The following is a 57,671-nucleotide window of genomic DNA, read 5'->3' as shown; positions in this document are numbered from 1 at the left end:
TTCGAGTTGGTGCTTCACCAACTGGTACGGCACCGAGTAGTAATGGCCCTCGACCTCGACGTGGTAGTCGATGTGCACCCGCACCTTTTTCCATTCGGCGTAGATGTACGGATGTTCTGGTAGCGGTTGCAGTGCGGGTTGGTCGATGGTCTCAAAGGCCGAGCGGCGTGAGCCGGGCAGCTTCTTGAAGGGCTTTTGATTGAGGCGTTCGAGCAGCAGGCTGATTGCCGTGTTGAGTTCGCCCAGCGAGAAGAACTGGCGGTTGCGCAGCGCGGCGAGGATCCAGCGCTCGACGACTTGCACGCCGACTTCGACCTTGGCTTTGTCCTTGGGTTTGCGCGAGCGAGCAGGTAATACGGCGATGCCGTAATGCTCGGCGAGATCGCGGTAACTGGGGTTGATGTCGGGCTCGTAGCGATGCGCCTTGGTGACGCCGCTGCGCAGATTATCGGGCACCAGGATCTGCGATGTGCCACCGAAAAAAGCAAAACAGCGGGCGTGCGAGCCCAGCCAGTCAGGCAGCTTCTGCGACCAGGTGGCCTCGGCAAAGGTGTAGCTGGACGCGCCGAGAACGGCGACGAAGATCTGCGTTTGGCGGATCTCGCCGGTTCGCCGATCAATGACCGGTACGGTCTGGCCGGCGTAATCGACGAACAGCTTTTCGCCGGCACGGTGCTCCTGGCGCATGACCACGTCGACCTTGGCGGCCCAGAGGCGGTAGTGCTCGCAGAACCAGCTGTATTGGAAGCCTTGCGGGTGGGCGAGTCGGTATTCCTGCCAAAGCAGGGCCAGAGTTACGCCGGGGCGGCGTAACTCCCCGTGTACATGAGCCCAGTCTGGCACCGGCCTTTGATCGCTGGGAACGGTGGGCGGCGGCGGAAAAAGATGCCGTTGTAACTCGGCGTCAGTCAGCGCAGAGGGCCAGGTCAGGCCGCTGGCAGCAAAGCGATTGAGGTACTCACCGACGCTGGCTCGGCCTACTTGCAAGCTGCCAGCGACCTGGCGGGCAGATAGGCCGACCTCGAATTTGAGACGTAGCACTTCTCGAATTTTACGCATGGATAAACGCTCCACGACGACCTCTCTGCTTCGATAAAAGAGGTCGATGGTAGTGAATAATCCTGCGTTGCTGCCTGCCTTAAGGGTGGCCGGATGAGCGTGGAATGGGTGGCCGGATCATCGTGGAATCAGTGGCCGGATGTTTATGGAATAGGTGGCCGGATGGCCGTGGAATCCGCAATTTACACGACGATTTTTTATATTCATCGCCCAAGCTTATGAATATCGGGAGTCTTGATGATAGCTTGATAGAGTCTTGATAAAATCTTGATAATTAAATGCGATTGTAGTACGCAGACGCAGTACAGAATTCGTTTTAGAGTAACAGCGATGACATGGCTGAGGTCCTGACCTTCGCCGCCGAAGGCAACGTTAAAGTGGATATCGAACGCCAGCCTCTTCCGGCCATAAATAAAGTATTGAATGTCGCGTCGAATGTAGTTATCGATTTTGGCTTAAGTTGATCCATGGCTTGATGGCTAATACGAGTTCAAAAAAATGGTTGATTTTCTATCCCATAGATTTTTCCTGACGCAAGCTGATCAGCACCTGTCTTGATCAACGTCTAAGAGATTTCCTTTGTCAAAGGTAGGACGTTATGGCACTTCACAAAACGGTAGAGACGCAAAATCCAGCCATCGAAGACGTTTATTCGAGTGGCTCCGCCCAGCACAAGCTGCCCAAATATCGCCTCCCGGATCACTCGACCACGCCGTTTGTCGCCTACAACCTGGTGCGCGACGAACTGCTGCTGGACGGCAATTCCCGGCAAAACCTGGCGACTTTCTGCACCACCTGGGTCGAGCCCGAAGTGCAGCAGTTGATGGCCGACGCCCTCGACAAGAACATGATCGACAAGGACGAGTACCCGCAGACGGCCGAGATTGAAAACCGTTGCGTGCACATCATTGCCGACCTATGGCACGCGCCGAAGTCCTGGCAAACCGTTGGCTGTTCCACCACGGGCTCCAGCGAAGCGGCGATGCTCGGCGGCCTGGCCCTCAAGTGGAGTTGGAAGAAGCGCCGGGAAGCGGCGGGGCTGCCCACCGACAAACCGAATTTCGTGTGCGGCCCGGTGCAGATCTGCTGGAAAAAATTTGCTCGCTATTTCGATGTGGAAATTCGCGAAGTGCCGTTGCGCGGCGACGCGTTGGGCCTGCGCCCGGCCGACCTGCGGGAATATTGCGACGAAAACACCATTGGTGTCGTCGCGACCCTGGGCGTGACCTTTACCGGGATCTACGAACCGGTCGCCGCCCTGGCGGCCGAGCTGGACTCGATGCAACGCGATCTTGGCCTGGATATTCCGATTCATGTCGACGCGGCGAGCGGCGGGTTTATCGCTCCGTTCATCCAGCAAGAGCTGCAATGGGACTTTGTGATTGAGCGCGTCAAGTCGATCAACGCTTCCGGCCACAAGTACGGTCTGGCGCCGCTCGGCGTGGGCTGGGTGATCTGGCGCTCCACCGAAGACCTGCCGGAAGAGCTGATCTTCTACGTCGACTACCTGGGCGGCAACATGGCGACCTTTGCCCTGAACTTCAGCCGCCCCGGCGGTGAAATCATCGCCCAGTACTACAACTTCCTGCGGCTCGGTCGTGACGGCTACACCCGTATTCAACAAGCGTGTTCCGATACGGCTCAGTGGCTGGCGTCGGAAATCACCAAGTTCGCCCCGCTGGAACTGGTGTACGACGGCAATGACGGTCTGCCGGCGGTTTGCTACAAGCTCAAGGACGATGTAGATCACGGCTTCAGCCTCTATGACCTGTCGGAGCGTGTACGCATGCGCGGTTGGCAGATTGCGTCTTACCCGTTGCCGTCCGATCGTCAGAACATCGTGGTGCAGCGCATCCTGGTACGGCATGGCGTGAGTCGTGACCTGGTGGCGTTGCTACTGGAGGACCTGCGCAAGGCCATCGCCTACTTGCAGAAAAACCCGGTAGAGCATTCCGACGCGGGCCCAAGCTTCAGCCATGGAGCCATCGCCGTCCCGGTCATCCCGGCCGACACCCCGAACCTCAACTAAACGCACTGAATACTCACCGGGCCTTGAGGCCCGGTACCTTTAGCGTTGCATCGCCAGGTACGAATCATCGTGACTGCCTTCTTTAATTTCTTGCACGACAACCCTTACATACTGCTGTTCTTGGTAGTTGGCCTGTCTGTCTGGGTTGGGCGCGGCACCATCAAGGGCTACGGCCTGGGCGCGGTGGCCGGTGCCATCGTCATCGGCTGCGCGATTGCGACCTGGGCGTCGTATTACGGTGTGCATTTCGAACTCGATAACTTCACCAAGAGCCTGTTTTATTACCTGTTCATGTACGGCGTCGGGCTGCGTGTGGGGCCTTCGTTCATTAACAGTCTCAAGGGGGATGGTCTGAAGTTCACCTTCCTGGCGATTCTGTCCTCGTTTCTTGGGCTGGGCATCGTGGTGCTGGGTGTGCGCCTGTTATCGCTGCCGGTAGGTGCGGCGGGCGGGATTCTTGCCGGTTCGCAAACCATGTCGGCGGCCATTGGCTCTGCCGAACAGGCAATTACCTCAGGCGTGGTACCTCTGCCGCCGGGCACCACCGCGGCAGCGGCCACGGCGATGATCGCGCTGTCCTACGGTATCACCTATATCTGGGGCACGGTCGGGATCATTTTGATCTGCAAATACCTCCCGCGCTGGTGGGGCATGGATGCGCGCAAGGCGGCCAAGCAATATGAAGTAGAGCACGGCGTGCCGAACGTCGACGACGCCGGACTCAGCGGTTATCGGCCGTTTGATCTGCGGGCTTATCGCCTGGTGAACCCTGACTTGGTGGGGAAAAGCATAGCGCAATTCCGCGAGCGATATGCTCTGTACCAGATCGAAAACGTCGAGCGGGGCGACGAATTGTTGGGGGCCGCCCCGACTTTGGTGTTGCAACTGGGCGATGTGATTGCACTGGGAGGCAGCCTAGACGCGCTGACCGACCACATGGGCCTGATCGGGCCAGAAGTGCCGGATGCACGGGCGCTGAATATACCGCTGGATGAGGCGATGATTCTGGTTACCCACAAGGATGCCGTGGGCAAGGCACTCAAGGAATTCAGCCAGTCGCCGATTGCCGGGCAAGTGCAGTTGGTGGGGATTGAACGGGGCGGGGCGCCGATTCCCGTGGGGCTGGAAACCCGCTTGCAACGCCTGGATTTAATCCACCTGATCGGCCTTCGCAGTGCCATCGACAAGGCGACTGCCTTGTTGGGCAAAGCGGGGCGTCCGAGTACCGCGACTGATTTGCTCACGCTGTCGCTGGGCATGGTCCTGGGGTTGTTGATCGGCCTGATTCAGGTGCCGGCATTCGGAGCAGCGGTTGGCCTGGGTAATGCGGGTGGGTTGTTGGTGTCGGGGATTATCGTTTCGTCGCTGGTGTCGCGGGTGCGGTTTTTCGGCAATACGCCGAACGCGGCACGCAACATCCTCGAGGACATGGGGTTGATTTTTTTCGTCGCGATTGTGGGGGTGAATGCCGGGGCGAATCTGGTTTCGCAGATCAGCGCGATCATTGCGTTGAAGATCTTTTTGCTCGGGTTTGTGGCATGCACGATTCCGCCTTTTATTGTCTGGGCTGTGGGGTTTCATGTGTTCAAGATCAACTCGGCGATTCTCATGGGAGGTGTGGCGGGGGCGCGCAGTCATTCGGGGCCTGCGCGCGAAGCAGCCAAGGAAATCGATAGCACAGTGCCGTGGATCGGTTTCCCGGTAGCGTATGCGATATCAGGGATTTTGCTGACGGTTTTTGGATATTTTGCGATGGTTCTTGCCCGGTAATTATGTATGTGGAGGTCCACATCCCGTTCGATCTACTCCAGCCAGTGCGGACGCGCCGGATAATAGTCTAGTGTTGTTATAGGCCGAAAAATACTGAAGAAATATTTGACCGACCAATATGCAAAAACGATCCGGCGTTAGCTGCCGGTTTTATGGTTCGATCAAACGCAGTGATACAGGTAATTTCGGTGGGAGTAGTCAACAGGACAGATTTAATTTGTAGCGTCACGAACAGCCTCTAATGAGTTAATGCAAGCCCTAAATGGTTTTGGATTAGTCCAGATGATCATTGTTGGAAACTGCTTATTTACTATCCGACTGAAAACCCTGAATCGGGTATCTGATTCATCTCGATGTGGCCTAAAATGTTTGTAAATTGATTGTAAGGTAGGAATTTTTTCATAGCGCTGACTCAAGCCTTATTTGTAAATTTTAATGATTTTTTGTTGCTCTAACTTAAAACTCTTAGTCGCCATTCACTAAATGTTGCATCCAAGGAACTTGCTTGAGACTGCCATCATGAGCGACTTGATTCCTCTGCTTAGGACGCCGATCAACGCTCCAAGCGCTTCCCGGCTGACCGTATCCATTACAGTCGGTCTTACGGAGATAATTCATGCTGGCGGTCACGCTGATCAATACGCTGGTGGTGATCATTGCTGTGGTCATCCACTATGAATGCCTGTTGCGGCTGAACAGTTGGCTACCGCAGCTCGGGGTGTGGAACCGTTTCAAGATGGTAGTGGGGGTGCTGGGCGCCCTGTTCGCCCACGCCATCGAAGTCTGGTGCTTTGCGCTGACCTATTACTTGATGACGCGCGATGGAGAATGGGGAAGTCTGATAGGCCGGTTCGATGGCTCTTTCATGGACTGTGTGTACTTTTCCTTCATCACCTACACCACAATAGGTTTCGGAGATATCACTCCCGTGGGAAATCTTAAGTTTCTGACGGGCTTGCAGGCTCTGACCGGTCTGGTTCTCATCACATGGACCGCCTCATTTCTGTTTTTAGAAATGCAAAAATACTGGAAGAACAATTAGCGTCTTTGCATCCCTAGGGAGCACCTGTGCCTAAACTCTGGGCGGCTTCAGGTATGCGTTTATCGTGTTCGACGAACGGGAAATGATATTTTTCCACCATCGACCAATAGCGTGCCTGAGCATTCGGCGGCCTTTCGGGGGCAAGAATGAGGATGCCTAATCATATCCCCTGTGTTAGCGCGCATGGTGAAGAACCGGTTGTGAGCGATGCTGGGGAAGAGGTTTCACAATGCAAAATGAACAGCCCCAAAAATGCAGATGGTGCGTTATGCAGATGACTGTTTAATTGCGTGGACTTGACCACCCGTTTGTATTCCATCTGATCATCTATTTGCACTCAACCTGACCAGAAAGGTACTGGGTAGTACAGATGTTTGCGAATACTAGGCATTATAACGAAGGGCGCTAACAAACAGCGTGAAGGTCGGAGGTAGTAGAGTGCCGCCGGCTCGACCAGTTTGAATAGGATACTTAAATATCCTCATGAAGCTCAGAGCGTAGTTCGGATAAAATTTAAAATAATTATAAGGTCTAATGTTTCTTAAAGCTTCCTCGCGCAAAAAAATGTAAAAAGTTACAAGCCCAGAACGGCTTATAGGATTATACAAAATATTATAAATGTCCTGATGGCAGAAATAGGTGCAGCCACACGTTCATCCCCCCCCTGATTTTCCACCTTACAATGCAAAGGGTGGGCGTTTGGATGCATATCCATCTTCTCCAATATCTTCATAAAAGATTGAACCAATCTAAATAAATTCTTGAAAAGAATTATATATTGTCATGAGCCAGCACAAGCGGCTCGAACGAGTCTGGAGGCATCTCCAATGAAATTGCTTATTATTGAAGATTTCAACTCGCCACAAAACGAACTTCCCAATAAATTAGGAGCTAGTGGGTACAGTGTCGACACGGTACTAGGGTTCGATCAAGGTATGCACGCAATTAACAAAAACGCGTATGAAATTATAATAATCAATCAGCGCGTGAGAGAATCTAGCCATTATGGATTCGTAAACAATATACGAAACCACGGAAAGCGATTTCCAATAATTATTCTCGCCGACATAGGACATTGGCAAGACGCGGCTCAAGCATTAGACTCAGGTGCGGATGCCTATTTAGTAAACCCCGTTACGCTAGATGAACTTGATGCACGAATAAAAGCTTTGGTCCGGAGATGTTGTGAGTTGTCGCCCCCTACAATTAAAGCAGGAGTTTTAATGTTAGATGTGTATCGTAAACAGGTTGATGTTGAAGGCGTCACGGTCAAGCTAACCGCCTCTGAATATCGACTGCTTGAGTATCTAGTTCGTAATAGTTCAATTATACTATCTAAATCCGCTTTAATAAAGCATCTACACTCAAATAGTTATGACACCACAGCAAATGTTATCGAGGTGCTCATAGGGCGATTGCGTCGAAAACTAAGCGGTGAGAAAAACTACAGCCCGATCCAGACCGTTAAAGGAGAAGGCTATGTTTTTTCTGAGCACGGTCTAGCATTTAAAAATCTGGAGCGACGATAGGGTAGAGATACAACAAAAAATAGTACGTTGTTACTGGTGCTTAAATCTTTAACTCTAACGCGATTTAGTCATGACCGCAATCTCGGCGCTTATCCCCAAGGCACGAGTTTTCTGAGTATTGAACGCCATTAAACTATTAAACTTCAGAGGTCGAATCGTTCTAGACGAATAGAAAATCACCCTCACGCAGGCATCGTGTAGATGATTACAACGATAGATACATGACGGCCCAAGTCTGCTGATACGAGAACAGTCCCAATTGCTGACATAGCACAACGAACTGGCGACAGACGCCTCTGATGGCCTTGCTGTTGTCTTTTCGGAAGTTGGCGATGGTCTTGAAGTCCGGCATCAAACGCCCGGTCAACCACATCAGTTCGACGTTGAGCTGGGATTCTCGCTCCAAACGTCGGCTCGACTGGATGCGGTTGAGATAGCCGTAGATGTAGATCTTCAGCAGGATCGCGGGGTGGTAAGCCGGCCGGCCAGTATCAGCTGGAATGGCACCTTCAAAACCCAGATTGACCAGGTCGAGTTCGTCGACGAAGACGTCGACTACCCGCACCGGATTGGTATCGCTGACGTAGTCGTCGAGGCTCTCGGGAAGTAAGGTGCCTTGGCCTCGATGTTCACCTTGGATAAAGCGCTTCATGGGCGATCCCTGCGATGAAATCCTCAGAAATCATAGCAAGAGTTCGCGAAGGCGTTTTTACACACTCTGGGCCAAAAGCTGTCATTCATCTGATCTCCAAACCAAAAGAAATCATGGGGAGGACGATAACCGAGAATCTACAAGGCACCGTCGGTCGGGCTCGCCTCAAGAACCGCTCTGGCACGCCGATGACTCAGCTGTTAGTTTGCACGGTTCCGGCCACGAACCGGAACCGCAGACAGGGATGTTTGGACGTCTTTCACGCCCAACCAGGCGCACCTAATTCCTGTCATGAGTATCATCCGATGCTGCAAAAATCCCTGAGAACTCAGATCCTCGCACTGCTGAGCGGCAGCCTATTAGCGATGTTGCTGATTGCTTTAGCATGCTTTCATTTCCTGTCCAGCGGCGTGCAAAACTATGCCAACTTAATCGAAGGTCCGCTGCACACTTCGCAATTGATCGACGAGGCCAACCTGCAATTCAAGGTGCAGGTTCAGGAATGGAAAAACGTATTACTACGGGGCAAGCAGCCGGCAGACCTGGATAAATATTGGAAGCAATTCGAAGAACGTCAGCGCGACGTACAGGGGATCCTCGGCGAACTGGCTAACCAGAAAGGACTGGACGGCCAACTCAAGACTCGCATCGAACGCCTGCGTGACGAACACCGTCAGTTGGGCAGCGCTTACCAGAAAGGTCGCGACGCCTATATCGCGGCGGGTGCAGACCCCACCGCAGGCGACGCCGCCGTCAAAGGAGTGGACCGTGCCACCAGCGATCAGATGAGCGAACTTGTCGGCGAACTGCGCAAGCAAGGCACCGAGCAATCGACGCTAATCAGCGCCGCTGCCAAGCGCACTGTGATGCTAGGGATTATCGTGATGCTCGCCTCGGGTTTGTTGATCGGCCTGTTGAGCCTTTGGCTGATCAACCGCAACTTGGTTGACCCCATCCGCAAGCTGATCGACTACGTGGCGCAACTGAGCCAAGGGAAATTTGCCGAACGCGTGGCCAGCAGCCGTGAAGACGAGTTGGGCAAACTGGCCATGGCCGCCAACACCTTGCGCGACTTTCTCGCCGAAACCTTCAACCGCTTGCAGCGCAGCGCCAAGGATCTGGACAGCGCAAGTGGCGAGTTAAACGCCATCGCCGGTCTCATGGCCAGCGGTACTAACGAGCAGTTCAACCGTACCGATCAGGTGGCTACGGCGATGAACGAAATGTCCGCCACCGCCCAGGAAGTGGCGCGTCACGCAGCCGATGCCGCACGCGCCGCGGATGATGCCGACCAATCCGCGCAGCAGGGCGAAAAAGTCATGCGGGGCACCATTCACACCATCACCCAAATGCGTGGCGAGATCGCCAACACAGCCACGGTCATCCGTCGCCTGGAAACCGACAGTGGCCGCATCGGCAAGGTGTTGGAAGTGATTCGCGGCATCGCCGAGCAGACTAATTTGCTGGCGCTTAACGCGGCGATCGAAGCGGCCCGTGCCGGTGAAGCCGGACGCGGTTTTGCGGTCGTGGCCGACGAAGTGCGAAGCCTGGCCCAGCGTACGGCGGCGTCGATCATCGAAATCAACCAAATCATCCAAACGGTGCAAACCGGCGCGGTGGACGCGGCTCAGGCGATTGAAAGTGGCCAGTCGCGCAGTGAAGAGAGTGTCGCGCAAGTAAATGAGGCTGGAGCGATGCTAGAGCGCATCACCCATGCCGTGGAAGCCATTCGCGACATGAACCGCCAAATTGCCACCGCCGCCGAAGAGCAAACCTCGGTGGCGGAAGACATCTCGCGCAACCTCACCGAAATCACCACGATCGCCAGTACCAACCTGGACAACATGCAGCGCACCGAAGCAGCAAGCCGCAACCTTCACGGGTTGTCAGGGCAGCTAAATGAAGTGACGGCTCGTCTGAGTGCTTAGCCGGACCATTAGTGGTTAGATCGGCTTCAGGCTGAGCTGCCATGTTGGAAGACCGAGCCCCGTATTTAGTCATAGACTCACACGGGGCAAATGCTCAGACCAAAGATTCTCAGCATTTGTGTAACCTTCCGATGATGATACTTAATCTACTAAATGAATCGCCCCGGGTTTCGTAGACACCTCCATGCCTTAAAATGAGGCCAATCAGGAGGTGCCATGAGCAACCCGCGTTATCCCGAAGAATTCAAAATCCAAGCAGTCAATCAAGTGACCGAAAAGAAGCTGCCTGTCGCTGAGGTAGCGGCCCGTCTCGGCGTGTCGACGCATAGCCTCTATGCCTGGATAAAGCGCTACAGCAAACCTCAAGAAGAACGGCAGCAGGACGACGATCAGCACGCTGAACTGCGTCGTCTGCGAGCCGAACTCAAGCGGGTCACTGAAGAGCGAGACATCTTAAAAAAGGCCGCCGCGTACTTTGCCAAGGAGTGCGGCTGAAGTAGGCCTTTATCAAGCAGCGCGCGGGCGACTATTCCATTCGACGGCTTTGCCTGACGCTGAAAGTCTATCCCAGCGGTTATTACGCCTGGCTGTCTGAGCCGCAATCTGTACTCGCCAAAGACGACCAGCGACTGCTGGGTTTGATCATTTCCTACTTCGGCAAGAAGGGAAACCCCTTAGATTTCAATGGGTAGGACGCTAGATGCGAGTCTCGTTTCCCGCTACAATCTCCTGATTTGTATTCGCTGTATCGTCAATCTGTGGTTATTCGCGCCGCGTTTTGACGCAACTGATCTAGGTAGTTCGCCCATTGTTGGGCAGCCTCTCGGCGTTGCGCCAGCAATTGAGCCCGTGCATACACTGCCCCGAGCGCACCCGGCATTCGGTGAGATAACGAAAGTTCGAGCACGATTGGATCGATACCCAAGTGCTCGTGGGCAATGGTTCTGTAGGTCGCGCGAAAGCCGTGGGCAGTAATGTTGTACTCCGGCCAGATACGCTGAAAGGACTTGAGCATGGAGGTCGGATTGATGGGGCGACCCGGATAGACCGGCGAGACGAACACCCAGCCTTTGCCTTCTTCATCCACCACGCGGGTTCTATGTAGCTCGCGTAACAGAATCAAGGCTTGCTCAGGCAACGGCACGATGTGTTTGCTCTTGTCCAGATGCTTGGTCTTGCTCACCACATAACGCCAATCGGCGCCCACCAAGTCGACATCTTCCCATCGCATCTGCACCAGTTCGCCTGGGCGGACGGGCAATATGACCAGCAGGCGCATTGCCGCGGCAACGCTGCCGTCGTTGCAGTCATCAAGGCGCAGAAGAAACCTGCCCAGGTCGGATGGCCTTTCGATCGCCGGGTTGCTGGTCACAATGTGGCGAATCTTCAACTCCTCAATGTTGCTGAGCGCCACGTTGCGCTCCACCCAGCCGCGACCTTCGGCAAAGCCCAGAACGGCACGTATGATGGTGCGCACGCGCCGGGCCATGGCCATGGTGCGCTGGCGGCGCAACTCAGTGATGATCGTAGTGATGTGTTCCAACTTGATCTCGCTGATCGGTTTTTTGCCAATGGCAGGCAAGATGTGGTTGTTCAGCGCTCCGGTAAAGCCCGAGATGGATTTGGTCACCAGTTCGGCAGACTTGAATGCCAACCATTGCTCGGCCACGTAAGCGAAGGTGCGCTCTTCATTGAGCAACTGTGCCTCGATCTTGGCGGTCTTGGCCTTGAGCGGAGCGGTGTGGTTAGCCACGTCGCGGCGTGCGCCGCGGGCAATGTCGCGCGCCTCCTTGAGGCTAATGTCGGGGTAAGCGCCGATCGAGAAGCGGTTTTCCTTCCCATGCAGCCGATACTTCAATCGCCAAACCTTGGAAGGGGATTTGCCGACCTTACTCGACGCCCTCACCTCCAAGTAGAGGCCAGGAACTTCGCCATCGGCGTGTTTGCCAGGTTCGGTCAGTGAGCGGATCAAGGCATCGCTGAGTTTTCGTTTGAAAACAACCGCATTATCTGGGGGCATCTGTGGGGGCATCCTTTTTAAGGAACCGAAATTTGCCCCCAATTATGCCCCCATGGGTCGTGGAATTCATTGGATTTAGACAGACGGCCATGGACGTAATTGGCCAATAACTTGTTGTTATTAAACGGTTTTATGGAATTTAGTGGAATTCCGTTACAGACTCTCAGGATCCCCAAAAAACATCTGAATCCGCGACCGCAACCAACGCTCACCCGGATCGTTATCCTGCGACCCGCGCCAAGCCATGTGCAGTTCAAACGTACGGGTCGGCAACGGCGGATCTTCTGCGCGAACACCACCGGCCGCCGTCAGTGCCTCGGCGGTGTAGTCCGGCACGGTTGCGACGATGTCGGTGCCCGCCAGCAACGTGCTCAAGCCATTGAACTGCGGCACGGCGAGTACCACATGGCGTTTGCGGCCGAGTTTTTCCAGTTCTTCGTCGATGAAGCCGCTGAGGTCGCCAGCGAACGACACCAGCGCATGCGGACGCGCGCAGTAATCATCAAGGCTAAGTGGCCCGGGTACGGTGTCGGCACGTAACAATTTGGGCTGACTACGGCGCAAGACCTTGCGTTTGGCGTTAGCCGGCAAGTCTGTGGTGTAGCTGACGCCGATGGAGATTTCGCCTGATGCCAGCAAACCCGGCATCAGGATGTAGTTGACCCGACGCACCACCAGTACGATCCCCGGCGACTCGGCGCGTAGGCGTTTGAGCAGCATGGGCAGCAAAGCGAATTCAACGTCATCGGACAAACCGATGCGAAACACCGAGGTGCTGGTCGCTGGGTCGAACTCCGCAGCGCGGCTGACCGCGGTCGAAATCGAGTCGAGGGCGGGTGAGAGCAGGGCGAAGATTTCCACCGCGCGGGCGGACGGTTCCATGCTCCGGCCGGTGCGTACGAACAGTGGGTCATCGAACAGGCTGCGCAGGCGCGAAAGCGCCGCGCTGATCGCCGGTTGCCCGAGAAACAGTTTTTCCGCCGCCCGGGTCACACTGCGTTCGTGCATCAATGTTTCGAATACGATCAACAGGTTCAGGTCGACACGACGCAGGTCATTACGATTCATCTGGAGTCCTGGCAGAGTCATCAAGCTTGACGAGAGCGGCCATATGAGAACAATGGCCGGCATGAATCTTACGGGGAAAGGCTGTTACTCTGCACCCGTAAATTCAGTTTTACTCAGACGGTGGCAGCCGTTTTTCACGGATTTCACCCATGCCACCCATGCCACCCATGCTGCGGAATCAATGACAGGCATGTCGACTATTAATAGCCACTGATAGTCTTGGGTTAAAAGCCCAGATAGAGTTCAGGGCATTAGAGGTTACTTTGACGAGGTTTGCGATGTCCCGCACGATCCGTTTTCACAAGTTTGGTCCGGCCGAGGTGCTCAAATGCGAAGAGCATGCAGCCGCTCAGCCAGGTCCTGGCGAAGTGCAGGTGCGTGTCGAGGCGATCGGCATTAGCTGGTACGACACGCTCTGGCGTCAAAACCTGGCATCGTCCCAGGCGCGCCTGCCATCGGGTCTTGGCCATGAAATGGCCGGTGTGGTCACAGCGGTCGGTGCCGATATCGAGGACCTGTCTGTCGGTGACAAGGTCGCCAGTTTTCCGGCCGAAAGCCCGAATGACTACCCCGTCTACGGCGAGTCGATTGTGCTGCCGCGTACCGCGCTGACCCGTTATCCGGATGTGCTCAGCCCAATCGAAGCCAGTGTGCATTACACACCGCTGCTGATCGCTTATTTTGCTTACGCCGATCTGGCACGGGTCAAGCCGGGGCAGTTTGCTCTGGTGACAGACGCCAGCCATTGCGCCGGCCCTTCGTTTGTTCAGTTGGGCAAGGCGATGGGCGTGCGGGTGATTGCCGCGACCAAGAAGGCGGAAGAGCGCGAATACCTGCTCTCCCTTGGTGCGGAAAAGGTCATTGTCACTGAAGAAGAAGATCTGTTGATGCGAATCAACAAGATCACCGACAACCGTGGTGTCGACGTCGTCTTCGATGGCCTTGGCGGCCCGCAGATGTCGTTGCTTGGCGATGTGCTGGCACCGCGTGGCAGCCTTGTATTGTATGGTCTGCAAGGCGGTAACCAGACGCCATTTCCAGCGTGTGCGGCGTTCCAGAAGAATATCCAGTTCTTCGTGCACTGCATCGGCAACTTCACCGGCAAACCGGAGCTGGGCATCACCCAGGATCACGTCGCCCTGCAACGAGCCTTGCGTGACATTAACCAGTTGACCGCTGACCGCGTGCTGGTGCCGCTCAAGACCCGTGTATTCCCGTTCAACGAGTTCGTCGAAGCGCATCGCTATATGGACGAATGCCCATGCCGCGAACGGGTCGCTCTTCAAGTCGAACCGGCGTAAAGCCTGGTCCCGGAGTCCGTGGTCCCACGGACTCCTTTGCGTTTATTCCCCTCTCCAGAACAACAGAATTCCTTGGTGCTGCCCCCGGACAGTTCAGCAACTGAACTGGTTTTTGCTCCCGATCTGTATCTTCTAATCGAACTATAAGCCCTGATAATTGAAGGATTACTTTCATCTCAAGGAATGAGCCATGGCTGTGCATTCAATTTGTCCTGCATTACATAAAACGGCTAGCGCTGTTGAACGCGCCGACTCTTGTTTAATTGTTGTAGGTCTATTCGGAAACTGCTTCTCTATTTCTTGTACTCACTTGTCGTGGGACGTTGTGGGAAGTTTCCTAGGAATATTCAATATAGAAAAAAACCAAGCAAATACAGGCGGTTGAAGCTGTCCTTCGGTGATTGGTTGGCTTTTAGCAGCTCAAGTGTTTCAAATAACTACGAATTTGTAAGTGTTAGCATTTGAGCGTCTATTACTTACTTGATGAATTGTCGTGCGGCTGATATCTCCGTCGTTATGGCATGAAACTTTTGATACCGGGTAAATACCGATGAGCACGATCCATGACCAGGCTATGAATTATGTCTACCAGCAAGTATTGCAGCGTTTGCTGAGCTTCTTTTCCCGTGCAGAGCGCACGGCGTTGCAGTTATTGATACAGCGACTGGCCGTGGCCGCTGGCGGCATGGAGAACATTGGCCATTTCAAGGTACTGGTGAACCAGACCGGCTCGCGCGACAGTTGTTACACGCTTGCATTGCTGCGGGCTGCGCAGTTGAGTATCGCAGGGCGTGCGCCCGCGACCTTCCAGTTGCGGGTGGCGACTTTGCGCTGGAATGGCAATAGCCAGACGGCACTGCAAAACATGCACCGCAGCTACAGCGCACTGTTTCTGTACGATGACCCACGAGTCGAGCTGTTGATGGTGGATCATCGCCAGGTCTTGCCGTTTGATCATCAGGCACCTATCTGTGACGAAGGGCGTGAGGCTAACCGTATCAACTTGCTGTTGCTCGGTCACCGCAGGACCTTCAGTGAAACGCTGGAGTTTTGGGATGACGCTTATCTGGCCACCGCCGAGTACTACGGCCAGGTCGCCCGCTGGAACAATGGTGTCGACGCGATGATCGGTAGCGAATCCCCGCGCCGTCAGAAGCAATTTCTCGATGGGTTGAACCGTGCGGTGCAAAAAGCGGCAATCGCCGGGTCGCTAGCCAGTTCGGCGGGCTTCGAAATGCTGTTCCCGCTGCTTGACGGGCTCGGTGGCGACTACTACCGCGAGTTCTATACGGACGAGGAGCGGGTCGCGTGGCGCCCTGAAGGTCAATTCGAAGCCTGTCGACGCACCAGTTTCATCGGCATCAATGACATGATCGTCGGCAAGCTTGAAGAGCGCTGGCCCTTGCTGAGTGACTTTCTTGGATTTCAGGCAGATGACCTGGCGCTCTATCAAGGTGATGATGAGTACGCAGATCCCTTGGTGGCAGCGCATTTGTGTGGCTTGCAGGCGAGACTTATCGAGGGGCGAACCTACGAGGCGGGTATCAGCGATTACCTGCAAAGCTGCCTGACAACGATGCGCGCAAAACAGGTACCCGAACCGCTGTGCGAACAGCTGATTTCCAGCTTCGGCAATCTGCAGGAACCTGCACAACTGCGGTTGCAGGCAGAGTGCTGCCTGCAAACCCGTTTTGATCTGAGCGAAATCCAGCTGACGTGTCTTTTGTTCGCACCGTTCATTGATAGCGGTTCCGGGCTTGAACGGTTCCTGCGCAATTGCCATCCCGGGATGTTGGTTGCGCTGCCGGATCTGCACCGGGCGATGCAAGGCCTGCATGCACCTGAGCAAGTCCTGAAGTGGATGACGGATGTCAGCGGTTTATCGGTCGGACTGATCGTTCGTCTTTACGCCATGGGGCCGATTCAAATGCCTTCCCCCGGCGAAGTCGCCGCGCAAAACGCGAGCCTTGATGGGGTAGATTCCGGGTCGGCAGTCGATCGGTCGGCGGAAGGCTGATCGTGATCCATTTGCCAAAAGGTGAATCAAAGCCCATGAAGGCGTGCTCGTGAAAGCAACGCGGGAAAACGACTTCGTTTATCAGGCGGTTTATCGTTATCTGACGCAACTGATCGACGAAGCGGGAAGTAGTTCGGCGGTGCGCTTACCTTCACTGCGCCAACTGGCTGATCGGCTGAATGTGTCTATCTCGACCGTCCAGTACGCCTATTCGCTACTGGAAAAGGAAGGGCGAGTCTATTCGATAGCCAAGTCCGGTTATTACGCGCAAGCGTTACCCACCATGGATTTGCCCGGTAGCGGCAGGGATATGCTGGAAACTGTCTACGTCAACACCAAGCGTCCGGGAATGCGCGTGTTGAGCGACGACGATCCGGCATCACTGCAATCGCTGGACAGTCCGTTATTGATGCTCGAACGTGAACTGCTACGCCAGTATCCACGCCAGCCGCAATGGTTGGTGCAACCCAGCGGTGAACTGGAATTGCGCACGGTACTGGCCGCACGATACACCTCCTCAACGGTTAATTGCTGGCATGCGGATGATGTCTATATCGGCGCCGATCTTCGTGGGGTGCTGGAGATACTCATTTCGGTACTTGAGTTGCGCGGGGCCACCGTGGTGGTCGAATCGCCCTGTGATTGGGTGATCTTGCGTCTCCTGGAGGCCGCCGACGTGCGCGTCATCGAGTTGCCACTGCTGGACGGGGGAGTGATTGATCCACAACGACTGGAGTCGTTGCTCAAGAAAGAGTCGGTGCGGCTGATCCTTTTGTCTTCGGTATTGAGTATGCCTCAGGGGAGCCTGCTGTCTCAGGCCAATCGACAGGCCATTGCGTATCTGCTGGGGTGCCATGGCACCTGGGTACTTGAAAACGACTGCTACAGCGAGTTTGACGAGCGAATAGACTCCCAGCGCCTGCGAGACTGGCTGGATCCCGATCGCTTGCTGGTGTTTTCCTCGTTCGAAAAATTCATCGGTGCAGAGGCACCGTTCGGTTTTGTCCTTTCGCATCATTGGCGCAGTGAGTTACAGCGCCATTTCCTGCTGCGCGCGTTCCGATTGTCACCAATACGCCAAAAGGCCATCGCCAGACTGTTGGGGGGTGGTCGGATGGATCAGCACCTGGCTGTACTGCGGCGGATGCTCAAGGAGCGCCGTACGCAATTGATCCAACTATTGCGCGAGCGCCTGGGCGACGCGCTGCAGATTGCAGAACCGCAGGGCGGGGCGACTGTGTGGGTCCGTTCGTTACGGCCGGTCGATATGGGGAACGTGTTCCACCGTTTGCTCAAGCAACAGATCATTATTGCGCCGGGGGAGCTGTTCAGTCTGCAGGGTTTGCATGCGCACCATCTGCGTTTGAGCCCGCTGGGTCTTGGCGATCACGATCTGGTCAGTGTCGTCGGGCTATTGGGCGACGCATTGCGTCTGGCGCCCGACGAATAACGTTAAAAAACATCGCAAGTGTGCCGGATAGATCCCATCGCGCTGCGGTCAAACTGCCAGTAAACTGCGCTCTATTCCTGAACCACCTATTCCAGAGGTTTTGCATGACTCTCAGTCCTTTTGCGGGCAAACCGGCACCGGCAGAATTGTTGGTCGATATCCCGCGACTGGTGACGGCTTATTACACCGGCCAGCCTGACGCTTCCATTTCCACGCAACGCGTGGCGTTTGGCACCTCTGGTCATCGGGGCAGTTCCTTCGATTTGAGTTTCAATGAATGGCATGTTCTGGCCATCAGTCAGGCGATCTGCCTTTACCGCGAGGCTCAAGGGATTACCGGTCCGCTGTTTGTCGGCATCGATACTCACGCACTCTCGACCCCGGCCGGTGCCAGCGCGCTGGAAGTGCTGGCGGCCAATGGTGTGACGGTGATGATCGCCGAAGGTGATGAATACACGCCGACGCCTGCCATCTCCCACGCCATTCTCTGCTACAACCGTGGCCGCACCTCGGGCCTGGCCGACGGCATCGTCATTACGCCATCGCACAACCCGCCACAGAGCGGTGGCTACAAATACAACCCAACCAACGGCGGCCCGGCCGACACCCACATCACCAAGTGGATCGAAGCCAAGGCTAACGAGCTGCTGGTCAATAAACTGGCTGGCGTTAAACGGATCAGCTACGAGCAGGCGCTCAAGGCCAGCACCACTCACCGTCACGACTACGTAAACAGCTACGTTGCCGATCTGATCAACGTGATCGATTTCGATGCAATTCGTGATGCCAAGCTGCATCTGGGCGTCGATCCGTTGGGCGGAGCAGGGGTGCGCTATTGGTCGGCCATCGCCGAGCACTATCGTCTGGACCTGGAGGTGGTGAACAAGGAAGTCGATCCGACGTTCCGTTTCATGACCGTTGACTGGGACGGCCAGATTCGCATGGACCCATCGTCCAGCTACGCGATGCAGGGATTGATTGGCCTCAAAGATCGTTTCGACGTGGCGTTTGCCTGCGACCCTGATCACGATCGCCATGGCATCGTGACGCCGTCCGGTGGTTTGCTCGCGCCGAACAATTATCTGGCGGTGTCCATCGATTACCTGTTCCAGAACCGTCCGCAGTGGCGAGCCGATGCCGCCGTGGGTAAAACCGTGGTCAGCAGTGGTCTGATCGATCGCGTCGCCAAGCGCCTGGGTCGACGTCTGTACGAGGTGCCGGTCGGTTTCAAATGGTTCGCTGAGGGGCTGTTCGATGGTTCGTTGGGGTTTGGTGGCGAGGAGAGCGCCGGCGCATCGTTCCTGCGCAAGGACGGTGGCGTTTGGAGCACCGACAAGGACGGCCTGATCCCGGCATTGCTTGCCGCGGAAATGACTGCTCGCAACGGTCGTGATCCAAGTCAGGCTTACCACGCGCTAACCGCCGAACTGGGTGAACCGTTCTCTGTGCGCGTTGACGCCAAGGCCAATCCCGAACAGAAAGCCTTGCTGAGCAAGCTGTCGCCTGCGCAGGTCACTTCGACCGAGTTGGCCGGCGAGAAGATCCAGAACATCCTCAGCCACGCGCCAGGCAACGACCAAGCCATTGGCGGTCTGAAAGTCATGACCGAAAACGGCTGGTTCGCAGCGCGTCCGTCGGGCACTGAAGACATTTACAAAATCTACGCCGAAAGCTTCATTAGCGACGATCACCTCAAGCAACTGGTGGCCGAAGCGCAGGCGTTGGTTGATGGTGCTATTTCCAGCCAGTAGGGCTCGATAAACGCGAAGCCTAAAAAAGGGGCAGCCGTCATGGCTGCCCCTTTTTTTGTTTTTGAATCAAGCAATCAAGCCAAATCCACCAATACGATTTCACTGTCTTCGATCGCCGTAACCGTCAGCACCTGCTCCAGTGCAATCGCTACACCGTCTCGAGCTTGTGCACGCAAGCCGTTGACTTCAATCACACCAGTGGCTGGAACCAGGTAAGCCCGGCGCCCTTCATCAAGGCGATACTCGGCGGTTTCTCCTGCCTTGATATTGGCGGCGACCAAGCGGGCATCGGCGCGAATGCGCAGGCTCTGGTCGTCACCATCCTTGCCGCTTGCCAGGGTCACGAAGCCTTCGCGCTGCCCTTTCGGGAACGGTTTTGCACCCCACGACGGCGGAGCGCCGGTTTCGGTCGGCAGAATCCAGATCTGGAAGATTTTGGTGTCCTTTGCCTCCAGGTTGTACTCACTGTGCGCGATGCCGGTGCCGGCGCTCATCACTTGCACATCGCCCGCTTCGGTACGGCCCTTGTTGCCCAGATTGTCCTGGTGGGTAATCGCACCTTCACGCACATAGGTGATGATTTCCATGTCTCGGTGCGGGTGTTGCGGGAAACCGGTGCCCGCGGCAATCACGTCGTCGTTCCAAACCCGCAAATTGCCCCAGTTCATGCGCTGTGGATCGTAGTATTCGGCGAACGAAAAATGGTGATGGGCATCCAGCCAGCCATGATCGGCGCCGCCCAGCGAGCTGAAAGGTCTGAGTTCAAGCATGATCGTCTCCTCAAAAAAGGTTCGTCACGGGGCGCGATGTCCGCACCCGGCACAAGACCGGTGGTTTATAGCGGCGATCATCTATTAGGGAAGCATCGATAAAAAGCGTAAAAAATGCGGCATAAGTATCGAATAATTTGATGAAAGACCACGTCGAAACCGTCTCCTGTCACCTTCAATTCATCTCCTAAACCAATGACCTGTAAGCATTTCGCTAGAACTCAACGGCAAATACAGACACCATAGCCGTCAACAGCCTTACCCACTGGAGCCCTTTCGCGTGGCGCAACACACCCCCGATCTTCCTCCCGAACTTCGTCCATTGGCCGAGATGCCTTGGTTCAAACGTCTTGCCGCGCGTTTCTTCGGCCATGGATTGACCCGTCTGCGCGCCCAGCACCGGGCATCCTGGTTGCACGGCCAGGCTGACGGTTTTCGCAGTGGTCACACCGCAGGCGTGGAGTACGGCTATAAAGAGGGCAAGCTCGAGGGGCTGGAAGAAGGTCGGCAGGTCTTGTTGATTCGCGACAGTCGCAGCACCGAGCATCGCCCGCCGGGTGTCGATAATCACTTGTTCGACGACTGGCGCCTGCCGTTGACCGCCGAGCTGAAGAAACGCATGAAGGCTGACGTCGCGCGTCTGCTGCCCGAGCACGCCCAGCCGAGTGCTGCGCAGTGGAAGATGATTTTCAGCGATACGCCTTCGACCTCTGTGGTTGCCGGAGCCGGCGCGGGCAAGTCAACCACGCTGGTGCTGCGTATTGTGTTGCTGACTCATTATCTGGGTTTTGAGCTCGATTCGATGACCGTGGTGACGTTCACTCGCGAATCGCGCAAGGACTTCATCAACAAATTGATCGAAATTTTTTCGATGTGGGGTCAGGCCTTGGGCCTGAAGCAGGCGCGGGAGTTGGTGCGAACCTTTCACTCGCGAATCCTGCCGATGGTGCGCAGCCTGCCGGGTTTCGAGCGTTTGCAGGCATTCGAGAACCTTAGCCATCGGGCTCCGGGCGCTGACGAGGAGGTCGACAGCAATCCGTTCGACCTGCGCATCAACGACGCCCAGCGCCAACAACTCAATGCCTGCTACCACCGCTTGGTCACCCAGGACGAGCGATTCCGTCAGCTAATCCAGCCGATGGCCAAGGCAGGCATGCAGCTCAAGGAGCTGGAGCGCGATCACCCGGATGTACAAAAGCGCATGGCCGTCACCGAACTGGCGGCCAAGCGGGATGAAGAGCTCTGTGATGCCATCGAAGATTTGTGGTTTCGCGCTGGCGCCTGGCCGATCAAGGGGGTCGAACCGAATCGCCAGACCTTTGAGATCAACGGTTCGACATTCCATTGCCATGGCTATATCCCCAGCCTTGATGCGTGGGTGGTTCTGGGTTTCGACCCACGGGAAGATGCGCAACTCAGCCGGCCAAACGCTAAGCTTTCCGTACGGGCAGAGTGGGCGGTAAAACGCACTCTGTTTCAAGCTTTCTGTCGTAAGCCATTGATATGGATCGATAGTTACGAGTCATCAAAGCGTGTTCTGGCCACTCTGGCTGGCGATGCCAGCGCCGGCCCGGGCTTTGACTACAAGGTCAAAGGCGAACTGGCCTCCGCGCCATTGCTCGATTGCTTTGTTACGGCGGCAGGCTTTATCGAGAACCTGGGGCTGGATGTGCCAGACGCTGTCGCTCGCATGAGTTTTGCCAAGGATGATCCGGACCGGTTTTTCTTCGAGGCGCTAAGCCTGTTCTGGCGCGCATTCGAAGACCATCTGCTCGATCAAAAGCCACCGATCATGACCTACAACCGTATGTTTGCGCTGTTCAGCGAGCGCTCACCGGAAAACCTCAAACTACTCGGCGATGAGTTACTGCGGCCGATGTCGCACCTGATGATCGATGAATTTCAGGACGTTTCGCCGCAGATCGTTTCGTGGATTCGCGCCAGCCTCGGCGAAATCCGCAGTCGAGGTCCGGCCATGCATGTCGGACGCGGTGCGCAGCGTTCGTCGCTGCTGTGTGTGGGCGATGATTGGCAGTCGATCTACGGCTGGCGCGGTAGTTCGCCGAGTTACTTCATGGCGTTCAACAAGGAGTTCCCGTCGCCGAGCACCACCCGGGTCATGCTCAGCGACAACTATCGCAGTCATCAACACATTATCGACGCGGCTGAACACATCGTTCGTGCCGCCCCGGCCATTCCCGGGAAGAAGGCCAAGGCCAGCGGTGAGCCCAAGGCACTGCAGCCGGTCAACGTGCTGGAACGCGACGATCAGGCCTTGGGTCAGCGCCTCGCCGAACACTATCGTCAGGGGCATTCGATCTTGATGCTTTATCGAAAAAGTAGCGATAAGTCATTGATTGAAGAGCATATTCGTTCAGTAGTTAATGTTGATTCGAGTTTGCCGTACGAGGCGCGGCGCTTGAAACAACTGACGTATCACAGCGCCAAAGGCTTGCAGGCCGATGCGGTGTTTTTGCTGGGCGACTGTCAGCACTTGACCAGTTCGCCCTACAAGAATCAGGTCTACCGCATGGCTGGATTGGGCAAAAGCGGCGATAACGAGCCTTACGACAGCGCGCAGAAAGACGAAATCCTGCGCCTGGCGTACGTCGGCATCACCCGAGCGGTGAGTCATTGCTACTGGTATGTCGAACCGCAGGAAGCGCAAGCAGTGAACATGCCCCGGGCGTCCGACCGGATCGCCAAGGGCAAGCCGTTCTTCGTTGATCACCGTGCAGCAAGGCAAACAGCCTGAAAGCATCGGCAAAAAAAACAGCCCGTAAAAATACGGGCTTTTTTGTTTTAAATCATAAGCTTAAGCGTAACTCCTAAAAGACTCTGGAGGAATGAAAGCTTCCAGCTCATCCTCCACAGCCTCGATAATTCGCTCGACATCCGCCGCATTCATCACCGTGGCACAAGGAATGCCGGCGATGGCGATCATGGTTTCGCCGCTGGCACGATCAAACAGACGGGCGATCATGCTGCCCGGCGCATCCATCGTTGCCTCGAAACCCATGGGATGAAAATGCCAGCGCATCAGCTGGCATGCATTGGGGAACGTGACTTTGCTTGAACTTGTATTCATGTGTTGCCCGCCTTCTTCATCGAGCGCTTCCTTTTGCTCATGTGAGGTGGGAAGAGCCTTCATTGGCTCAACCAGTGACTGACATTAAAAGTAGCATCCTGATGTGAAACTACTGTGAGATTTTTCAGTTCATTTTGCGATTGCTTCGCATTTTTTGATGTAAGTCATGGCCTACGCAATCGTCGCCAAAATGCCACTATGGATTAATCATTGATGCGCGTGGCGATCTTGGGCAAGCTCGAATCTTTTTCGCCGAGTCTAATATGCACGCCGACGATGACGGCCCAGAACAGACCCAGGCCACGGCCAACACGGTCATGCGTTACCACTTGAGTTGGAAGCGCCGCGACCTGGACAGTGTCATGGCGCTGTACCACCCAGAGATCCAATACAACGATTTCTTCCAGAACCGCGTGCTCGGCCTCGAAGACTTGCGTGAGTACGTGCGGGTCAGCATGCCCCGAGAGTCCGACGAAGCCCTCGAGCATTGCGACCGCATTCGCGTCGATGGCAACACGGCGTTCATTCAATACGAAGTGACCCTGCGCGGCGGCGACGGCTTGGTGTCGTTCCGCTCCAGCGAGGCCATTACGGTCAAGGACGGGCTGATCTGGCGCGTCAACGAATACGCTTCACTCGTGCGTGCGCAGGCCAGCAACAAGGCCGCGCCGAATCAGCGGCCAGCCGCCAGTCGGCTGGGCCTCTCGCCGCGCCAGCTGAGTTTTATGGCCGAAGACCTGCAGCAGTACTTCGAGCGACAGCAGCCATACCTTGATCCACAACTCGACCTGCAGCGTGTGGCGAAGGAGTGCGGGTACAGCCGCAATCAGATGTCTTATTTGCTCAATCAAGTGCTAGGCCAAAGCTTCTATAGGTACGTCAATCAGGCGCGACTACAGCATTTGCTCAAGTCTCTGGATGATGCTGCCCCACCTCTGCGCATTGACGACATGGCGTTCGCCTCCGGATTCAATTCGATATCGGCGTTTTATAGCTGTTTCCGCCAGCACACCGGTCAGTCACCCAAGGCTTACGCCAAACAAATTTCTTTGCGGGCACGCGCGCAAGACATCGGCTGAGCAAGCGCACTAGGATCGACGCCATCGAAGGTTTTCAGTGGCGGAGTCTTGCATGCCGGCGTGGCGCACTATCAGTTTGTGGATGGATCAACGCGATGAGTCGCTGACCGCGCGGCCGGAGCTGACACAGGACCTTGATGTCGACGTGGCGATCATCGGCGCCGGTTACACCGGGCTGTGGACGGCGTACTACCTGAAGAAGCTCGCCCCCGAACTCGACATCGCAATCGTCGAGGCGCAAACCGCCGGTTTTGGTGCCTCTGGTCGTAACGGTGGCTGGCTGATGGGTAATTTGCTGGGTGAGGATCGCTTGCTCGCCGGGCTGTCACCGCAGCAGCGTCGCGCTTCGTTTGATCTGCTGCACGCGATCCCCGACGAGGTTGAAGTTGTCATCGAACGTGAAGGCATTGACTGCGATTATCGTAAAGGCGGTGTGTTGTATTGCGCTGCACGTTATCCAGAGCAGGAAGCGTCTCTGCGTGAGTACCTGGCCAAGCTGCACGCACAAGGCCTGACCGACGACGATTACCGCTGGCTCAGCCCCGAGCAACTGGCGCAGCAGATCCGCGTCGCCAAACCTTATGGCGGCATTTACGCGCCGCACGTAGCGACCCTCCACCCGGCCAAACTGGTTCGGGGTCTGGCGCGCACCGTGGAAAACATGGGCGTGAAAATCTTCGAAAAAAGCCCGGTCACGCATTGGCAGTCAGGCAGCTTGCGCACCGCCAAGGCGAGCGTGCGCAGCCGCTGGATCGTGCCGGCGGTCGAAGGTTATTCGGTGACGTTGCCGCCCTTGGGTCGCTATCAGTTGCCGGTGCAGAGCCTGATCGTCGCCACCGAACCTTTGTCCGCTGCCACTTGGGACGAAATCGGCCTCAATCGCGGCCAGGCCTTCAGCGAGTTCAGCCGCCAAGTCACCTACGGCCAGCGCAGCGCCGATAACCGCTTGGTTTTCGGCGCCCGCGGCGGCTATCAGTTCGCCGGCAAGCTGCGCCACAACTTCGACCTGACCCGTGATGAAGTCGAACTGCGCCGTTATCTGTTCGGCGAGCTGTTCCCACAACTGAAAAACGTGCAGATCACCCACGCGTGGGGCGGCAATCTCGGCATGTCCCGGCACTTCAAGCCGCACATGCTTTGCGATCGGGCTAACGGTATCGCGCTGTCCGGCGGCTATGGCGGGGAGGGCGTCGGTGCCAGCCACCTCGGCGGTCGCACCCTGGCGGATCTGATTCTGGAGCGCGACAGCGAACTCACTAAACAGCCGTGGGTGTTGCCCGATGGCGGGATTCACGCGCTGCGCGCCTGGGAGCCAGAGCCATGCCGCTGGCTGGGCTACAACGCGATCATCAAGAGTTTCGTCCACGAAGACCAGACCCTGGCCAACCCGGCGACGGCGCCCTGGCGGCGCAAACTTGCCAGCCAAGTGGCGGGCTTCATGGAAGGTTTCATGCACTAAACGTTGTTTATTCACAAGACAGGTAACGCCATGAGCATCACCCAGTTTAAAAACACCGCTTCGCTGAAGCTGGACGAATCCAGCCCGGTGGCCGTGCCCCTCGGCGAGCCGATCGCCACCGCTTCGACCACCAGCGTCGAACGCGACGATGGCGTTGAAACCGGCGTCTGGGAATGTACACCCGGCCGGTGGCGCCGGCAGATCACCGCTCAGGAGTTCTGCCATTTCATCTCCGGCCGCTGCACGTTCACCCCGGACGACGGTGGCGAAACCCTGCACATACAAGGTGGCGACGCACTGATGTTGCCGGCCAACACGCTCGGTATCTGGGATATCCAGGAAACCGTGCGCAAGAGCTATGTGCTGATTTTCTGATTGTTTGATCCTTTGATTGCCTGCCAACAACAATAGCCTCTACAGGAATCGACTCATGATCCAGAAAACCCTCGCCCTGGCGCCGCTGTTGCTGGTCGCCTCCATCAGTCATGCCGCCGAAACGGTCAAGGTTTACAACTGGTCCGATTACATTGCGCCGGACACCATCAGGAATTTCGAGAAAGAGACAGGCGTTGGCGTCACCTATGACGTCTACGACAGCAACGAAACCCTCGACGGCAAGTTGATGACCGGACAATCCGGTTACGACGTGGTGTTTCCTTCCAACCACTTCATGGCCCGGCAAATTCAGGGCGGCGCGCTAAAGAAGCTCGACAAGAGCCAGTTGCCAAACTGGAAGAACCTCAACCCGGTGCTGCTCAAAGCCTTGCAGACCAACGACCCGGGTAACGAGCACGGCTTCCCGTATCTGTGGGGTAGCACCGGCATCGGCTACAACGTTGCCAAGGTCAAAGCGGTGCTGGGTAACAATGCACCGGTGGATTCCTGGGACCTGATCTTCAAACCGCAGTACATGGAAAAGCTGCAAAAGTGCGGCGTGGCGATACTCGACAACGGCCCGGAGCTGCTGCCGGCGGCGCTCAATTACCTGGGCCTGCCGCCCCACAGCAAAAATCCCGAGGATTACAAGAAGGCCGAAGCTTTGCTGATGAAAGTTCGGCCCTACGTCAGTTACTTTCATTCCTCCAAGTACACCAGTGACTTGGCTAATGGCGACATTTGCGTAGCGGTTGGCTTCTCCGGCGACATTCTGCAAGCACAAAACCGTGCCAAGGAAGCGAAGAACGGCATCGATATCGGTTATGCGATTCCCAGGGAAGGCGCCGCCATCTGGTTCGACATGGTCGCCATGCCGGTCGATGCGCCCGACGAGAAGGCCGGTTACGCGTTCATGAATTACCTGCTGCGTCCGGACGTGATGGCCGGCATCAGTAATTACGTGCACTACGCCAACGGCAACGAGCAGGCCGACAGCCTGATCGATCCGGCGATCAAGAACGACACCAAGGTCTATCCGAGTCCGGAGATGATGGGGAAATTGTTTGCGCTTGAGGCTATGCCGCTGAACATCGACCGGATTCGTACGCGGGTGTGGAACAAGATCCGTACCGGTAGCTGATCCAGCAACAACCGTGGGAGCGGATTTGCTCGCGAAGGCGTCGTGTCAGGCAATGCGTTGGCTTACTGCCCCATCGCTTTCGCGAGCAAAGCCGCTGCCACATTTGTTATTCATTATCTGTTTATTGATTGATAGCAATACACTGGCATCGCACTAATAAAGTGCATGAAAATGCGACGTGCCTAACAAAATGCAACTTACCTTTATTTAATATTTAAATAGAAAATCGTCAGACAATTAGGCTAAACCCAGCCGTTTCGAACATTCTTTTATCGCCGTGCGCATTGTTTACGGGAGTTTTCCGGAACAGTTCAATTTGATCTCAAAAAAAGGCTTTACGTTAGATTTCAAATTGTGTCAGGTTTCTTACGCCTTCATTGGGCGAGTGATAGGACGATCTCGCCAGAGATTGTCGCTATCGGACAAAAACTGTTCCATTGCTAAACAAGGAAGTGTGTTTATGTCGAAAGTTAAAGCTAATGCTATTGATACCGCCGAACAGGCTTTCCAGTTGTTCGCTGCGCCACAACCGCTGGCCGCAGCCAGTTCGGCGTATAACCAGATCAATAGCTTCAGCCATCAATATGATCGTGGCGGCAACCTCACGGTCAATGGCAAACCCTCCTTCTCCGTCGACCAGGCCGCCACTCAGTTGCTGCGCGACGGTGCTGCCTACCAGGACAAGGATGGCAGCGGCAAGATCGAACTCACCTACACGTTCCTGACATCGGCATCGTCCAGCACGATGTACAAACACGGGATCAGCGGGTTCAGCAAGTTCAGTGCTCAACAGCAAACCCAGGCCAAGCTCGCCATGCAATCCTGGGCCGATGTGGCCAATGTCACCTTCACTGAGAAAGCCTCGGGCGGCGACGGCCACATGACCTTCGGTAACTACAGTGGGGGCCAGGATGGCGCTGCGGCGTTCGCTTATCTGCCAGGCACCGGCGCCGGTTATGACGGCACGTCGTGGTACCTGATCAACAGTGGCTACACGCAAAACAAGACGCCGGATCTGAACAACTACGGTCGCCAGACCCTGACGCACGAAATCGGCCATACCCTGGGCCTGGCTCACCCTGGCGACTACAACGCCGGCAATGGCAACCCAACCTACAATGACGCGACCTACGGGCAAGACACCCGCGGCTACAGCGTCATGAGTTACTGGAGCGAGAGCAATACCAGCCAGAACTTCAGCAAGGGCGGGGTAGAAGCCTATTCCTCCGGGCCGTTGATGGACGATATCGCTGCTATCCAGAAGCTCTATGGCGCCAACATGAATACCCGTACCGGTGACACCACCTACGGCGCCAACTCCAACTCCGGTCGCGATTTCCTCAGCGCTTCGTCGTCGAGCGACAAGCTGGTGTTCTCGGTATGGGATGCGGGCGGCAAGGACACCTTTGACTTCTCGGGTTTCACCCAGAACCAGAAGATCAACCTCAATGAGGCTTCGTTCTCCGACGTTGGCGGCCTGGTGGGCAACGTGTCCATCGCCAAAGGTGTCACCATCGAGAACGCCATCGGGGGTTCGGGCAACGACCTGCTGATCGGTAACAATGCGGCGAACGAGCTCAAAGGGGGCGCCGGCAACGACATCCTCTACGGGGCTGGTGGCGCCGACAAGCTGTGGGGCGGTGCAGGTTCGGACACCTTTGTGTTTGCGGCCAGCTCTGATTCCAGGCCGGGTGCAATCGATCAGATCCTCGATTTCGTCAGTGGTCTGGACAAAATCGACCTGACCGGTATCACCGGTGGCTCGGGCCTGCACTTCGTCAACTACTTCACCGGTTCGGCGGGTGATGCAGTGCTGACTTCGTCGGGTGGCAACAGCCTGTTGTCGGTGGACTTCTCCGGGCACGGCGTGGCGGACTTCCAGGTCAGCACCGTTGGCCAGGCAGCTTTCAGCGACATCGTGGCGTGATGTGAACCAAGAGAGCGGCGCTTGATGCGCCGCTTTCTTCGCTTGCATCGTCTAGGCTGGTACGCAAGGCTACACGCCGGAGTGAAATTTCCTATGGGTCGAAAGGTTTTTACCTACATAACGGTGGCGTGGCTGGTGGCGACGCTGATGATGATTTCAGGAGAAGCAAGCATGGCAAGCAGCCTCAGACTCGAAGACCCCTCGCAATTGTCCGGCGAATGGCAGGCGACGCTGATCGCTCGCAATGACGCTCCAGACGCGCAAAAGCTTCAGGACAAGCCATCGAATACTTGCGTCATCGACCTGCAATCGAACCAGACCGTTGGCAAGGGTGCCGACTGTTTGGCTGCCTGGATTGAAGACACGCCCATGGGCTGGTTCCCCGAGCCGGACGGTATCTCGATTACCGGCAAGGAAGGCTCAAGAATCGTGTTTTTCAGCCGACAACGTGAAGGGCTCTATTCAAGTCATTTGAAGTCGGGGCTGATCATCACTGTTGAACGCGTAGTGCAATAAGCGTCGAGACGGCCAGTTGGATATAAGGTGATGCTTAATCGTTATAGGTCAGCCGACGTGAAAGCCGAAGTTGTTATTGAATTGTAATGGGCACTTGCAAGTTGTCTTGCGCCGGCAAACAGAAGACTAATTCAAACCTCGCCAAAGTGTGGCGAGATCAAACATTTCAGGAATAATCAATGAAGATGGCGAAGGCCCCAGCCACCGCGCCTTTATTCAAGGCATTGGGCGACTACAAAAGTATTCTGATCAGTGTCGGTTGCTTTACTGCGCTGATTAACGTGCTGATGCTGGTGCCCTCTATCTATATGCTCCAGGTCTATGACCGGGTGCTGTCGTCGCAGAACGAAACCACCCTGGCGATGCTGTCGCTGATGGTTGTTGGTTTCTTCGCCTTCATCGGCCTGCTGGAAGTGGTGCGCAGCTTTATCGTGATCCGCATTGGCAGCCAACTGGAGCGCCGATTCAATTTGCGGGTTTATCAGGCGGCGTTCGAACGCAACCTGTTCAAGGGCGAGGGCAACGCAGGCCAATCGCTGGGCGACTTGACCCACATTCGCCAATTCGTTACCGGGCCTGCGCTGTTCGCGTTTTTCGACGCGCCGTGGTTCCCGGTGTATCTGTTCGTGATTTACCTGTTCAACGTCTGGCTCGGCGTGCTCGCCACAGCGGGTGCGTTGTTGCTGATCGCCTTGGCGTGCCTCAACGAATACATGACGAAAAAGCCGTTGGGCGACGCCGCCGGTTTTTCGCAAAAATCCAGCCAGCTAGCCACCAGCCACCTGCACAACGCCGAAACCATTCAGGCGATGGGTATGCTCGGTTCACTGCGCAAGCGTTGGTTCCAGGTACATTCGCGCTTCCTCGGCTTGCAGAACCAGGCCAGCGACACCGGTGCGGTGATCAGCTCGCTGAGTAAAACCCTGCGCCTGTGCCTGCAATCGCTGGTGCTGGGTCTTGGTGCATTGCTGGTGATCAAGGGCGACATGACCGCCGGGATGATGATTGCCGGCTCGATTCTGATGGGCCGCGTTCTGAGCCCGATCGACCAGTTGATCGCGGTGTGGAAACAGTGGAGCGGGGCGAAGCTGGCTTACCGGCGTCTCGACGCGCTGCTGCAAGCCTTCCCGCCGAGCGATGACGCGATGGCCCTGCCGGCACCGAAAGGCCAGATCACCTTCGAGCAAGTCAGCGCCGGCCCGCCGGGGCAACGCACTGCGACCTTGCACATGGTCAATTTCAGTCTGGGGGCCGGCGAAGTGCTCGGCGTGCTGGGGGCTTCCGGTTCCGGCAAATCGACGCTGGCCCGGCTGCTGGTCGGTGTCTGGCCGACTCTGGGTGGCACTGTGCGCTTGGATGGCGCGGATATTCATCGCTGGAATCGCGACCAACTCGGCCCGTACATCGGCTATCTGCCGCAAGACATCGAACTGTTCAGCGGCAGCATCGCCGAGAACATTGCGCGTTTCAGTGACGCTGATCCGCAGAAAGTCGTGGCCGCTGCACAACAGGCCGGCGTCCACGAAATGATCCTGCGTCTGCCGCAAGGCTACGACACGCAACTGGGTGAGGACGGCAGCGGCTTGTCCGGTGGTCAGAAGCAGCGAGTGGCATTGGCGCGCGCCATGTATGGCACGCCAAGCCTGGTGGTGCTGGATGAACCCAACTCCAACCTCGACACCGTTGGCGAAGCGGCATTGGCCGGTGCCATTGCACAACTCAAGGCGCAAGGCACCACGGTGGTGCTGGTGACGCATCGTTCTTCGGTGCTGGCCCAGGCTGACAAGTTGCTGGTGCTCAACGAAGGCCGCCTGCAAGCCTTCGGCCCAAGCCAGGACGTGCTCAAGGCGCTGTCTGGCGCGGCCAATGAACAACAACGCGAGAAACCTGCGCAAGCACCGGGCGGGCTCAACATGAGTCGGCAGTACCAGCCCTCGACAAGGAATTCGGGTGTATGAGCAGTGCCAGCATGAACACAGAAAACGAAGCGAACATGGAACACGCCTACATCACCGAGCGCCCGGAGCGCGATGCGAAATTCTTCGCGCGCATGGGCTGGATTCTGGCGATTGTCGGTGCCGGCAGTTTCTTCACATGGGCCGCGTTGGCGCCGCTCGATCAAGGCATTCCGGTGCAGGGCACTGTGGTGGTCTCAGGCAAACGCAAAGCGGTGCAGTCGATGAGCAGCGGTGTGGTCAGCCGCATTCTGGTGCGCGAAGGCGAGATCGTGAAGCAAGGCCAGCCGCTGTTTCGTCTCGATCAGACGCAAGTCGCCGCTGACGTGCAATCGCTGCAAGCCCAGTACCGCATGGCGTGGGCGAGCCTGGCGCGCTGGCAGGCCGAGCGCGACAACCTCAAGCAAGTGATCTTTCCGGCTGAACTGAGCAATGACCCGGACCCGCGCCTGGCGTTGGTGCTGGAGGGGCAGCGCCAACTGTTCAGCAGCCGTCGCGAAGCGTTTTCCCGCGAGCAAGCCGGATTGCGCGCCAGCATTGAAGGGGCGACCTCGCAACTGGCCGGCATGCGCCGTGCACGCACCGATCTGAATGCACAGGCCAATTCCCTGCAACAACAACTCAGTAACCTGCAGCCGCTGGCGGACAACGGTTACATCCCGCGCAACCGCTTGATGGAGTACCAGCGCCAACTCTCGCAAGTGCAACAGCAACTGGCGGAAAACACCGGCGAAAGCGGTCGTGTGGAGCAGGGTATTCTCGAATCGCGCCTCAAGCTGCAACAGCACAGCGAGGAGTATCAGAAGGAAGTCCGCACGCAACTGGCCGAGGCGCAACTCAAAAGCGTGACCCTGTCCGAGCAATTGATCTCCGCCGGTTTCGACTTGCAACACAGCGAAATTCTTGCCACCGCCGATGGCGTGGCGGTCAATCTTGGCGTGCACACCGAAGGCGCTGTGGTGCGGCAGGGCGAAACGCTGCTGGAGATCGTCCCGCAAGGCACGACGCTGGAAGTGGAAGGGCATTTGCCGATCAACCTGATCGACAAGGTCGGCCCTCATTTGCCGGTGGACATCCTGTTTACCGCGTTCAACCAGAGTAAAACCCCGCGGGTGCCGGGTGAGGTCAGCCTGATTTCCGCCGACCAGATGGTCGATGAGAAAACCGGTGTGCCGTATTACGTGCTGCGCAGCAGTGTCAGCGATCAGGCCATGGAAAAACTCAACGGTCTGGTGATCAAGCCCGGCATGCCGGCAGAAATGTTCGTGCGCACGGGCGAGCGCTCACTCCTCAACTATCTGTTCAAACCGCTGCTCGACCGGGCCGGCTCCGCGTTGACCGAGGAATAAGGATGTTCGGCTGTATGAATAAGCTTTCCATGCTGACGGCCGCGTTTGCGCTGCTGGCGGGCAACAGTGCACTGGCGGCGATGGGGCCGTTCGAGGTTTACGAGCAGGCGCTGCGCAATGATCCAGTGTTCCTGGGGGCGATCAAGGAGCGCGACGCGGGCCTTGAGAACCGCGCCATTGGTCGCGCCGGGCTGTTGCCCAAAATCGGTTACAACTACAACAAGGGCCACAATACCTCGAAGGTCACGCAAATTAATGAGCGCGGCAACTATACCGAGAACCGCAACTACAACAGTTACGGCTCGAGCCTGACGCTGCAACAGCCGTTGCTGGATTACGAAGCGTATGCGGCCTATCGCAAAGGTGTTGCGCAGGCGCTGTTTGCCGACGCGAATTTTCGCGGCAGGAGCCAGGAACTGCTGGTGCGGGTGTTGGATAACTACACCAAAGCCTTGTTTGCTCAGGATCAGATCGACATTGCTCAGGCCAAGAAGAAGGCCTATGAGCAGCAATTCCAGCAAAACGAGCACATGTTCAAGCAGGGCGAGGGCACGCGCACCGACATTCTTGAAGCCGAGTCGCGCTATGAACTGGCGACCGCCGAAGAAATCGAAGCGCACAACGAGCAGGACGCCGCGTTGCGTGAGTTGGGGGCGCTGGTGGGTGTGCCGGCTGTGGACATCAGCGATCTGGCGCCGCTGGATCAGAGTTTCCAGACCTTTGCACTGCAACCCGCCAATTACGACACTTGGCACGAACTGGCAATCAGCAACAATCCGAACCTGGCCTCGCAACGTCAGGCAGTCGAAGTGGCACGCTATGAAGTGGAACGTAATCGCGCCGGGCATCTGCCCAAGGTCAGCGCGTACGCGACGGTGCGCCAGAACGAATCGGAAAGCGGCAACACTTACAACCAGCGCTATGACACCAACACCATTGGTTTTGAAGTGAGCGTGCCTTTGTACGCGGGTGGTGGTGTGTCGGCCTCGACACGTCAGGCCAGCCGTACCATGGAACAGGCCGAATACGAACTGGACGGCAAGACCCGTGAGACGCTGATTGAACTGCGCCGTCAGTTCAATGCCTGCCTGTCCGGGGTGAATAAATTGCGTGCTTATCAAAAGGCGCTGACGTCGGCCGAAGCGCTGGTGTTGTCGACCAAGCAGAGCATCCTCGGCGGCGAACGCACCAATCTGGATGCGTTGAATGCTGAGCAACAACTGTTTACCACCCGCCGCGATCTGGCGCAGGCGCGGTACGACTATTTGATGGCCTGGACCAAATTGCATTACTACGCCGGCACCTTGAGCGAGCAGGATCTGGCTCGGGTGGATGAGGCGTTTGTTGTTGCTCATCAGCCCTGATCCTAAGCCTCTGGGAAGCGCTGAGTGAGGGCTCTAAGCAACACCGCAGAAGAACCTGCATAGAACAATAAAAGTGAGTCGTGAACATGGACGTACACATCAAGCCGGCAGCGGTCGGCACGCTGTTGCTCGCTGTTTCTATCGCTCAGGCCCAGGCGCAATACCTGGAACCTGATAAACCCGGCGATCCCGCCAGTTGGCGTAGCACCGAATTTCTGCGTGATTGGGGCCTCGATCGCATGCAGGCCGATCAAGCCTACGCCGCCGGCATCACCGGCAAGGGCGTCAAGATTGGCGCGCTCGACTCCGGTTTCGATGCTGCCCATCCCGAGTTTGCCCCTGACCGTTATCACCCGGTGCAGGCCAGCGGCAGCTACATCGACGGCGCACTGTTCAGCATCGACGGCAACGTCAACCCCAACAACGACGCCCATGGCACCCACGTCGTCGGCACGATGGGGGCGGCCCGTGATGGCACGGGCATGCACGGCGTGGCGTACAACGCGCAGATCTACGTCGGCAACACCAACAAGAACGACCGATTCCTGTTCGGCCCCAATCCCGATCCACGCTATTTCAAAGCGGTTTATGACGCTCTGGCCGATGCGGGTGTGCGGGCGATCAACAACAGTTGGGGCAGCCAGCCGCCGGATGTCAGTTACCGCACACTCGCCGATTTGCAGGCGGCCTATGCCCAGCACTTCAACAAAGGCACTTGGCTCGACGCGGCTGCCGACGTCTCGCGACGCGGTGTGATCAACGTGTTCAGTGCCGGCAACAGTGGCTATCCGAACGCCAGCGTGCGCTCGACGCTGCCGTACTTTCAGCCGGATCTTGAAGGTCATTGGCTGGCGGTGTCGGGCCTGGATCAAAGCAATCAGCAGAAGTACAACCAGTGCGGCGTCGCCAAATACTGGTGCATCACCACGCCGGGGGCGAAGATCGACAGCACCGTTCCCGGCAGTGGTTACGCGATCAAGTCCGGCACTTCGATGTCGGCGCCGCACGCGACCGGGGCACTGGCGCTGGTGATGGAGCGTTACCCGTACATGAACAATCAGCAGGCGCTCGAAACGCTGCTGACCACCGCCACGCAACTCGATGGTTCGGTGACCGATGCGCCCAGCGAGCGAGTCGGTTGGGGGGTGGCCAACCTGAACCGGGCGATGCACGGGCCGGGGCAGTTACTCGGCACGTTCGACGCCAGTCTGGCGGGCGGACAGAGCGATGTCTGGAGCAACGACATCTCCGACAAGGCATTGATTCAGCGCCAAAGCGAAGACCTTGCCGAACACAGTGCCTGGCAGCAAACCTTGCGGGATAAGGGCTGGCAGAACGGTGTCGGGGCGAATGCCAGTCAACAGGATCAAACCGATTACGCGGTGGGCACTGCTCGCGACGCGGCAGCAGCGGGGCGCGTGTACCAGGGTAGCCTGATCAAGTCCGGCGCCGGGCGTTTGATCCTCACCGGGGAAAACACCTATCGCGGCGCCACCACAATCAACGGCGGCTTGCTGACGGTCAACGGTTCGCTGACTTCAGCCGTCACCGTGAACGACAGCGGCACGCTTGGCGGTGCCGGCCGGGTCGCGTCATTGACCGCCAACAGCGGTGGCCGGGTGGCGCCTGGCAATTCCATCGGCACCTTGAACGTGGCCGGCGATGTCAGTTTCGCACCGGGTTCGACGTATGCCGTTGAACTGTCGCCCACCAGCAGCGACCGTATCGTTGCCGGCGGTACCGCGACCGTCAGCGGCGCAACCGTTAGCCTGTCACTGGAAAACAGCCCAACCTTGCTCAGTACCGCCGAGGCGCAAAGCCTGCTCGGGCGCCAGTACACCATCCTGCAAGCGGCCGGTGGCATTGAGGGCCAGTTCGGCGCTGTGCTGCCGAACTATCTGTTTATCGGCGCCAGCCTCGACTACGCCGCCAGTGGTATTGAACTCAACGTTGAACGCAACGCGAACACGTTTGCCAGCGCAGGCCAAACGCCGAATCAACGTGCGGTGGCCGCTGCGATCGAAGGCTTGGGCGCGGGCAACTCGGTTTACGAAAGTGTGCTGCTGTCGACAGACGCGGCTTTCGCGCAACAAGCCTTCCAGCAACTGAGCGGCGAAATCTACCCGGCTCTCGGTTCGGCGTTGATCAACGACAGCCGCCCAATGCGCGATGCGGTGGCCGAGCGTTTGCGTGATCCCCGCGCTGCGCAAAGCAATGGCTGGATCAAAGGCCTCGGTGCATGGGGCAGCACCGACTCGAGTCATGACACGGCGGGTTACCGCACGTCGATTGGCGGTGTTCTGGCCGGTGTCGACGGCGTGCTGGACGAGCAGACCCGCATCGGTCTGGTCACCGGTTACAGCGACAGTTCGCTTGGCATGGGGTCGGGCACGCATTCGTCGGCCAAGGTCGACAGCTACCACCTGGGTGCCTACGCCGGACATGACATTGGTGCGTGGCGCTTGAGCACCGGCGCGGCCTACAGCTGGCATCGCGCCGATGTGAAGCGTGATTTGCAGTACGGCAACGTCAGCGCCAAACAGAAAGCCAAGGTGGAGGCGAGCACCGCCCAAGTGTTTGGCGAGGCAGCTTATCGATTGGCCCTGCAGCCACTCGCGCTGGAGCCGTTTGCCAATCTGGCCTACGTGCATCTGGACAGCGAGGGCTTTACCGAGAAGGGCGCTGGCGCCGCGCTGAAAAGCTCGGGCGATCAGCGTGACGCGGTGCTGAGCACGCTCGGCGTGCGGGCGATCAAGACCTTCAATCTGTCGGCTCAGCAGACACTGGATGTGAGCGGCCACCTCGGCTGGCAACACAGCCTGAGCGACATCGAATCCGAGCAACACCTGCGCTTTGCCAGCGGGGGCACGCCTTACTCGGTGGAGAGTTCGGCGCTGGTACGTGATGCCGCGCTCGTCGGCGTGCAAGCGAGCCTGGCGCTGAGCCGCGATGTACGGGTGAATTTTGATTACAACGCACAACTGGCCAATCGCGAGAAGAGCCACGGCGTCGGCGTGAGTCTGAACTGGCAGTTCTGAACAAACGGATTTTTCGCAACATCACTAAGGAAGGTCGCTGGATGAATAACAACAATACCTGCGCGCAAACGGGTGGTCGCTTCGCCCTTAAAACCCTGAATTTCGCGGTGTTGTGCGCACTGACCACCTGGGGCACAGCGCAGGCTGCACCCTATGTGGAAAACGGTCGCACGGGCGATGCCAGCAGTTGGCGCAGCGCCGAATTCCAGGCCGATTGGGGGCTGGGCGCTATCGGGGCCGATTACGCCTACGCCGCGGGTTACACCGGCAAAGGCGTCAAGTTGGGGATCTTTGACCAACCGGTGTACGCCGCGCACCCGGAGTTTTCCGGCAGCAACAAAGTCATCACGCTGGTCACCCGGGGTATTCGCCAATACACCGACCCGTACATCCCGGTCAAAGCCGGGGATACGTTCCTTTATGACGGTTCGCCCTCGGTCGGCTCCAACGGCAAGCTCGGCGCACACGGCACCCACGTCGGCGGCATCGCGGCGGGCAGTCGCGATGGCGGCCCGATGCACGGCGTGGCGTTCGGCGCACAAATCATCAGTGCCGACAACGGCGACCCCGGCCCGGAAGACGGCATTGTTCGCGGCAACGACGGCGCGGTGTACAAGGCCGGTTGGGATGCGCTGATCGCCAGCGGTGCGCGGATCATCAACAACAGTTGGGGCATCGGCATCACCGACCGTTTCGACCTCGGCGGCCGCGACCCGGCGTACCCGCACTTCACGGTCAACGACGCACAATTGCAGTTCAACGAGATCCGCACGCTGCTCGGCACCAAGCCCGGCGGTGCCTATGACGGTGCGATTGCTGCCGCACGCAGCGGCATCGTCACGATATTCGCCGCCGGCAACGACTACAACCTCAACAACCCGGACGCCATCGCTGGCCTCGGCTATTTCGTCCCGGACATTGCGCCGAACTGGATCACCGTCGCGGCGTTGCAACAGAACCCGAATCTGGCCAGTCCCGACCCGTACATCATCAGTACGTTTTCTTCGCGTTGCGGTTACACCGCGAGTTTCTGCGTCTCGGCACCGGGTACGCGGATCTACAGTTCGATCATCAGTGGCACCAACGCTGACAACCTCACCACTGGCTACGCCAACTACAACGGCACCTCAATGGCCGCGCCGCATGTGGCCGGCTCCATGGCCGTGTTGATGGAGCGCTTCCCGTACATGTCCGGCGATCAGGTCGCCAGCGTTTTGCGAACCACGGCCACCGACCTCGGCGCACCGGGCATCGACGCCTTGTACGGCTGGGGCATGATCAACCTGCGCAAAGGCATTGATGGCCCGGCGATGTTCGTCACCGAGCAGGACATTCCGGCTGAATTCCGTATCGAAGGCGCCTATGGCTCCGGCCAGTTTGTCGCGGATTTGCCCGGCATCGGCACGATCATCGACCAAGGCAAACCCACCGAACGCGTGTGCACCGACATCACTTGCGGTCTCGATACCTGGCGCAACGACATTTCCGGGCACGGCGGTTTGACCAAACAAGGCATCGGCACGCTGGTGCTGACCGGCAACAACACCTACAGCGGCCCGACCCTGGTCAATCAGGGGCGCCTGGCAATTAACGGGTCGCTGCAATCGGCGGTCACCGTGAATGACGGCGGCATCCTCGGCGGTAACGGCCACATCGGCGCGCTGTCGGTGAAAAGCGGCGGTACGGTCGCACCGGGCAACTCCATCGGCACCCTGAACGTGGCGGGGGATGTGACCTTCGCGCCGGGCTCGACCTACGCGGTGGAGTTGTCGCCAACCAGCAGTGACCAGATCATTGCGACCGGCAAGGCTGTGATCGAAGGGGCGACGGTGAGCATGTCGCTGGAAAACAGCCCGACACTGCTGACCACCGGCCAAGTGAAAAGCCTGCTTGGCACCCAATACAACATCCTGCAAGCGGCGGGCGGCATTGAAGGACGCTTCGGGCAAGTGCTGCCGGATTACGCGTTCCTCGGTGGCACCCTCGATTACTCGGCAGGTGGCATTCAACTGGCGGTGGGGCGTAACGACGCATCGTTCGCCAGCGTGGGGCTGACGCCTAACCAGCGCGCCGTCGGTGCCGCTGCCGAGCGTTTGGGGGCGGGCAATGCCCTGTTCGAAACGCTGTTGTTGTCGCCAAACGCGGCCGCGGCGCAGCAAGCGTTCCAGCAGTTGTCCGGTGAAATTCACCCGGCCATTGGCACCCTGTTGATCAACGACAGCCGTTACCTGCGCGATGCCGTGGGTGAACGTCTGCGCGAACGTGATCTGTTCAATGCCAATGCACCGACCGACGATCGCAGCAACGCTTGGGTCAAGGTGCTGGGGTCTTGGGGGAGCAGTGACGGCGGGTACAAAAATGCCGACAGCACCACCTCCATCGGCGGTTTACTGGCCGGCGTTGACGGTTTGATAACTGACGATACCCGTCTGGGCTTCGTGACCGGTTATAGCGACAGCTCGTTGAACATGGGCAGTGGCACGCACTCCTCGGCGTCGGTCGACAGCTATCACTTGGGTGCCTATCTGGGCCATGAAATCGATGCGCTGCGCCTGACCGTTGGCGGTGCGTATAGCTGGCATCGCATCGATGTGAAACGTGACCTGCAATTGGGCGATGTCAGCGGCAAGCAGAAGGTCAAACGCGATGCGAGCACTGCGCAATTGTTCACGGAAGCGGCTTACGATCTGCGTCTGCAACCGATGAACCTGGAGCCGTTCGCCAATCTGGCTTACGTGCACCTGAACAGCGACAGCTTCACCGAGAAGGGTGACGCCACCGCATTGAAGGGCGGCGAAGACAATCGTGATGTGGTGCTGTCGACCCTCGGTGTACGGGCCAAACGCACGTTTGCCTTGTCGGACAAGCACCAACTGGAACTGGGCGCGAGCCTGGGCTGGCAGCACAACCTGAGCAGCGTTGATGCCGAGAGTCACCTGGCCTTCGCCAACGGCAACAGTGCGTTCAACGTGCAGAGCGTGTCGATGGACCGTGATGCTGCCGTGGTCGGCGTGCGTGCCGGTCTGGCGCTCAATCGCGATGTGCGGGTCAACCTGGATTACAACGGGCTGATCGGTTCCAATGAGAAAGACCACGGTGTTGGCCTGACTCTGGACTGGCAGTTCTGATTTGAAAGAGGGAGCACAACATGGGACTGTTTGATTACAAAAATGCCGATGGCAAAGCGTTGTACAGCGATGCCATCGCACTGACGCTATACGCCTACACGCCGACTGGTCAGCCATTGCCGGCGACCGGTTGGAAGCCGCTCACGGCGACGGCGCTGGGTTATCAGGGCAACGTTGGCGCGCAGGGAACGTTCTTCGGCGAGAAGGACGGCTTTACCAGCGCCGAGGCCGAAGTACTCGGCAAATACGACGCCGCCGGCCAGTTGATTGGTATCGGCATTGCCTTTCGTGGCACCGGTGGGCTGGGTTACAGCGACACCTTCGGCGACTTGAAAAACAACCTGCTGGCCGCCGTCGGGCCGTCGGATTACGCGAGCAACTACGCCAAAAACGCTTTCGACAACCTGCTCAAGGCTGTCGCAACGTTTGCCATTGCTCACGGCATCGCCGCCAAAGACGTGCTGATCAGCGGCCACAGCCTTGGCGGTCTCGGCGTCAACAGCGTCGCGGATTTGAGCGCCAGTCACTGGGGCGGTTTTTTCAAGGATGCCAACTACATCGCCTTCGCTTCGCCCACCCAGAGCAGCACCGGTACCCACGTGCTGAACATCGGCTACGAGAACGATCCGGTGTTCCGCGTGCTCGACGGCACCACGTTCAGCAGCGCATCGATGGGCAAACACGACAAGCCGCATGATTCGACCACCGACAATATCGTCAACTTCAACGACAACTACGCGTCGACCGCACAGAATCTGGTGCCGTTCAGCATCATCAATCCGCTGAGCTGGTCGGCGCATGGTTCGCTGGGGTATGCCGATGGTTTGAATCGGGTCATTGGCTCAACGTTCTACAACCTGACCAGCAAGGACTCGACCATCATCGTCTCCAACCTGGAGGCGTCATCCCGGGGTAAAACCTGGGTCGAAGACTTGGGGCGCAGCGGCGAACCGCACACCGGCAGCACCTTCATCATCGGCACAAACAGCAATGACTGGCTCAAGGGCGGGGCGGGCAACGACTTCCTCGAAGGCTTGGGCGGTGATGACCGTTTTCGTGATGATGGCGGCTTCAACATCCTGCTCGGCGGCCAGGGCCACAACACCTTTGAGCTGCACAAACCGTTGCAGAACTTCAGCTTCGCCAACGACGGTGACGGCACGCTTTACGTGCGCGACGCCTACGGCGGCATCAGCATGACTCGCGACATTGGCGCGCTGGTGAGCAAGGAGGCGGGGTCATGGTGGGGCAGCAAGGAAATCACCTGGGGCGTCACCGCCAAGGGGCTGACTCATGGCAGCGAACTCACTCAGTACAACCATTCGCTCAACGGCGATGCGTACGGCAATGCGCTGCACGCGACGGCCGACGGTGACTGGCTGTTCGGTCTGGGAGGCAACGACCAACTGATCAGCGACAAGGGCCATGTGACGTTCGTGGGCGGCGCCGGTAACGACGTGATGACCGCAGTGGGTGGCAACAACACCTTCCTGTTCAGCGGCGCGTTCGGTTTTGATGCTATCAACGGATATCAGGGCAACGACAAACTGGTGTTCATGGGCGTCGAAGGTGCGGGCCAGGGCTACGACTACAAGCAACATGTCGCGCAGACTGGCAACGATACCGTGCTGAAGATTGGCGACTATGCCGTGACCCTGATCGGGGTTGGAGTGGCTAACCTGTCGGACTCGGCGTTCGTATTCGCTTAGATCCTGCTCGCATAGAGCGATGTGCACGATGTGTTGAAATGCTCCGGGGCGTCCCGCGAGGGGCGCCCTGGCTGTGAGCTATCTCTGAACAATTCCAACAAAAAGAGAGGCAATGGCAATGGGTGTGTATGACTACAAAAACTTCGGTACAGCCGATTCCAAGGCGTTGTTCAGTGACGCCATGGCCATCACGCTGTATTCCTACCACAACCTCGATAACGGCTTTGCCGCCGGGTACCAGCACAACGGCTTCGGTCTCGGCCTGCCGGCCACACTGGTTACCGCGCTGATTGGTGGCACCGATTCACAAGGGGTGATCCCCGGTGTTCCGTGGAATCCCGACTCGGAAAAACTCGCGCTTGATGCGGTGAAGAAGGCAGGCTGGACGCCGATCACCGCCTCGCAATTGGGCTACGACGGCAAGACTGATGCGCGCGGAACCTTCTTTGGCGAGAAGGCCGGTTACACCAGCGCTCAAGTCGAAATCCTCGGCAAATACGACGCACAAGGTCATCTCACCGAACTGGGCATTGCTTTTCGCGGCACCAGCGGCCCGCGGGAAATCCTCATCGGTGACTCGATCGGCGACGTGATCAATGACCTGCTCGCGGCATTCGGCCCCAAGGACTACGCCAAGAACTACGTCGGCGAAGCCTTCGGCAATCTGCTCAATGACGTGGTGGCGTTCGCCAAGGCCAACGGCCTCAGCGGCAAGGACGTGCTGGTCAGCGGCCACAGCCTCGGTGGCCTCGCGGTCAACAGCATGGCGGACTTGAGCAGCGGCAAGTGGGGCGGGTTCTTCGCCGATTCCAACTACATCGCCTACGCCTCGCCGACCCAAAGCAGCACTGACAAGGTGCTCAACGTCGGCTACGAGAACGACCCGGTATTCCGCGCGCTCGACGGCTCCACGTTCACCGGCGCTTCTGTCGGCGTGCACGATGCGCCCAAGGAATCGGCCACCGACAACATCGTCAGCTTCAACGACCACTACGCTTCGAACGCGTGGAATGTGCTGCCGTACTCGATCCTCAACATCCCAACCTGGATCTCGCACCTGCCCACCGCCTATGGCGACGGGATGAATCGGGTCATCGAGTCGAAGTTCTACGACCTGACCAGCAAGGACTCGACGATTATCGTCGCCAACCTGTCGGACCCGGCGCGGGCCAATACCTGGGTGCAGGATCTCAATCGCAACGCCGAAACCCACAAGGGCAGCACGTTCATCATCGGCAGCGACAGCAACGATCTGATCCAGGGCGGCAGTGGCAATGACTATCTGGAGGGCCGCGCCGGCAACGACACCTTCCGCGACAGCGGCGGCTACAACATCATCCTTGGCGGGCAGGGCAGCAATACCCTGGATCTGCAGCAATCGGTGAACAAGTTCGACTTCGCCAATGATGGCGCGGGCAATCTGTACATTCGCGATGCCAATGGCGGGATCAGCCTGACCCGCGACATCGGCAGCATCGTCACCAAGGAGCCAGGTTTCCTCTGGGGCCTGTTCAAGGATGATGTCACCCACAGCGTCACGGCCAGCGGACTGAAGGTCGGCAACAATGTCACGGCGTACGAATCCAGTGTGAAGGGCACATATGGTGCTGACACGCTTAAAGCACATGCCGGTGGTGACTGGTTGTTTGGCCTGGATGGCAACGACCATTTGATCGGCGGCGCGGGCAATGACGTATTTGTCGGCGGCGCCGGTAATGACCTGATGGAATCGGGGGGCGGAGCCGATACGTTCGTGTTCAACGGTGCGTTCGGTCAGGATCGGGTGGTGGGTTTTACGTCCAACGACAAACTGGTGTTCTTCGGCGTACAGGGTGTTTTGCCCAACGAAGACTTCCGCGCACATGCCTCATCGGTGGGGCAGGACACGCTGCTGACGTTTGGCAGTGATTCGGTGACGTTGGTCGGGGTGTCGCTCAATAGCTTGAGTGGCGATGGGATTGTGATCGCTTGATGTTTTTGAGGGGCCTGTAAGGGCCCCTTCGCGAGCACGCCGCTCCCACACTGGATCTGTGTCGCTCACAAGTTCCCTGTGGGAGCGGGCTTGCTTGCGAAGTCCAATAGCGCGGCGGTAAAAAGTGACTCATTGGCCACTACCTGACTCTCAATCCTGCAATAACAGGAATCGGCACTAAAGCCTGGACGTGCGCACACGTCATGTACAGGCAGCCATTGAGTACAGGAGATTCAAACGTGAAAGGTTTCAAGAGGTATGTCGGGTTTGTGGGGCTAGCGCTGAGTTCGGCCAATGCCTGGGCCGATCTGCCTCAAAGCTCGATTCTCAGCCGTTATGGAATGACCGACGATCAACTGCCAAGCCCGGCTAAAACCGAGGTGGTGGAACCCGTCGAAGAGAAAAGCCGCTTTCAGATCCAGCCCGAACAGCCGTTGGTGACGATAAAAACAGGTCCACAAAGCAGCGGCAATCGCATCATGGACCGTATGGCGCTGCAGGATCTGGAGCGTTGCCGTCGCTTGCAGAACGAACTCGCCCGGCGTGGCGGGCAATACGTCAGTTGCGAAAACACCATCCCGGGCGTGACCCTCGAACAATAATCGCCTCGAATTCCCGCAGGCGCTGTCGAGTGGAGCGAGGCTGCGTCTGCAGGGTATATATCGTCAGTCTTCCTTGCGCACCGTGGCCACGTCATCGGCGCGTACTTTGACTTTCGCACCGGAAATATCTTCAAACTCGTAGAAGCCATCGTTGGTTTCGGTTTTCGGCATGTCCTTGGTGAGGTACTGAGTGCCGTTTTGCAGGGTGACCACGGTCTGGGTCGAGCAACCGCCCAAGGCCAGCAGGGCCGCTACCGCCAGGGGGATGCCCAGTGTCTTGATTTTCATATCCACCTCAAATTCCTCATTTCGCGTGATACCGAGCATTGTCGGTGTCCTAGGCGGTTGGTGCCATCGCGCCGGGAAAAGTTCTATTTACCGGTTAAAAATGCCATTTATCTTTTTCCGTTTGCGCCGGGTGGGGCAGAGCTGTTATCTGTACGCATAACCAGTATTTGTCCGCCGTGGCCCTGAATTCCCGTGACTGCCAATCCCCTTGATGATCCGTTCTATTACCTCAACAACTTCCGGCAAGTGCTTGATTGGCTTGAGCTTCGCTATGCCGATGTGATGAGCGAAACGGAGCACGCGTTCATCGGCGACTTCAAATCGTTGCCTCGCGCATCACAGGGCTTGCTGGTGCGGATGGTGATGCGCAAGGGCGTGCATTTTCGTGCCGGCAAGCTCCGTTACGCGGAAATCGGCGACATCGCCTGCGCGGCACAACCGTTGCTGGCTTGCGGCTGGCTCGACGAACACGCGCCATTGGCGATGGCTGAGCTGTTCGATGTGTTGCTCAAGGCCGAGATTTTGCAAGCGTTCGGCGCTTTTATCGAGCAACCCAAGGGCCGCAAGGACGACTGGCTGCCGCTGCTCGCCGAGCAGTTCACCGAAGCCAGAAGCCTGCGCGATTGGGCGCCTCTGCTGGCTGAGCGCTTGTTCAGCCTGACCATCATGGGCCTGTGCGATCGCTTGCGACTGATGTTTTTCGGCAACCTGTATCAGGACTGGTCCGAATTCGTGTTGGCTGACCTCGGCATCTTTACCTACGAAAAAGTCGAGTTCTGCGCCGATTCCCGTGGTCTGCGCAGCCGTGAGGACGTCGACGCGTGTCTGTTTCTGCACCACTGCCAATTGCGCTTCGAGGCCGGTGAGCCACTGGAAACCATTGTCGGGCAGGTCAGCGCCTTGCACTTCGACAACCCCTGGCTGCAACGGCGACGCGGCAAGGTGTTGTTCCAGATCGCCCAATACTGCGAACGCATCAGCGAGTTTGCTTTGGCCCTGACTGTCTATCGCGATTGCGCCTATCCCGGCGCTCGCTTGCGGATGATCCGCGTACTGGAACGCTGCAGCGAATACGGCCGGGCGCTGGAACTCGCCACGCTCGCCGAACAAACACCCGAAAGCGCTGCCGAGCAGCAAGGCCTGCAACGGATTTTGCCGCGGTTGCGACGCAAACTCGGTGGCCCGCCGCTCAAACGTGCGGTGGCGAAACCAGTGGAGCGCCTGGATCTGCAGTTGCCGCGCAGCGATCCCGCGCTGTCGGTGGAGTATTACGTGCAGGCGCACTTGCATGACGAAGAAGGCCCGGTGCATTACGTTGAAAACAGCCTGATCAACTCATTGTTCGGGCTGCTCTGCTGGCCGGCGATATTCGCGCCGTTGCCGGGGGCGTTCTTTCACCCGTTTCAGCGCGGGCCGGTGGACCTGCTCAATGAAGACTTCCAGCAACGCCGCGCCGACGTGTTTCAAGCCTGCCTCGCGGAGTTGGAGGACGGCCGTTATGCCGTAACCATCCGCGAGCGCTTTGTCGCCAAGTGGGGCATACAGTCGCCGTTCGTGTTCTGGGGCGCATTGAATGAAGAATTACTGGAGCAGGCGCTGGCCTGCCTGCCCGCCGAACACCTCAAACACTGGTTCCAGCGTTTGCTGCTCGACATCAAAGCCAACCGTACCGGCATGCCGGACCTGATCCAGTTCTGGCCGCAGCACAAAACCTATCGAATGATCGAAGTCAAAGGTCCTGGCGACCGCTTGCAGGACAACCAACTGCGCTGGCTGGAGTTTTGCCACCAACACCAGATGCCGGTTGCCGTGTGTTACGTGCAATGGGCGGAGCAGAGCGCTTGAGCTACAGCGTTGCGGTGCGCGCGCTGTGTGAGTTCACCGCCAAGACCGGCGACCTCGACCTGCGCTTCACGCCGTCACCGACGGCACTCGAAGGCATGGCCGGCCATCGCACCGTCGCGTCCAGGCGCAGCGACACCTATCAAAGCGAAGTGGCACTGGAAGGTGAGTTCCGCCAGTTGAAGGTCAAGGGCAGGGCGGATGGCTACGACCCGGCGCAAAACTGCCTCGAAGAAGTCAAAACCTACCGCGGCGATCTGAGCAAACAACCGGCCAATCACCGCCAGTTGCACTGGGCGCAGGCGAAGGTCTACGGCTGGCTGATGTGCTGCAAACTGCAACTTGAGCAGATCAATCTGGCGTTGGTGTATTTCGACATCGTCAGCGAGAAGGAAACCTGCCTGCTGGAAGCGTTCAGCGCCCAGGCCTTGCAGGTTTTTTTTGAGCAGCAATGCGCTTTGTTCCTGCGTTGGGCCGAACAGGAAATGGCGCATCGCGAGGCGCGTAATCTGTCCGCGCAGCAATTGGCGTTTCCCCATGCGGATTTTCGTCCGGGGCAACGCCATCTGGCGGAATCGGTCTTCAAGGCTATCAGCACAGGCCGTTGTCTGATGGCGCAAGCGCCCACAGGGATCGGCAAAACCCTCGGCACGCTGTTCCCGGTGCTCAAGGCGTTGGCACCGCAGCAACTGGACAAAGTGTTCTTTCTGACCGCCAAGACACCGGGGCGCAAACTGGCGCTGGACGCCAGTCAGGTGTTGTTCGATCAATCGGCCACCTTGCCCTTGCGCGTGCTGGAGATGGTTGCTCGGGACAAGGCCTGCGAACACCCGGACAAGGCCTGTCACGGCGAGTCCTGTCCGTTGGCCCAGGGCTTTTATGATCGCTTGCCGGCCGCCCGTGAAGCCGCCAGTCGAATCCGCCGGCTCGATCAAGCGGCGATGCGTGAAGTCGCTGCACAGCATTCGGTGTGTCCGTATTACCTGAGTCAGGAAATGGCCCGCTGGGCGGACGTGGTGATCGCCGACTACAACTATTACTTCGATTTCAGCGCGTTGCTGTTCGGCCTCGCTCAGCTCAATCAGTGGAAGGTGGCGGTCCTGGCCGACGAAGCACACAACCTCGTTGAGCGCGGGCGGCAGATGTACAGCGCCAGTCTCGATCAAGCCACGCTGGGCAGCGTTCGCAAAACGGCCCCCCAAGCACTGAAAAAATCCCTGCAACGGGTCAACCGTGAGTGGAATGCGTTGCAGGCGCCGCAACTGGCGCCGTATCAGGCCTATGACAAGGCCCCGGAAAAACTCCTGCAGGCGATCGCCCTGTGTAGCGCAGCCATTGGCGACTACCTCAATGATCATCCGCAAGGGCTCGACAGTGGATTGCAGAACTTCTACTTCGATTTGCTGCAATTTGCCCGGGTGGCGGAACTGTATGACGCGCATTACCTGTTCGACATCAGTAAGCGCGACCTCGATCGTAAACGCCCGCTATCGCAACTGTGCCTGCGCAACGTGGTGCCGGCGGCGTTCATTGGCCCGCGCCTGAAAGCGGCGCGAAGCTGCGTGCTGTTTTCCGCCACGCTGAGCCCGCGCCACTATTACGCCGATTTGCTCGGCACGCCGGCCGACACCGTATGGATTGACGTCGAGTCGCCGTTCAGCGCCGAGCAGTTGCAGGTGCAGGTCATCAGCCGGATTTCGACCCGCTTCAATCATCGTCAGGCATCGCTGGAGCCCATTGTCGAACTGATCGCCCAGCAGTTCAGCGAGCGTCCGGGCAACTATCTGGCGTTCTTCAGCAGTTTCGATTACCTGCAACAGGTGGCAATGTTACTGGCCGAACGGCACCCAACTATCACCCTGTGGCAGCAGTCGCGAGGCATGGTCGAAGGGGCGCGGCAGGCCTTTCTCGATCAATTCACCGCCGAGAGTCAGGGCGTTGGCTTTGCGGTCTTGGGCGGAGCCTTCGGCGAGGGTATCGACTTGCCGGGCGCTCGGCTGATCGGCGCGTTCATCGCCACGCTGGGACTGGCGCAACTCAATCCGGTCAATGAACAGTTGAAACGACGCATGGCGGCGATTTTCGGTGCCGGTTACGACTACACCTACCTGTTCCCTGGCGTGCAGAAAGTCGTCCAGGCGGCCGGGCGCGTGATCCGCACCCGCGAGGATCGCGGCATGGTGATGCTGATCGACGACCGCTTTGCCGAGAGTCGGATCAAACAGTTGTTGCCACGCTGGTGGGCCATCCATAACGAAGCGCCTGCGCAACCGGATTGAATGACGCCCCGGTAAATCCGTCTGAACTAGTGCGTAACGCGATGCTTCTAAACGGTTCCCCCCGCTCCGGAGCGTGCGTCCCTTGTCTCGCATATTGACCCAGCCGACCGCTGAAGAAACCCTGACCGAACATGACGCCAAGATGTTCGGTTCGCCCAAGGAACGGCTGGATTTCTATCGCCGGGAGATCCAGTACGAAACCAGCATTCTCGCCAATCGCACTGACGCTTATCTGGCCGCACAGTCGTTTCTGGTGATTGCCTTTGCTTCGTGCATGTCCAACCTCAATCCGGAGTGGGGCAAGTTGTTTACCCTGGTGGTGCCGGCGTTTCTGGCGCTACTCGGGCTGCTCAGTTCGCTCAACGCCTGGCCGGGGATTCGTGCGGCGTACGAGATCATTGATCACTGGCACTTCAAGCAAAGCCATTTATTGCTCAGCGAGCCGCTGATGGGCTTGGCCTATGACGAGTCACCGCTGTTCAGTGAAACGGAATCCAGTCATAAGGGCTATCGCAAGTCGTTGCTGTTTTCTCTGCGCACGCCGTGGATCTTTGCGACGTTTTGGGTGCTGCTGGGCAGTTATTCGGTGTACATACAGTTCACGAATCCGGGGAGCTGATCAAACGACATAGAAAAGCCCGGCGACGAAGGCCGGGCTTTTCTTTGTCGTTTGATCATCAACTGGTCTCAAGCTGGCGACGCAACCCCTGCGAGTTCTGTACCGACATCGGAATCGGCGGGAAATCTTCATTCAATACGCACAGGTGCTCAATGGCATCGGCGAACTTCACATCGGCTTTTCGGCGCAAGGCCCTGTAGTGCTCAAACTGTTCGAGATCCAGTTGCCCGGCTTCGAGTAATTCATGCGACGCTCGATTCAGCGCCTGCGCTTCTTCGAACAATTGACGATTGCGTTCCAGGGCCAAAGCCCTGCATGCCTTGATTTGCGCAGGAGTCGAGCATTCTTTCATGACCATAACCTTAATCTTCGGGGTTCCTTTTCATAGGCCTTTTGCCAAACGGGAACCGAACCTGCCGGGCCCCGCCGGTGACACCCGGCGAGGGGTTATGGTTGTGACCACTGAGAATCCGCGAGAGATCCATTTTTTTGCTGAAGACTTTCGGTTTTTGGTTTTTGCGTTGTTCAGGGCCGGCAAGGATCGGTTGTGCGCTGATGCCGTGCAGCAGGTTCGCGATGCTTTCAGATTCAGCGGTTGGCCAGTGCCCGCTCCATGCGCGCAATACCTTCTTCGAGCATTGATCGCGGGCATCCAAAGTTCAGGCGTACGAACTGTTGGCTGTGGTCGCCAAAATCCAGACCGGCGCTCAACCCTACCTTGGCCTGCTCAAGGAAAAACTGCTGCGGGTTGGCCAGATCCAGCGCCGAGCAATCGAGCCAGGCCAGATAAGTGCCCTGCGGCACATTCATGGTCACGCCCGGCAAGCGGCTGCGCACGGCCTCAACCAGATAATCCCGGTTGGCCTGCAGGTAGGTTTTCATCTCGGCGAGCCATGGGCCGGCTTCGCTGTAGGCCACGCGAGTCGCTTCCATGCCCAGCGGATTGACGCTGTCGACCATGCCGCAACGGGCATGGTTGACGCGTTCACGCAGCGCGGCGTCCTGAATGATCATGAACGAGGTTTTGAGGCCGGCGATGTTGTAAGCCTTGCTCGCTGACATCAGGGTGATGGTGCGCTGAGCGATTTCCGGGCTCAGGGACGCGGTCGGAATGTGTACGCGACCGTCGAAGCACAGTTCGGCGTGGATTTCATCGGAGATGATCCAGGCGTCCTGCGCAACACAGATGTCCGCCACCGCTTGCAACTCTTCGCGGCCGAACACTTTGCCGATCGGGTTGTGCGGGTTGCTCAACAGCAGGGCGCCGCCGCCGTTCAGCGAATCACGCAGGCTATCCAGTGGTGTGGCGTAGGTGCCGTCGGCCTGCGGCGTGAATTCCAGCTCAACCTTGTTCAAGCCCCAATGGCCCGGCGCGTGACGCAGCGGCGGATAGTTCGGCACTTGTACCACGACGTTCTGCTGAGACTGAACCAAGGCTTTGAGCGCCATGTTGAAGCCCGACTCAACGCCCGGCAGGAAGATCAGCTCTTGCGGTTTGACCTGCCAGGCGAATTTGTTCCAGAGGTCGGCAACGATGGCTTCGCGCAGGTTGTCCTGGGCCACGCTGTAACCCACCAACGGATGCAGCAAGCGCTGCTGCAGGGCCTCGATGACAACCGGTGGCGCGGCGAAATCCATATCAGCGACCCACATAGGCAACACGTCGGCTGCATAGCGGCTCCACTTGGTGCTGCCGGTGTTGTGGCGGTCGAATACCTGATCAAAGTCAAAAGTCATGCGCGGTCTCGTGAAGGCGGGGTTAATTCTGTCGGCCATTCTAAGCCCAACACGATCCCGGTGGGAGTTGGCTTGCCCGCGATGGCTTCGGCACAGTCAATATTGAGGGGGCATGACAAACCGCTATCGCTGGCAAACCAGCGCCCGTGAGGTTTTGGATGAAGCCATGAGGTCGCTCGACAACCGGCCGACGGTCGGTTTTCACACAGGTGGCAGGGTCTTTGTCTACAGTGAAAAAGCCGGCAGTCATTCTGCCGCAACCGTGATTGTCCAGATACAACCCGGCACCATTACCGGGTTTCACCTGATCAGGAGTGCACGATGGATCTCAGCCGTCGTCAGTTCTTCAAGGTCGTCGGTATCGGCCTTGCAGGCTCAAGCCTGGGCGCGTTGGGCATGGCCCCGACGCTTGCCTTCGCCGAGCAGGTGCGCCACTTCAAGCTTGCCCACACCCATGAAACCCGCAACACCTGCCCGTATTGCTCGGTCGGTTGCGGTTTGATCATGTACAGCCAGGGCGATGCTGCGAAGAACGTCGCGCAAAATATCATCCATATCGAGGGCGACGCCGACCACCCGGTCAACCGTGGCACCCTCTGTCCAAAAGGCGCGGGCCTGCTGGACTTCATTCACAGCCCGGGCCGCTTGTTGTATCCGCAAACGCGGAAGCCAGGCAGTAGCGAGTGGACGCGGATCAGTTGGGATCAAGCGCTGGATCGCATCGCCGACTTGATGAAAGCCGACCGCGACGCCAATTTCGTCGAGCAGAACGAAAAAGGCGAAACGGTCAATCGCTGGCTCACCACCGGGTTTCTTGCGGCTTCCGCTTCGTCCAACGAAGCGGGGTACATGACGCACAAGGTCATCCGCAGTCTCGGCATGTTGGGGTTCGATAACCAGGCGCGTGTCTGACACGGCCCGACGGTGGCAAGTCTTGCCCCGACGTACGGCCGTGGTGCCATGACCAATACCTGGACCGATATCGCCAACGCGAATCTGGTTCTGGTGATGGGCGGCAACACAGCAGAAGCCCATCCGTGCGGCTTCAAATGGGTGACCGAAGCCAAAGCGCATAACGCTGCGCGGCTGATCGTGGTCGATCCGCGTTTTACCCGCACGGCGTCGGTGGCCGATTATTACGCCCCGATCCGCACCGGCACCGACATTGCTTTCATGGGCGGGTTGATCAATTACCTGCTGACCGAGGACAAGATCCAGCACGAATACGTGCGCAACTACACCGACGTGTCGTTCATTGTCAAAGCCGGGTACGGCTTCGAAGATGGGATTTTCAGTGGCTACGATGCGGCCAAGCGCAGTTACACCGACAAGTCCGGGTGGGGCTATGAAATCGGTGAGGACGGTTTCGTCAAAATCGACCCAACGCTGCAGGACCCGCGCTGCGTCTATCAATTGATGAAGCAGCATTACAGCCGCTACAACATCGAACTGGCGAGCCAGATTTGCGGCATGCCGGTCGATGCGATGCAAAAAATCTGGGGCGAAATTGCTACGTGCGCCCAGCCGGGCAAGACCATGACGATTCTCTACGCCCTGGGCTGGACACAGCACTCGACCGGTTCGCAGATCATTCGCAGTGCGGCGATGGTGCAGCTTCTGTTAGGCAACGTGGGTATGCCGGGCGGTGGCGTCAATGCCTTGCGCGGACACTCCAATATTCAGGGCCTGACGGATCTGGGCTTGCTGTCCAACTTGCTGCCGGGTTACTTGACGCTGCCGCAAGACGCCGAGCAGGACTACAACGCCTACATCACCAAACGCACGCAAAAACCGCTGCGCCCTGGGCAGTTGTCCTACTGGCAGAACTACAGCAAGTTTCACGTCAGCCTGATGAAGGCCTGGTACGGCGCCAATGCCACCGTCGAGAACCAGTGGTGTTACGACTACCTGCCGAAACTCGACATCCCCAATTACGACATCCTCAAGATGTTCGACCTGATGAGTCTGGGCAAAGTCAACGGCTACATGTGCCAGGGGTTCAACCCGATTGCCGCGCTGCCGGACAAGAACCGGGTGATGGCGGCACTGGCCAAGTTGAAATGGTTGGTGGTGATGGACCCGCTGGCCACCGAAACCTCGCAGTTCTGGGAAAACGTCGGCCCTTACAACGATGTGAAAAGCGCCGACATCCAGACCGAAGTGATCCGCCTGCCAACCACCTGCTTTGCCGAAGAAGATGGCTCGCTGGTCAACAGCAGTCGTTGGTTGCAATGGCACTGGAAGGGGGCGGATGGACCCGGCGAAGCGCGCACGGACATCCAGATCATGAGCGAGTTGTTCCTGCGTCTGCGCCAGCGCTATGCGGCAAACGGTGGCACTTTCGCCGATCCGCTGTTGAAACTGTCCTGGCCCTACAAAATTGCCACTGAACCTTCCCCCGAGGAAATCGCCAAGGAGATAAACGGCTACGCCACGACAGACTTCAACGATGCCAGCGGCGCGACGATCAAGGGCAATATGCAACTGGCCGGGTTCGCCCAGCTCAAGGACGATGGCAGCACCGCGTCCGGCTGCTGGATTTTTGCCGGCAGTTGGACCGAGGCCGGCAACCAGATGGCCCGGCGTGACAATGCCGACCCCTATGGCATGCACCAGCATCTGGGCTGGGCGTGGGCCTGGCCGGCCAACCGGCGGATTCTCTACAACCGCGCGTCGGCGGACGTTGCTGGCAAGCCGTGGGATCCGAAAAAGCGCTTGGTGTGGTGGAACGGCAAAACCTGGGGCGGCACCGATGTGCCGGACTACAAGGCTGACATACCGCCAGAAGCCGGGATGAACCCGTTCATCATGAACCCCGAGGGCGTGGCGCGGTTCTTCGCCGTCGACAAGATGACCGAAGGGCCATTCCCCGAGCATTACGAACCGTTCGAAACGCCGATTGGCATCAATCCGCTGCACCCGCAGAACAAGAACGCTACCAGCAACCCGGCGGCGCGGATCTTTGATTCGGTCTGGGACAGCCTCGGCGAGGCCAAGGATTTCCCCTACGCGGGCACCAGCTACCGGCTCACCGAGCATTTCCACTTCTGGAGCAAGCACTGCAAGTTGAACGCGATTACCCAGCCCGAGCAGTTTGTCGAGATCGGCGAAGTGCTGGCGAAAGAGAAGGGCATCGCTGCCGGTGATCGGGTACGGGTCAGTTGCAAGCGCGGCTTCATTGAAGCGGTGGCTGTGGTGACCAAAAGAATCCGTCCGTTGCAGGTCAATGGCCAGGTAGTGCACCAGATCGGCATCCCGCTTCACTGGGGGTTCACCGGGCTGACGCGTCACGGATACCTGACCAACACCCTGGTGCCGTTCCTCGGCGATGGCAACACCCAGACCCCGGAATCCAAGTCATTCCTGGTCAACGTGGAGAAGCTATAGTGGAGAATCTATAAATGGCCAGCCAAGACATCATTGCCCGCTCGGCCACGACCACACAGCCGCCGTCGGTGAGGAATCAGCAGGAGGTGGCGAAGCTGATCGACACCACCAAATGCATCGGCTGCAAGGCCTGTCAGGTCGCGTGCTCGGAATGGAACGAGCTGCGCGACGATATTGGCCACAACTACGGTACCTACGACAATCCGCAGGACTTGAGCGCAGAAACCTGGACATTGATGCGTTTCACCGAGCACGAAACCGACGCCGACAACCTCGAATGGCTGATCCGCAAGGACGGCTGCATGCACTGCGCCGAGCCCGGTTGCCTGGCGGCGTGCCCCAGCCCAGGTGCGATCATCAAGCACGCCAACGGCATCGTCGATTTCGATCAGGATCACTGCATCGGTTGTGGTTATTGCATCACTGGTTGCCCGTTCGACGTTCCGCGAATCTCGCAGAAAGATCACAAGGCTTACAAATGCACCTTGTGCTCGGATCGGGTCGCGGTCGGGCTGGAGCCGGCCTGCGTGAAAACCTGCCCGACCGGCGCTATCGTTTTCGGCACCAAGGAAGACATGAAAGAGCACGCCGCCGAGCGCATCGTCGATCTCAAGAGTCGTGGCTTTGAAAACGCTGGCCTGTATGACCCGTTAGGGGTTGGTGGCACCCACGTCATGTACGTGCTGCACCATGCCGACACGCCGAAAATCTATGCGGGGCTGCCGGAAAACCCGGCCATCAGTCCCTTGGTGGGCCTGTGGAAAGGCATCAGCAAACCCCTTGGCTTGCTGGCCATGGGCGCGGCGGTGCTGGCGGGGTTCTTCCACTATGTGCGAATCGGGCCGAACCGCGTCGAAGAAGACGAGCATTCGGCACCTCCCGATGCTTCGGTGCATGTCGTTGATCCTGCGGTACACACCTTCGATCCACGCGGGGAGGACCGGCCATGAGCAACAAGACGATCCTGCGTTACACCGCCAACCAGCGCACCAATCACTGGTTGGTGGCGATCCTGTTCTTCATGGCCGGGCTGTCCGGGCTGGCGCTGTTTCATCCCTCGATGTTCTGGCTGAGCAACCTGTTCGGCGGCGGGCCGTGGACGCGGATTCTGCACCCGTTCATGGGCGTGCTGATGTTTCTGTTGTTCCTTGGGCTGGTGTTTCGTTTCTGGCGCGCGAACGTCTTTATCTCCAATGACGGGAAGTGGCTGCGTCGTATTGATCGGGTGCTGGTCAACGACGAGCAAAGCGTGCCGCCGGTGGGCAAGTACAACGCCGGGCAGAAGCTGCTGTTCTGGACTTTACTGCTGTGCATGCTGGGGCTGTTGTTCACCGGGCTAGTGATCTGGCGCGCGTATTTCAGCGCATTTTTCGGCATCACCGTGATCCGCTGGGCGATGCTGTTGCATGCGCTGGCCGGGTTTGTGTTGATCCTGAGCATCATCATTCACATCTACGCCGGGCTGTGGATCAAGGGCTCGATCGACGCGATGATGCATGGCTGGGTCAGCCGCGCCTGGGCGAAGAAACACCATGAGCTCTGGTATCGCGACATCACCCGCGATGATCTTCATAAAGAGACGCCGGAACGACCGGCCACGAAAAAGGGCTGACTTTTGCCAACCATTCTCGAACCCGGAGAAATCGAAGCGGCGGCCAGTTCGCCGCCGTTTCTGTACTTGCCACCGAATAACCTGTTTTCCCTGCGCGCCCAACGTCTGGAGCAACTGGCCGAGGGGCATCCATTGGCCGATTATCTGCGCCTGATCGCCGGGTTGTGCCAGGTACAGCAACAAGTCATGGACGATCCGCCACTGGCGGCGCCATTCGATGCGCAGCGCATTGAAGCGTGTCAGCAACACGGTTTGCCGCCGTTCGCTGCCGACACGCTGATCCGCGAAGACGCTTGGCACAGTTTTCTCGAGGCCTTGCTGCAACGTTATGTGCCGTCACAACTCGCTGTGGTCGATGCCGTCAACACGTTGCGCGCTGCCAACCCTGGCCAGTTGCGCAGTTGGGCCGTTGCCTTGGTCAGTGGCCAGTATTCGATGGTGCCGGCGCAACTGGTGCCGTTTCTCGGCGCGGCGTTGCAGGTGGCGTGGAGTCACTGGTTACTCAGTGCGCCGAGCCTGAAACTCAAACCTGGCGACAGCCTCAGCCAATGCCCGGCCTGCGGGTCGCCGGCAATGGCCGGTGTCATCCGCCATCGCGGCAAGCACAACGGTTTACGCTATCTGGCGTGTTCCCTGTGCGCCTGCGAATGGCATGTGGTGCGGGTCAAGTGTGTGTACTGCGAGCAAAGCAAAGGCCTCGACTACCTGAGCCTTGAGGACGATCGCCACGCCGCCAATCAAGCACCGTTGCGCGCCGAAGTCTGCCCCAGCTGCAACACCTATCTGAAACTGCTTTATCTGGAGAACGATGCCGACGCC

Annotated in this window: 40 protein-coding genes and 2 pseudogenes (2 of these 42 only partly in view); 33 read left to right on the top strand and 9 right to left on the bottom strand. The window is 57.9% G+C overall.

Going from position 1 to position 57,671, the window contains the following annotated elements:
- Positions 1–1,059: part of an IS21-like element ISPre4 family transposase coding region (gene istA / locus K5E40_RS16915; protein ID WP_221731812.1), annotated on the bottom strand (this coding region is incomplete at its 3' end). The annotated region extends 116 nt beyond the left edge of the window; the window shows 1,059 of its 1,175 annotated nt.
- A gap of 335 nt (positions 1,060–1,394) precedes the next feature.
- Between istA and K5E40_RS35045 the strand changes: the two genes are divergently transcribed.
- The 5 genes from K5E40_RS35045 to K5E40_RS16895 all read left to right on the top strand — a co-directional run bounded on the left by K5E40_RS35045 (position 1,395) and on the right by K5E40_RS16895 (position 7,429).
- Positions 1,395–1,523 (top strand): hypothetical protein, encoded by a 129-nt coding sequence (locus K5E40_RS35045; protein WP_260455810.1) that lies wholly within the window; start codon positions 1,395–1,397, stop codon positions 1,521–1,523.
- 134 nt (positions 1,524–1,657) lie between these two features.
- The gene (locus K5E40_RS16910; RefSeq protein WP_153338232.1) at positions 1,658–3,088 is read left to right on the top strand and encodes a glutamate decarboxylase; all 1,431 of its coding nucleotides are present in this window, start codon (positions 1,658–1,660) and stop codon (positions 3,086–3,088) included.
- A 69-nt stretch (positions 3,089–3,157) separates the two neighbouring features.
- Complete coding sequence (locus K5E40_RS16905; protein WP_311775957.1) at positions 3,158–4,858, top strand: TrkA C-terminal domain-containing protein; 1,701 nt, start codon at positions 3,158–3,160, stop codon at positions 4,856–4,858.
- Positions 4,859–5,474: 616 nt separating this feature from the next.
- Positions 5,475–5,900 (top strand): potassium channel family protein, encoded by a 426-nt coding sequence (locus tag K5E40_RS16900; RefSeq protein WP_153338233.1) that lies wholly within the window; start codon positions 5,475–5,477, stop codon positions 5,898–5,900.
- 827 nt (positions 5,901–6,727) lie between these two features.
- Positions 6,728–7,429, top strand: coding sequence for a response regulator transcription factor (locus K5E40_RS16895; protein WP_221731810.1), 702 nt, complete (start codon positions 6,728–6,730; stop codon positions 7,427–7,429).
- Between the two features lie 244 nt (positions 7,430–7,673).
- Here K5E40_RS16895 and K5E40_RS16890 read toward each other — a convergent pair.
- A pseudogene (locus K5E40_RS16890) lies at positions 7,674–8,081 on the bottom strand (transposase); the annotation flags it as partial.
- A 305-nt stretch (positions 8,082–8,386) separates the two neighbouring features.
- On the opposite strand from K5E40_RS16890, the gene K5E40_RS16885 reads away from it, so the two are divergent.
- The gene (locus K5E40_RS16885) at positions 8,387–10,009 is read left to right on the top strand and encodes a methyl-accepting chemotaxis protein (RefSeq protein ID WP_221731809.1); all 1,623 of its coding nucleotides are present in this window, start codon (positions 8,387–8,389) and stop codon (positions 10,007–10,009) included.
- Between the two features lie 216 nt (positions 10,010–10,225).
- Positions 10,226–10,653 (top strand): annotated as a pseudogene (locus K5E40_RS16880) (transposase); the annotation flags it as partial.
- 107 nt (positions 10,654–10,760) lie between these two features.
- On the opposite strand, the gene K5E40_RS16875 reads toward K5E40_RS16880, so the two are convergent.
- Both K5E40_RS16875 and K5E40_RS16870 read right to left on the bottom strand, forming a co-directional pair.
- The gene (locus tag K5E40_RS16875; RefSeq protein WP_221731808.1) at positions 10,761–12,029 is read right to left on the bottom strand and encodes a site-specific integrase; all 1,269 of its coding nucleotides are present in this window, start codon (positions 12,027–12,029) and stop codon (positions 10,761–10,763) included.
- A 153-nt stretch (positions 12,030–12,182) separates the two neighbouring features.
- Positions 12,183–13,097 (bottom strand): LysR family transcriptional regulator, encoded by a 915-nt coding sequence (locus tag K5E40_RS16870; RefSeq protein WP_260455809.1) that lies wholly within the window; start codon positions 13,095–13,097, stop codon positions 12,183–12,185.
- Positions 13,098–13,375: 278 nt separating this feature from the next.
- On the opposite strand from K5E40_RS16870, the gene K5E40_RS16865 reads away from it, so the two are divergent.
- From K5E40_RS16865 to pgm, 4 genes are all read left to right on the top strand, one after another.
- Complete coding sequence (locus K5E40_RS16865) at positions 13,376–14,398, top strand: zinc-dependent alcohol dehydrogenase family protein (RefSeq protein ID WP_221731807.1); 1,023 nt, start codon at positions 13,376–13,378, stop codon at positions 14,396–14,398.
- A 550-nt stretch (positions 14,399–14,948) separates the two neighbouring features.
- Entirely contained in the window at positions 14,949–16,415 is a 1,467-nt protein-coding gene (locus K5E40_RS16860) for a hypothetical protein (protein ID WP_221731806.1), read from the top strand.
- Positions 16,416–16,464: 49 nt separating this feature from the next.
- A complete protein-coding gene (locus tag K5E40_RS16855; RefSeq protein ID WP_221731805.1) occupies positions 16,465–17,865 on the top strand; it encodes a PLP-dependent aminotransferase family protein in 1,401 nt (466 codons plus the stop codon).
- Positions 17,866–17,969: 104 nt separating this feature from the next.
- Positions 17,970–19,616 (top strand): phosphoglucomutase (alpha-D-glucose-1,6-bisphosphate-dependent), encoded by a 1,647-nt coding sequence (gene pgm / locus K5E40_RS16850; protein WP_221731804.1) that lies wholly within the window; start codon positions 17,970–17,972, stop codon positions 19,614–19,616.
- A 74-nt stretch (positions 19,617–19,690) separates the two neighbouring features.
- Here the strand turns inward: pgm and K5E40_RS16845 are convergent, their stop codons facing one another.
- A complete protein-coding gene (locus tag K5E40_RS16845; RefSeq protein ID WP_221731803.1) occupies positions 19,691–20,386 on the bottom strand; it encodes a pirin family protein in 696 nt (231 codons plus the stop codon).
- Between the two features lie 280 nt (positions 20,387–20,666).
- Here K5E40_RS16845 and K5E40_RS16840 point away from each other — a divergent pair, with 280 nt between their 5' ends.
- A complete protein-coding gene (locus K5E40_RS16840; RefSeq protein WP_221731802.1) occupies positions 20,667–23,141 on the top strand; it encodes a UvrD-helicase domain-containing protein in 2,475 nt (824 codons plus the stop codon).
- Between the two features lie 60 nt (positions 23,142–23,201).
- Here the strand turns inward: K5E40_RS16840 and K5E40_RS16835 are convergent, their stop codons facing one another.
- Positions 23,202–23,474 carry a DUF1652 domain-containing protein gene (locus tag K5E40_RS16835; protein WP_221731822.1) on the bottom strand — a complete coding sequence of 91 codons (273 nt, stop codon included), beginning with the start codon at positions 23,472–23,474 and terminating at the stop codon, positions 23,202–23,204.
- Between the two features lie 263 nt (positions 23,475–23,737).
- Between K5E40_RS16835 and K5E40_RS16830 the strand changes: the two genes are divergently transcribed.
- From K5E40_RS16830 to K5E40_RS16765, 14 genes are all read left to right on the top strand, one after another.
- Complete coding sequence (locus K5E40_RS16830) at positions 23,738–24,553, top strand: AraC family transcriptional regulator (protein WP_221731801.1); 816 nt, start codon at positions 23,738–23,740, stop codon at positions 24,551–24,553.
- A gap of 52 nt (positions 24,554–24,605) precedes the next feature.
- Positions 24,606–26,012: an FAD-binding oxidoreductase gene (locus K5E40_RS16825; protein WP_221731800.1), complete on the top strand. Its 1,407-nt coding sequence runs from the start codon at positions 24,606–24,608 to the stop codon at positions 26,010–26,012.
- 30 nt (positions 26,013–26,042) lie between these two features.
- Entirely contained in the window at positions 26,043–26,387 is a 345-nt protein-coding gene (locus tag K5E40_RS16820; protein ID WP_221731799.1) for a cupin domain-containing protein, read from the top strand.
- Positions 26,388–26,442: 55 nt separating this feature from the next.
- Positions 26,443–27,528, top strand: coding sequence for a polyamine ABC transporter substrate-binding protein (locus K5E40_RS16815; RefSeq protein WP_221731798.1), 1,086 nt, complete (start codon positions 26,443–26,445; stop codon positions 27,526–27,528).
- 460 nt (positions 27,529–27,988) lie between these two features.
- Positions 27,989–29,455 carry a serralysin family metalloprotease gene (locus tag K5E40_RS16810; RefSeq protein WP_221731797.1) on the top strand — a complete coding sequence of 489 codons (1,467 nt, stop codon included), beginning with the start codon at positions 27,989–27,991 and terminating at the stop codon, positions 29,453–29,455.
- 93 nt (positions 29,456–29,548) lie between these two features.
- Positions 29,549–29,971 (top strand): AprI/Inh family metalloprotease inhibitor, encoded by a 423-nt coding sequence (locus K5E40_RS16805; protein WP_221731821.1) that lies wholly within the window; start codon positions 29,549–29,551, stop codon positions 29,969–29,971.
- A 179-nt stretch (positions 29,972–30,150) separates the two neighbouring features.
- Positions 30,151–31,929: a type I secretion system permease/ATPase gene (locus K5E40_RS16800; RefSeq protein ID WP_221731796.1), complete on the top strand. Its 1,779-nt coding sequence runs from the start codon at positions 30,151–30,153 to the stop codon at positions 31,927–31,929.
- Complete coding sequence (locus K5E40_RS16795) at positions 31,926–33,275, top strand: HlyD family type I secretion periplasmic adaptor subunit (RefSeq protein ID WP_221731795.1); 1,350 nt, start codon at positions 31,926–31,928, stop codon at positions 33,273–33,275. The genes K5E40_RS16800 and K5E40_RS16795 overlap by 4 nt, the downstream gene beginning before the upstream one ends.
- 2 nt (positions 33,276–33,277) lie before the next feature.
- Positions 33,278–34,639, top strand: a complete 1,362-nt coding sequence (locus K5E40_RS16790; protein ID WP_221731794.1) for a TolC family outer membrane protein — start codon at positions 33,278–33,280, stop codon at positions 34,637–34,639.
- A gap of 86 nt (positions 34,640–34,725) precedes the next feature.
- The gene (locus tag K5E40_RS16785) at positions 34,726–37,677 is read left to right on the top strand and encodes an autotransporter serine protease (protein ID WP_221731793.1); all 2,952 of its coding nucleotides are present in this window, start codon (positions 34,726–34,728) and stop codon (positions 37,675–37,677) included.
- A gap of 41 nt (positions 37,678–37,718) precedes the next feature.
- Positions 37,719–40,805 (top strand): autotransporter serine protease, encoded by a 3,087-nt coding sequence (locus K5E40_RS16780; RefSeq protein WP_221731792.1) that lies wholly within the window; start codon positions 37,719–37,721, stop codon positions 40,803–40,805.
- A gap of 20 nt (positions 40,806–40,825) precedes the next feature.
- The gene (locus K5E40_RS16775; RefSeq protein ID WP_221731791.1) at positions 40,826–42,514 is read left to right on the top strand and encodes a polyurethanase; all 1,689 of its coding nucleotides are present in this window, start codon (positions 40,826–40,828) and stop codon (positions 42,512–42,514) included.
- Positions 42,515–42,632: 118 nt separating this feature from the next.
- Positions 42,633–44,486 carry a polyurethanase gene (locus K5E40_RS16770; protein WP_221731820.1) on the top strand — a complete coding sequence of 618 codons (1,854 nt, stop codon included), beginning with the start codon at positions 42,633–42,635 and terminating at the stop codon, positions 44,484–44,486.
- Positions 44,487–44,725: 239 nt separating this feature from the next.
- Positions 44,726–45,088, top strand: coding sequence for a hypothetical protein (locus K5E40_RS16765; RefSeq protein ID WP_221731790.1), 363 nt, complete (start codon positions 44,726–44,728; stop codon positions 45,086–45,088).
- A 63-nt stretch (positions 45,089–45,151) separates the two neighbouring features.
- Here K5E40_RS16765 and K5E40_RS16760 read toward each other — a convergent pair whose 3' ends face one another.
- Positions 45,152–45,376 carry a YgdI/YgdR family lipoprotein gene (locus K5E40_RS16760; RefSeq protein ID WP_221731789.1) on the bottom strand — a complete coding sequence of 75 codons (225 nt, stop codon included), beginning with the start codon at positions 45,374–45,376 and terminating at the stop codon, positions 45,152–45,154.
- A 192-nt stretch (positions 45,377–45,568) separates the two neighbouring features.
- On the opposite strand from K5E40_RS16760, the gene K5E40_RS16755 reads away from it, so the two are divergent.
- The 3 genes from K5E40_RS16755 to K5E40_RS16745 all read left to right on the top strand — a co-directional run bounded on the left by K5E40_RS16755 (position 45,569) and on the right by K5E40_RS16745 (position 50,116).
- A complete protein-coding gene (locus K5E40_RS16755; protein WP_221731788.1) occupies positions 45,569–47,221 on the top strand; it encodes a VRR-NUC domain-containing protein in 1,653 nt (550 codons plus the stop codon).
- Positions 47,218–49,497: an ATP-dependent DNA helicase gene (locus tag K5E40_RS16750; protein WP_221731787.1), complete on the top strand. Its 2,280-nt coding sequence runs from the start codon at positions 47,218–47,220 to the stop codon at positions 49,495–49,497. The genes K5E40_RS16755 and K5E40_RS16750 overlap by 4 nt, the downstream gene beginning before the upstream one ends.
- 82 nt (positions 49,498–49,579) lie before the next feature.
- Entirely contained in the window at positions 49,580–50,116 is a 537-nt protein-coding gene (locus K5E40_RS16745; protein WP_221731786.1) for a hypothetical protein, read from the top strand.
- A 58-nt stretch (positions 50,117–50,174) separates the two neighbouring features.
- Here the strand turns inward: K5E40_RS16745 and K5E40_RS16740 are convergent, their stop codons facing one another.
- Together K5E40_RS16740 and K5E40_RS16735 are read right to left on the bottom strand one after the other, a co-directional pair.
- On the bottom strand, positions 50,175–50,468 hold the full coding sequence (locus K5E40_RS16740) for a hypothetical protein (RefSeq protein WP_221731785.1): 294 nt from the start codon (positions 50,466–50,468) through the stop codon (positions 50,175–50,177).
- A 236-nt stretch (positions 50,469–50,704) separates the two neighbouring features.
- Positions 50,705–51,853 (bottom strand): MalY/PatB family protein, encoded by a 1,149-nt coding sequence (locus tag K5E40_RS16735; protein ID WP_221731784.1) that lies wholly within the window; start codon positions 51,851–51,853, stop codon positions 50,705–50,707.
- Between the two features lie 321 nt (positions 51,854–52,174).
- Between K5E40_RS16735 and fdnG the strand changes: the two genes are divergently transcribed.
- The 4 genes in view from fdnG to fdhE are tightly spaced (at most 14 nt apart) and all read left to right on the top strand, a layout consistent with a single transcriptional unit that may run on beyond the window.
- Positions 52,175–55,240 carry a formate dehydrogenase-N subunit alpha gene (gene fdnG, locus K5E40_RS16730; protein ID WP_221731783.1) on the top strand — a complete coding sequence of 1,022 codons (3,066 nt, stop codon included), beginning with the start codon at positions 52,175–52,177 and terminating at the stop codon, positions 55,238–55,240.
- 14 nt (positions 55,241–55,254) lie between these two features.
- Complete coding sequence (gene fdxH, locus K5E40_RS16725) at positions 55,255–56,190, top strand: formate dehydrogenase subunit beta (RefSeq protein ID WP_221731782.1); 936 nt, start codon at positions 55,255–55,257, stop codon at positions 56,188–56,190.
- Positions 56,187–56,852: a formate dehydrogenase subunit gamma gene (locus tag K5E40_RS16720; protein WP_221731781.1), complete on the top strand. Its 666-nt coding sequence runs from the start codon at positions 56,187–56,189 to the stop codon at positions 56,850–56,852. Before fdxH ends, K5E40_RS16720 begins: the two co-directional genes overlap by 4 nt.
- 3 nt (positions 56,853–56,855) lie before the next feature.
- On the top strand, positions 56,856–57,671 hold the 5' portion of the coding sequence (fdhE, locus tag K5E40_RS16715; RefSeq protein WP_221731780.1) for a formate dehydrogenase accessory protein FdhE. 108 nt of this gene lie beyond the right edge of the window; 816 of the gene's 924 nt are visible here — the first part of the coding sequence; it begins with the start codon at positions 56,856–56,858; the stop codon falls past the right edge of the window.

Origin of the sequence: Pseudomonas baetica (assembly GCF_019733355.1) — a bacterium.
Taxonomy (GTDB): Bacteria; Pseudomonadota; Gammaproteobacteria; order Pseudomonadales; family Pseudomonadaceae; genus Aquipseudomonas; species Aquipseudomonas baetica_A.
Note: the sequence above shows the minus strand (reverse complement) of the source record. Positions and strands in the feature narration are given on the sequence as shown.

Coding starts and splice junctions, on each gene's coding strand:
- K5E40_RS35045 (WP_260455810.1), top strand. CDS start 1,395: ATGGCTGAGGTCCTGACCTTCGCCGCCGAAGGCAACGTTAAAGTGGAT.
- K5E40_RS16910 (WP_153338232.1), top strand. CDS start 1,658: ATGGCACTTCACAAAACGGTAGAGACGCAAAATCCAGCCATCGAAGAC.
- K5E40_RS16900 (WP_153338233.1), top strand. CDS start 5,475: ATGCTGGCGGTCACGCTGATCAATACGCTGGTGGTGATCATTGCTGTG.
- K5E40_RS16895 (WP_221731810.1), top strand. CDS start 6,728: ATGAAATTGCTTATTATTGAAGATTTCAACTCGCCACAAAACGAACTT.
- K5E40_RS16885 (WP_221731809.1), top strand. CDS start 8,387: ATGCTGCAAAAATCCCTGAGAACTCAGATCCTCGCACTGCTGAGCGGC.
- K5E40_RS16875 (WP_221731808.1), bottom strand. CDS start 12,029: ATGCCCCCAGATAATGCGGTTGTTTTCAAACGAAAACTCAGCGATGCC.
- K5E40_RS16870 (WP_260455809.1), bottom strand. CDS start 13,097: ATGAATCGTAATGACCTGCGTCGTGTCGACCTGAACCTGTTGATCGTA.
- K5E40_RS16865 (WP_221731807.1), top strand. CDS start 13,376: ATGTCCCGCACGATCCGTTTTCACAAGTTTGGTCCGGCCGAGGTGCTC.
- K5E40_RS16860 (WP_221731806.1), top strand. CDS start 14,949: ATGAGCACGATCCATGACCAGGCTATGAATTATGTCTACCAGCAAGTA.
- pgm (WP_221731804.1), top strand. CDS start 17,970: ATGACTCTCAGTCCTTTTGCGGGCAAACCGGCACCGGCAGAATTGTTG.
- K5E40_RS16845 (WP_221731803.1), bottom strand. CDS start 20,386: ATGCTTGAACTCAGACCTTTCAGCTCGCTGGGCGGCGCCGATCATGGC.
- K5E40_RS16835 (WP_221731822.1), bottom strand. CDS start 23,474: ATGAATACAAGTTCAAGCAAAGTCACGTTCCCCAATGCATGCCAGCTG.
- K5E40_RS16830 (WP_221731801.1), top strand. CDS start 23,738: ATGCACGCCGACGATGACGGCCCAGAACAGACCCAGGCCACGGCCAAC.
- K5E40_RS16825 (WP_221731800.1), top strand. CDS start 24,606: ATGCCGGCGTGGCGCACTATCAGTTTGTGGATGGATCAACGCGATGAG.
- K5E40_RS16820 (WP_221731799.1), top strand. CDS start 26,043: ATGAGCATCACCCAGTTTAAAAACACCGCTTCGCTGAAGCTGGACGAA.
- K5E40_RS16815 (WP_221731798.1), top strand. CDS start 26,443: ATGATCCAGAAAACCCTCGCCCTGGCGCCGCTGTTGCTGGTCGCCTCC.
- K5E40_RS16810 (WP_221731797.1), top strand. CDS start 27,989: ATGTCGAAAGTTAAAGCTAATGCTATTGATACCGCCGAACAGGCTTTC.
- K5E40_RS16805 (WP_221731821.1), top strand. CDS start 29,549: ATGGGTCGAAAGGTTTTTACCTACATAACGGTGGCGTGGCTGGTGGCG.
- K5E40_RS16800 (WP_221731796.1), top strand. CDS start 30,151: ATGAAGATGGCGAAGGCCCCAGCCACCGCGCCTTTATTCAAGGCATTG.
- K5E40_RS16795 (WP_221731795.1), top strand. CDS start 31,926: ATGAGCAGTGCCAGCATGAACACAGAAAACGAAGCGAACATGGAACAC.
- K5E40_RS16790 (WP_221731794.1), top strand. CDS start 33,278: ATGTTCGGCTGTATGAATAAGCTTTCCATGCTGACGGCCGCGTTTGCG.
- K5E40_RS16785 (WP_221731793.1), top strand. CDS start 34,726: ATGGACGTACACATCAAGCCGGCAGCGGTCGGCACGCTGTTGCTCGCT.
- K5E40_RS16780 (WP_221731792.1), top strand. CDS start 37,719: ATGAATAACAACAATACCTGCGCGCAAACGGGTGGTCGCTTCGCCCTT.
- K5E40_RS16775 (WP_221731791.1), top strand. CDS start 40,826: ATGGGACTGTTTGATTACAAAAATGCCGATGGCAAAGCGTTGTACAGC.
- K5E40_RS16770 (WP_221731820.1), top strand. CDS start 42,633: ATGGGTGTGTATGACTACAAAAACTTCGGTACAGCCGATTCCAAGGCG.
- K5E40_RS16760 (WP_221731789.1), bottom strand. CDS start 45,376: ATGAAAATCAAGACACTGGGCATCCCCCTGGCGGTAGCGGCCCTGCTG.
- K5E40_RS16740 (WP_221731785.1), bottom strand. CDS start 50,468: ATGAAAGAATGCTCGACTCCTGCGCAAATCAAGGCATGCAGGGCTTTG.
- K5E40_RS16735 (WP_221731784.1), bottom strand. CDS start 51,853: ATGACTTTTGACTTTGATCAGGTATTCGACCGCCACAACACCGGCAGC.
- fdxH (WP_221731782.1), top strand. CDS start 55,255: ATGGCCAGCCAAGACATCATTGCCCGCTCGGCCACGACCACACAGCCG.
- K5E40_RS16720 (WP_221731781.1), top strand. CDS start 56,187: ATGAGCAACAAGACGATCCTGCGTTACACCGCCAACCAGCGCACCAAT.